This is a genomic window from Aeromonas dhakensis, from assembly GCF_000820305.1.
In the GTDB taxonomy this organism is placed as follows: domain Bacteria; phylum Pseudomonadota; class Gammaproteobacteria; order Enterobacterales; family Aeromonadaceae; genus Aeromonas; species Aeromonas dhakensis.
In genome coordinates, this window is record NZ_CDBH01000039.1 from 1 (window position 1) to 55,851 (window position 55,851).

Annotated in this window: 56 protein-coding genes and 1 pseudogene; 44 read left to right on the forward strand and 13 right to left on the reverse strand. The window is 61.1% G+C overall.

Features of this window, described 5'->3' with window-relative positions:
- The 35 genes and pseudogenes from fliI to BN1143_RS09685 form a co-directional block, all read left to right on the forward strand.
- Positions 1-464, forward strand: a pseudogene (fliI, locus tag BN1143_RS09515) (flagellum-specific ATP synthase FliI); the annotation flags it as partial.
- A gap of 26 nt (positions 465-490) precedes the next feature.
- Complete coding sequence (gene fliJ, locus BN1143_RS09520) at positions 491-931, forward strand: flagellar export protein FliJ (RefSeq protein ID WP_005298769.1); 441 nt, start codon at positions 491-493, stop codon at positions 929-931.
- Positions 932-1,022: 91 nt separating this feature from the next.
- Positions 1,023-3,029, forward strand: a complete 2,007-nt coding sequence (locus tag BN1143_RS09525) for a flagellar hook-length control protein FliK (protein ID WP_042050380.1) — start codon at positions 1,023-1,025, stop codon at positions 3,027-3,029.
- Positions 3,030-3,086: 57 nt separating this feature from the next.
- Positions 3,087-3,605 carry a flagellar basal body-associated protein FliL gene (gene fliL, locus BN1143_RS09530; RefSeq protein ID WP_005298773.1) on the forward strand — a complete coding sequence of 173 codons (519 nt, stop codon included), beginning with the start codon at positions 3,087-3,089 and terminating at the stop codon, positions 3,603-3,605.
- Between the two features lie 9 nt (positions 3,606-3,614).
- Entirely contained in the window at positions 3,615-4,685 is a 1,071-nt protein-coding gene (fliM, locus tag BN1143_RS09535) for a flagellar motor switch protein FliM (RefSeq protein ID WP_005298775.1), read from the forward strand.
- A 51-nt stretch (positions 4,686-4,736) separates the two neighbouring features.
- Positions 4,737-5,129, forward strand: a complete 393-nt coding sequence (gene fliN, locus BN1143_RS09540) for a flagellar motor switch protein FliN (RefSeq protein ID WP_005298791.1) — start codon at positions 4,737-4,739, stop codon at positions 5,127-5,129.
- Positions 5,126-5,509 carry a flagellar biosynthetic protein FliO gene (gene fliO, locus BN1143_RS09545; protein WP_017785777.1) on the forward strand — a complete coding sequence of 128 codons (384 nt, stop codon included), beginning with the start codon at positions 5,126-5,128 and terminating at the stop codon, positions 5,507-5,509. The genes fliN and fliO overlap by 4 nt, the downstream gene beginning before the upstream one ends.
- Positions 5,496-6,275 (forward strand): flagellar type III secretion system pore protein FliP, encoded by a 780-nt coding sequence (fliP, locus tag BN1143_RS09550; RefSeq protein WP_010634623.1) that lies wholly within the window; start codon positions 5,496-5,498, stop codon positions 6,273-6,275. Before fliO ends, fliP begins: the two co-directional genes overlap by 14 nt.
- A gap of 27 nt (positions 6,276-6,302) precedes the next feature.
- Complete coding sequence (fliQ, locus tag BN1143_RS09555) at positions 6,303-6,572, forward strand: flagellar biosynthesis protein FliQ (protein WP_005298799.1); 270 nt, start codon at positions 6,303-6,305, stop codon at positions 6,570-6,572.
- Between the two features lie 49 nt (positions 6,573-6,621).
- Positions 6,622-7,413, forward strand: a complete 792-nt coding sequence (gene fliR, locus BN1143_RS09560) for a flagellar biosynthetic protein FliR (protein ID WP_017766596.1) — start codon at positions 6,622-6,624, stop codon at positions 7,411-7,413.
- A gap of 125 nt (positions 7,414-7,538) precedes the next feature.
- Entirely contained in the window at positions 7,539-8,669 is a 1,131-nt protein-coding gene (gene flhB, locus BN1143_RS09565) for a flagellar biosynthesis protein FlhB (protein ID WP_017766597.1), read from the forward strand.
- Between the two features lie 107 nt (positions 8,670-8,776).
- A complete protein-coding gene (gene flhA, locus BN1143_RS09570; protein WP_005298806.1) occupies positions 8,777-10,879 on the forward strand; it encodes a flagellar biosynthesis protein FlhA in 2,103 nt (700 codons plus the stop codon).
- Between the two features lie 16 nt (positions 10,880-10,895).
- Positions 10,896-12,308: a flagellar biosynthesis GTPase FlhF gene (gene flhF / locus BN1143_RS09575; protein WP_005298808.1), complete on the forward strand. Its 1,413-nt coding sequence runs from the start codon at positions 10,896-10,898 to the stop codon at positions 12,306-12,308.
- A 1-nt stretch (position 12,309) separates the two neighbouring features.
- Positions 12,310-13,185, forward strand: a complete 876-nt coding sequence (locus tag BN1143_RS09580; RefSeq protein WP_010634619.1) for a MinD/ParA family protein — start codon at positions 12,310-12,312, stop codon at positions 13,183-13,185.
- Positions 13,178-13,897: an RNA polymerase sigma factor FliA gene (locus tag BN1143_RS09585; RefSeq protein ID WP_005298811.1), complete on the forward strand. Its 720-nt coding sequence runs from the start codon at positions 13,178-13,180 to the stop codon at positions 13,895-13,897. Before BN1143_RS09580 ends, BN1143_RS09585 begins: the two co-directional genes overlap by 8 nt.
- Before the next feature lie 123 nt (positions 13,898-14,020).
- The gene (cheY, locus tag BN1143_RS09590; protein WP_005298814.1) at positions 14,021-14,392 is read left to right on the forward strand and encodes a chemotaxis response regulator CheY; all 372 of its coding nucleotides are present in this window, start codon (positions 14,021-14,023) and stop codon (positions 14,390-14,392) included.
- A 12-nt stretch (positions 14,393-14,404) separates the two neighbouring features.
- A complete protein-coding gene (locus BN1143_RS09595) occupies positions 14,405-15,145 on the forward strand; it encodes a protein phosphatase CheZ (RefSeq protein ID WP_005298816.1) in 741 nt (246 codons plus the stop codon).
- 11 nt (positions 15,146-15,156) lie between these two features.
- Positions 15,157-17,331, forward strand: coding sequence for a chemotaxis protein CheA (locus BN1143_RS09600; RefSeq protein ID WP_042050381.1), 2,175 nt, complete (start codon positions 15,157-15,159; stop codon positions 17,329-17,331).
- 32 nt (positions 17,332-17,363) lie between these two features.
- The gene (locus tag BN1143_RS09605; protein ID WP_017766599.1) at positions 17,364-18,473 is read left to right on the forward strand and encodes a protein-glutamate methylesterase/protein-glutamine glutaminase; all 1,110 of its coding nucleotides are present in this window, start codon (positions 17,364-17,366) and stop codon (positions 18,471-18,473) included.
- 2 nt (positions 18,474-18,475) lie between these two features.
- Positions 18,476-19,213 (forward strand): flagellar motor protein, encoded by a 738-nt coding sequence (locus BN1143_RS09610; RefSeq protein WP_017788566.1) that lies wholly within the window; start codon positions 18,476-18,478, stop codon positions 19,211-19,213.
- Between the two features lie 2 nt (positions 19,214-19,215).
- Positions 19,216-20,139, forward strand: coding sequence for a flagellar motor protein MotB (locus BN1143_RS09615; RefSeq protein ID WP_017778738.1), 924 nt, complete (start codon positions 19,216-19,218; stop codon positions 20,137-20,139).
- 4 nt (positions 20,140-20,143) lie between these two features.
- Positions 20,144-20,938 (forward strand): ParA family protein, encoded by a 795-nt coding sequence (locus tag BN1143_RS09620; RefSeq protein ID WP_005298826.1) that lies wholly within the window; start codon positions 20,144-20,146, stop codon positions 20,936-20,938.
- The gene (locus BN1143_RS09625) at positions 20,935-21,804 is read left to right on the forward strand and encodes a chemotaxis protein CheW (RefSeq protein WP_042050383.1); all 870 of its coding nucleotides are present in this window, start codon (positions 20,935-20,937) and stop codon (positions 21,802-21,804) included. Before BN1143_RS09620 ends, BN1143_RS09625 begins: the two co-directional genes overlap by 4 nt.
- 69 nt (positions 21,805-21,873) lie before the next feature.
- The gene (locus tag BN1143_RS09630; protein WP_005298836.1) at positions 21,874-22,362 is read left to right on the forward strand and encodes a chemotaxis protein CheW; all 489 of its coding nucleotides are present in this window, start codon (positions 21,874-21,876) and stop codon (positions 22,360-22,362) included.
- Positions 22,363-22,380: 18 nt separating this feature from the next.
- The gene (locus BN1143_RS09635) at positions 22,381-22,767 is read left to right on the forward strand and encodes a DUF2802 domain-containing protein (protein ID WP_010634610.1); all 387 of its coding nucleotides are present in this window, start codon (positions 22,381-22,383) and stop codon (positions 22,765-22,767) included.
- Positions 22,768-22,930: 163 nt separating this feature from the next.
- Entirely contained in the window at positions 22,931-23,566 is a 636-nt protein-coding gene (ccmA, locus tag BN1143_RS09640) for a cytochrome c biogenesis heme-transporting ATPase CcmA (protein WP_042050384.1), read from the forward strand.
- A 5-nt stretch (positions 23,567-23,571) separates the two neighbouring features.
- Positions 23,572-24,240, forward strand: a complete 669-nt coding sequence (gene ccmB / locus BN1143_RS09645) for a heme exporter protein CcmB (protein ID WP_010634609.1) — start codon at positions 23,572-23,574, stop codon at positions 24,238-24,240.
- A 163-nt stretch (positions 24,241-24,403) separates the two neighbouring features.
- Positions 24,404-25,144, forward strand: coding sequence for a heme ABC transporter permease (locus BN1143_RS09650; protein ID WP_005298843.1), 741 nt, complete (start codon positions 24,404-24,406; stop codon positions 25,142-25,144).
- 2 nt (positions 25,145-25,146) lie between these two features.
- Positions 25,147-25,353, forward strand: coding sequence for a heme exporter protein CcmD (gene ccmD, locus BN1143_RS09655; protein WP_010634608.1), 207 nt, complete (start codon positions 25,147-25,149; stop codon positions 25,351-25,353).
- Entirely contained in the window at positions 25,350-25,841 is a 492-nt protein-coding gene (gene ccmE / locus BN1143_RS09660; RefSeq protein WP_005298847.1) for a cytochrome c maturation protein CcmE, read from the forward strand. Before ccmD ends, ccmE begins: the two co-directional genes overlap by 4 nt.
- On the forward strand, positions 25,838-27,793 hold the full coding sequence (locus tag BN1143_RS09665; RefSeq protein WP_017781150.1) for a heme lyase CcmF/NrfE family subunit: 1,956 nt from the start codon (positions 25,838-25,840) through the stop codon (positions 27,791-27,793). The genes ccmE and BN1143_RS09665 overlap by 4 nt, the downstream gene beginning before the upstream one ends.
- Positions 27,790-28,320 carry a DsbE family thiol:disulfide interchange protein gene (locus BN1143_RS09670; protein ID WP_005298853.1) on the forward strand — a complete coding sequence of 177 codons (531 nt, stop codon included), beginning with the start codon at positions 27,790-27,792 and terminating at the stop codon, positions 28,318-28,320. The genes BN1143_RS09665 and BN1143_RS09670 overlap by 4 nt, the downstream gene beginning before the upstream one ends.
- An 11-nt stretch (positions 28,321-28,331) precedes the next feature.
- Complete coding sequence (locus BN1143_RS09675; RefSeq protein WP_005298856.1) at positions 28,332-28,811, forward strand: cytochrome c-type biogenesis protein; 480 nt, start codon at positions 28,332-28,334, stop codon at positions 28,809-28,811.
- Positions 28,808-30,082: a c-type cytochrome biogenesis protein CcmI gene (gene ccmI / locus BN1143_RS09680; protein WP_042050385.1), complete on the forward strand. Its 1,275-nt coding sequence runs from the start codon at positions 28,808-28,810 to the stop codon at positions 30,080-30,082. The genes BN1143_RS09675 and ccmI overlap by 4 nt, the downstream gene beginning before the upstream one ends.
- A gap of 79 nt (positions 30,083-30,161) precedes the next feature.
- Positions 30,162-30,974 (forward strand): MlaA family lipoprotein, encoded by an 813-nt coding sequence (locus tag BN1143_RS09685; RefSeq protein ID WP_026141231.1) that lies wholly within the window; start codon positions 30,162-30,164, stop codon positions 30,972-30,974.
- Positions 30,975-31,099: 125 nt separating this feature from the next.
- Here the strand turns inward: BN1143_RS09685 and sodB are convergent, their stop codons facing one another.
- Positions 31,100-31,684 carry a superoxide dismutase [Fe] gene (gene sodB, locus BN1143_RS09690; protein ID WP_005298860.1) on the reverse strand — a complete coding sequence of 195 codons (585 nt, stop codon included), beginning with the start codon at positions 31,682-31,684 and terminating at the stop codon, positions 31,100-31,102.
- Positions 31,685-31,970: 286 nt separating this feature from the next.
- On the opposite strand from sodB, the gene BN1143_RS09695 reads away from it, so the two are divergent.
- Positions 31,971-32,315 carry a Grx4 family monothiol glutaredoxin gene (locus tag BN1143_RS09695; protein WP_005298863.1) on the forward strand — a complete coding sequence of 115 codons (345 nt, stop codon included), beginning with the start codon at positions 31,971-31,973 and terminating at the stop codon, positions 32,313-32,315.
- 66 nt (positions 32,316-32,381) lie between these two features.
- Here the strand turns inward: BN1143_RS09695 and BN1143_RS09700 are convergent, their stop codons facing one another.
- Positions 32,382-33,593: an RsmB/NOP family class I SAM-dependent RNA methyltransferase gene (locus BN1143_RS09700; RefSeq protein WP_042050386.1), complete on the reverse strand. Its 1,212-nt coding sequence runs from the start codon at positions 33,591-33,593 to the stop codon at positions 32,382-32,384.
- A gap of 210 nt (positions 33,594-33,803) precedes the next feature.
- Between BN1143_RS09700 and BN1143_RS09705 the strand changes: the two genes are divergently transcribed.
- The 8 genes from BN1143_RS09705 to BN1143_RS09740 all read left to right on the forward strand — a co-directional run bounded on the left by BN1143_RS09705 (position 33,804) and on the right by BN1143_RS09740 (position 43,211).
- Positions 33,804-35,783 (forward strand): reprolysin-like metallopeptidase, encoded by a 1,980-nt coding sequence (locus BN1143_RS09705; protein ID WP_026142072.1) that lies wholly within the window; start codon positions 33,804-33,806, stop codon positions 35,781-35,783.
- Positions 35,780-36,109, forward strand: a complete 330-nt coding sequence (locus BN1143_RS09710) for a hypothetical protein (protein WP_042050387.1) — start codon at positions 35,780-35,782, stop codon at positions 36,107-36,109. Before BN1143_RS09705 ends, BN1143_RS09710 begins: the two co-directional genes overlap by 4 nt.
- Before the next feature lie 154 nt (positions 36,110-36,263).
- On the forward strand, positions 36,264-36,902 hold the full coding sequence (gene pdxH / locus BN1143_RS09715) for a pyridoxamine 5'-phosphate oxidase (RefSeq protein ID WP_005298871.1): 639 nt from the start codon (positions 36,264-36,266) through the stop codon (positions 36,900-36,902).
- A 38-nt stretch (positions 36,903-36,940) separates the two neighbouring features.
- On the forward strand, positions 36,941-37,555 hold the full coding sequence (locus BN1143_RS09720; protein ID WP_042050388.1) for a glutathione S-transferase family protein: 615 nt from the start codon (positions 36,941-36,943) through the stop codon (positions 37,553-37,555).
- Positions 37,555-38,817 (forward strand): GNAT family N-acetyltransferase, encoded by a 1,263-nt coding sequence (locus tag BN1143_RS21525; RefSeq protein WP_231570577.1) that lies wholly within the window; start codon positions 37,555-37,557, stop codon positions 38,815-38,817. Before BN1143_RS09720 ends, BN1143_RS21525 begins: the two co-directional genes overlap by 1 nt.
- 9 nt (positions 38,818-38,826) lie before the next feature.
- Entirely contained in the window at positions 38,827-39,183 is a 357-nt protein-coding gene (locus tag BN1143_RS22755; RefSeq protein WP_042050389.1) for a hypothetical protein, read from the forward strand.
- Between the two features lie 32 nt (positions 39,184-39,215).
- The gene (locus BN1143_RS09735; protein ID WP_017788558.1) at positions 39,216-39,725 is read left to right on the forward strand and encodes a GNAT family N-acetyltransferase; all 510 of its coding nucleotides are present in this window, start codon (positions 39,216-39,218) and stop codon (positions 39,723-39,725) included.
- A 618-nt stretch (positions 39,726-40,343) separates the two neighbouring features.
- A complete protein-coding gene (locus BN1143_RS09740; RefSeq protein ID WP_042050390.1) occupies positions 40,344-43,211 on the forward strand; it encodes a hypothetical protein in 2,868 nt (955 codons plus the stop codon).
- A 157-nt stretch (positions 43,212-43,368) separates the two neighbouring features.
- Here the strand turns inward: BN1143_RS09740 and BN1143_RS09745 are convergent, their stop codons facing one another.
- The 11 genes from BN1143_RS09745 to BN1143_RS09795 form a co-directional block, all read right to left on the reverse strand.
- Positions 43,369-43,776 (reverse strand): hypothetical protein, encoded by a 408-nt coding sequence (locus BN1143_RS09745; protein ID WP_042050391.1) that lies wholly within the window; start codon positions 43,774-43,776, stop codon positions 43,369-43,371.
- A gap of 241 nt (positions 43,777-44,017) precedes the next feature.
- The gene (locus BN1143_RS09750; RefSeq protein ID WP_042050392.1) at positions 44,018-45,148 is read right to left on the reverse strand and encodes a ribosomal protein uL16 3-hydroxylase; all 1,131 of its coding nucleotides are present in this window, start codon (positions 45,146-45,148) and stop codon (positions 44,018-44,020) included.
- 137 nt (positions 45,149-45,285) lie between these two features.
- Positions 45,286-46,656, reverse strand: coding sequence for an adenylosuccinate lyase (gene purB / locus BN1143_RS09755; protein WP_010634594.1), 1,371 nt, complete (start codon positions 46,654-46,656; stop codon positions 45,286-45,288).
- A gap of 122 nt (positions 46,657-46,778) precedes the next feature.
- Positions 46,779-47,390: a high frequency lysogenization protein HflD gene (gene hflD, locus BN1143_RS09760; RefSeq protein ID WP_005298892.1), complete on the reverse strand. Its 612-nt coding sequence runs from the start codon at positions 47,388-47,390 to the stop codon at positions 46,779-46,781.
- Positions 47,391-47,548: 158 nt separating this feature from the next.
- Positions 47,549-48,655 (reverse strand): tRNA 2-thiouridine(34) synthase MnmA, encoded by a 1,107-nt coding sequence (mnmA, locus tag BN1143_RS09765; RefSeq protein WP_010634593.1) that lies wholly within the window; start codon positions 48,653-48,655, stop codon positions 47,549-47,551.
- A gap of 158 nt (positions 48,656-48,813) precedes the next feature.
- A complete protein-coding gene (locus tag BN1143_RS09770) occupies positions 48,814-49,281 on the reverse strand; it encodes an NUDIX hydrolase (protein WP_017766656.1) in 468 nt (155 codons plus the stop codon).
- 95 nt (positions 49,282-49,376) lie between these two features.
- The gene (locus BN1143_RS09775; RefSeq protein ID WP_042050393.1) at positions 49,377-50,306 is read right to left on the reverse strand and encodes a pseudouridine synthase; all 930 of its coding nucleotides are present in this window, start codon (positions 50,304-50,306) and stop codon (positions 49,377-49,379) included.
- Positions 50,307-50,383: 77 nt separating this feature from the next.
- Positions 50,384-51,151, reverse strand: coding sequence for a PTS sugar transporter subunit IIA (locus BN1143_RS09780; protein WP_042050394.1), 768 nt, complete (start codon positions 51,149-51,151; stop codon positions 50,384-50,386).
- Positions 51,152-51,457, reverse strand: coding sequence for a PTS fructose transporter subunit IIB (locus BN1143_RS09785; RefSeq protein ID WP_042050395.1), 306 nt, complete (start codon positions 51,455-51,457; stop codon positions 51,152-51,154).
- A 241-nt stretch (positions 51,458-51,698) separates the two neighbouring features.
- Positions 51,699-53,105 (reverse strand): hexose-6-phosphate:phosphate antiporter, encoded by a 1,407-nt coding sequence (uhpT, locus tag BN1143_RS09790; protein ID WP_017780840.1) that lies wholly within the window; start codon positions 53,103-53,105, stop codon positions 51,699-51,701.
- Positions 53,106-53,521: 416 nt separating this feature from the next.
- Positions 53,522-55,429: a PTS fructose transporter subunit IIABC gene (locus BN1143_RS09795; protein ID WP_042050397.1), complete on the reverse strand. Its 1,908-nt coding sequence runs from the start codon at positions 55,427-55,429 to the stop codon at positions 53,522-53,524.
- Positions 55,430-55,851 lie beyond the last annotated feature (422 nt).

Sequence of the window (55,851 nt, forward strand, 5' to 3'; positions counted from 1 at the left end):
TGCCGGCGCTGGTGGAGCGGGCCGGCAACGGCAGCGACGGCCAGGGCTCCATCACGGCATTCTTCACCGTGCTGACGGAGGGGGACGATCTGCAGGATCCCATCGCCGACGCGGCGCGGGCCATCCTCGACGGCCACATAGTGCTGTCGCGCGAGCTGGCCGACTCCGGCCACTACCCGGCCATCGACATCGAGAAGTCCATCAGCCGGGTCATGCCCATGGTGACCTCGCCGGAGCACATGGAGCTGGCGCGCACCCTCAAGCAGTTCTACTCCCTCTACCAGCAGAACCGGGATCTCATCACCATCGGCGCCTACAGCCAGGGCTCCGACCCCCGCATCGACCGGGCCATCATTCAAAAACCCTATCTGGATCAGTTCTTGCAGCAGGGAATGCGCGAGGTCATTCACTACGATGCCGGCCTGCAAGCCCTGCAGCTGGTGGCCATGCCGCTGATGCGTTGACGAGAAGATGAAGGGGAGGCGTGACCATGAGTAAAGGCTTGATGATGTTGTCGGAGCGGCTGGTGGAGGCCGAGCAGCAGGCCGCGCTGGCGCTGGCCAAGGCCCAGCAGGATCTGAAAATCTTCCTGGAGCAGCAGGATGCGCTCAACCAGTACCGCCAGATCTACCACCAGCAGTGGACCGACCGCGGTCTGCAGGGGATCGGTGCCCAGCAGAACAGCCAGTATCACGCCTTCATCAACAAGCTCGAGCAGGCGGCGACCCAGCAGTACGAAGGGGTACTGCAGGTGCGCCAGGCGCTGGAGCTGCGCCGTGAAGAGTGGCTGGCCGCCCAGCAGCGGCGCAAGGCGGTGGAGCTGCTGTTGGCCAAGCAGGCGGGGCGCGAGCAGCTTAAAGCCCAGCGCCAGGAGCAGAAGATGCTGGATGAGTACGCCACGCTGCGCCGTTTCCACCATTCTGGCCTGTAACTTGCTTTCTTCTTGCCATCCCGTGTGCGCCTCACTCCCTGCGGGGAGCTGAGGAGAAACCCGAAGCCGAATGCCGTCAGGAATCTTCACCATGATGCAGACACTGTTAACCAATTCTTCCGCCGCACCGACAGCCGCCGCTGCCGACAAGAGTGCGGTGCTGACGGCGAGTCAGGATGGTAGCGAAGGAGCCCTGCAGAGCGACGGCAAGGGCGGCTTTTCCGAGGTGATGAACCGGGTGCAGCAGGCCGGCAAGGGCAATGCCAAAGCCGATGGCCATGTTGCCAATGCTGATGGCAAGGCCACGTCGCGGCCCGGTACCGGGCAGGAGCGTGCCGGTGCAGTGGAGAGCGACAAGCCACTGCAGAACGCCAAGGGCGAGGCTGCCAAATCTTTGGCGAATGAAGCCGAAGAGGCCGCTGGCGCCGACGACAAGCCACAGAAGGGGAGCGATCCCGACCCCGCCCTCGCCCCCAACGACTTCCTGCAGCGTCTGCAGGATGCCCTCAAACAGGACACCTCCCTGGTCGCCCCGGCGGCCATCACTCTGGTCGCCAGCACACCCGTAGTCGAGACGGACGGCAAGATGTTGCCGCCGGATGACGCGCAGGCTGCGTCGGCCGAGACATCGGCCACCCTCACCCAGCCGCTGGCCGGCAGCGGTGACAAGCAGGGAACGACGACCGCTGCCGCCGCGCTGGCCCGTCAGGCTGCCAGCTTGCTCACGGGCGAAACAAGTGCACCGGTTGATGCGAAAGCCACGCAGCCGGATGCCGTCGTGACGGATGACGCCGCCCTGGCGGCTCAGTTGCAGGAAGCCGGGAAAGAGGGCAGTGGCAAGGAGAGCGGCGCCGGTGGCGCCAATGCCGACCAGCATGCCGATAAAAATGGCAAAGATATCAAGGGGAGCAAAAGCGAGCTCTCCGCCGCCGAGCGGGCGGCCTTGCAGAGCAAGGTGCCAGCCGCTGCCGCGGTAAGCGGGCAGGATAAGGAGAACGTCCAAATCCAGGTGGAGGGTACCGACAAGGCAGCCAAGCCTGTGGTGCCGCCCATGGCCGGCAAGGATGAACCTGCCAAGCCTTCCCCGCTGCAGACCACCCACAGCACAGTGGCCGCTCAGCCGGGCGCCGCCAGGGAGTTCGCCGAGGGGATGAGCCGGGCCGATGGCGAGGCGAACCAGACCTCTGAAAAGGCGCCGCCGCAGGGCGTTGCCGAGGGGGATGGCCACTCCAAACCCGCGACGGCGGCCAAGACGGAGAGCCAGCCCGCGCCTACAGCCGGCAGCACGCCGGCGCCGGCCGCCACCCCGAGCGAACCCGTGCTGGTGGCGCCGCAGCAGGTGCTGGCCAGCAGTGAACCCCAGGGCCCGCAAGCCTCCCTGGCCAGCCTGTCGGCCGGACTCAAGCAGATGGAAGCCACCGAGCGCAGCGACAGCGCCAGAGGCCGAAGCGAGGTCAAGGTTGACCTGAAACAGAAGGCGGCAGAGCTGGCTCGCGGCACCAGCCAGGGCAGCAGTGAGACGACCGCCACCCCGGAGAGCAGCCACAGTCAGCAGGTCCAGCAGAACAGCCAGCCCCAGGCGGTCGGTCATGACAACCGGCCTGCCACCGCCGAGCTGGCCGCGCGGCGGGATCCCGCCAATCTGCCTCACCTCAAGCTGGCCGACCCAGAGGCGCCGGCCCAGCTGCACCAGAAGGTCAACCTGATGCTGGCGGACAAGCTGCAGCAGGCGGAGATCCAGCTCGACCCGCTCGGGCTTGGCAAGATGAAGATCCAGATCCAGATAGACTCCTCCAACCAGGCCAACGTGCACTTCGTGGTCCAGCACGGCCAGACCCGGGAAATGCTGGAGCAGGCCATGCCCCGGCTGCGTGATATGCTGGCAGGGCAGGGCATCCAGCTTGGCCAGACCCAGGTGCAGCAACAGCCGCAACAGCAGTCACAGGGGCAGTCGGGCTTCTCCGGTCAGGGCCAGCAGGGACAAAAAGGCAGCGGATCTTTTGCCGAAACAGGCCAAACTGAGGCAGAGGTCACGGGCGCCGGCATGAGTTTGTCGAGGGAATCGACAAACGACCGCGGAATTGATTTCTATGCTTGATGCCAGCCCGAGTAAGTTTATGATATCGAACAAGTTTGAGACTAGGGTGGACAAGGGATGGCAGACGATAACGAACTGACGCTGAAAGATCCGGCGGCAGGCAAGAAAAAGAAGCTGATCATGATTATCGCCCTGGCAGTGATTGTGCTGGGCGGCGGTGGTGCCGGCGCCTGGTTCATGCTGGCCGGCGGCGACAAGCCGGCGGCCGAAGCCGCGGGGGAGGGCAAGGATGCCAAGCCCAAGGAGGCGGCACCTCAGCCCTCGCTCTACGTGGGCATGCCGCGCCCCTTCGTGTTCAACGTCTCCGGCGGTCAGCGCGACCGGCTGGTGCAGATCAAGATCCAGCTGATGGTACGCGGTACCGCCGACGAAACGCTGGCCAAGCAGAATATCCCCCTCATCGAAGGCACCCTGCTGCGGGTCTTCAGTGCGGCCACCAGCGAGCAGCTGATGACCTTCGAGGGCAAGGAGAAGCTGCGCAAGGATTCACTGGAAGAGTGCCGTCGGGTGCTCAATGACCTGGTCTCTTCCCCCGTTATCGAACAAGTGCTGTTTACCGGCTTTGTCATGCAATAAGGGTGAAGCGTGAGCGATCTGTTAAGTCAGGACGAAATTGATGCCCTCTTGCACGGGGTCGATGATGTCGAAGAGGAGGAGATAGGCGCGGCGGGGGATCCCGGTGTCGCCCAGTTCGATTTCTCCTCCCAGGACCGCATCGTCCGTGGTCGCATGCCGACCCTGGAGCTGGTGAACGAGCGTTTCGCCCGCCACATGCGGATCAGCCTGTTCAACATGATGCGCCGCACCGCCGAGGTCTCCATCAACGGCGTGCAGATGCTGAAATTCGGCGAATACGTCCACACCCTGTTCGTGCCGACCAGTCTCAACATGGTACGTTTCCGCCCCCTCAAGGGGACGGCGCTCATCACCATGGAGGCACGACTGGTCTTCATCCTGGTGGAGAACTTCTTCGGTGGTGACGGCCGCTACCACGCCAAGATCGAGGGGCGCGAGTTTACTCCCACCGAGCGACGCATCATCCAGATGCTGCTCAAGCTGGTGTTCGAGGACTACAAGGATGCCTGGGCGCCGGTGATGGACGTGGGCTTCGAGTACCTCGACTCCGAGGTGAACCCGGCCATGGCCAACATCGTCAGCCCCACCGAGGTGATCGTGGTGAGCTCGTTCCACATCGAGCTGGACGGCGGCGGTGGCGACTTCCACGTGGCCATGCCCTACTCCATGCTGGAGCCGATCCGCGAGCTGCTGGATGCCGGCGTGCAGAGCGACAAGGGCGACACCGACGTGCGCTGGAGCAAGGCGCTGCGCGACGAGATCATGGACGTCAAGGTGGAGCTGCGGGCCAAGTTGCTGGAGACCGAGCTCACCCTGCGCGAGCTGATGGAACTGCAGCCTGGCGACATCATCCCGGTGGAGATGCCGGAGAACCTGCTGGTGTTCGTGGAGGACTTGCCCACCTTCCACGCCAAGATGGGCCGCACCAAGGACAATGTGGCGCTCAAGATCACCGACAAACTCAAACGCCCGGAAGGGGTCAAGACAGAGATGCATCTGGTGACCCGGGGCGGCGTACGCATCGATGGCGAGGCCGAGCTGGAAGAGCTCGAGCGCAGCATCGGAGACCAACAGCAATAAACGACGGCCTGCCTGGGCAGACCGTCACGAAAACAGCATAAGGAATTCAAGATGAGCGGAACTGAGGAAGAGGATCTGATGGCGGACGCCTGGGCTGCCGCGCTGGAAGAGCAGGTGACTGCCGAAGCCAAGCCCGCTCCTCTCGAGGAGCTCAAGGACGATGCCCCCATCAGTGCCGAGGAGCGGCGCAAGCTGGATACCATTCTGGATATCCCGGTCACCATCGCCATGGAGGTGGGCCGCAGCCAGATCAGCATCCGCAACCTGCTGCAGCTCAACCAGGGCTCGGTGGTGGAGCTGGATCGGGTGGCGGGCGAGCCGCTCGACGTGCTGGTCAACGGCACCCTGATCGCCCACGGCGAGGTGGTGGTGGTGAACGACAAATTCGGTATTCGATTGACCGACGTCATCAGCCAGATTGAACGGATCAAGAAACTCAAATGATCCGCGTCTTCCCGTTGCTGCTGTTGTCCCTCCCCGCACTGGCCGAACCCGGTGCGGGCGCCAATCCGCCCAGCCTCACCTCCTGGCTGCTCTCCAGCCTGATGGTGATTGGCCTCATCCTGGTGCTCGGTTTCCTGCTCAAGAAGAGCAAGATTGCCACCGCCATGGGCGGCGGCCAGATGCGAGTCATCGCCAGCCTGCCGGTGGGCTACAAGGAGAAGCTGCTGGTGGTCAAGGTGGGCGAGCAGCAACTGCTGCTCGGGGTGACGCCGCAGCAGGTCAACTTTCTCTATCGCCTGGAAGAGCCGCTGGACGAGAGCCAGCCCCAGGCATTTTCCCAGCAGCTTGGCAAATTGATGGGCAAGCATGAAAAAAGCTAACGGCTCACGGCCGCACGGTGGGCTGCTGGTCGGCCTGTTATCCCTCCTGATCCTCTGCTCGCCGCTGGCGCTGGCCCAGGACGGCATGTCGGCGGTCACCATCAAGACCATGGCGGACGGCAGCCAGGAATACAGCCTGACCCTGCAGGTGCTGGCGCTGATGACGGCGCTCTCCTTCCTGCCGGCCATGGTCATCATGATGACCTCCTTCACTCGCATCATCATAGTGCTCGGCATCCTGCGTCAGGCCATCGGCCTGCAGCAGAGCCCCTCCAATCAGGTGTTGATCGGCATCGCCCTGTTCATGTCGTTCTTCATCATGTCGCCGGTGCTGGATCGCATCAACAACGAGGCGTTGCAACCCTATCTGGCGGAGACCATCCAGGCCAAGGAGGCGCTGGAGCGGGCCGAGCTGCCTATCCACCAGTTCATGCTGGCCCAGACCCGGATCAAGGATCTCAACACCTTCATGGAGATAGCGAACGTGCAGGTGGACAAACCCGCCGACGTGCCGCTGCGGGTGCTGATCCCGGCGTTCGTCACCAGCGAGCTCAAGACTGCCTTCCAGATAGGTTTCATGCTGTTTCTGCCCTTCCTGGTGATAGACCTGGTGGTGGCCAGTATCCTGATGGCGATGGGGATGATGATGCTGTCGCCCATGCTGGTGTCGCTGCCGTTCAAGCTGATGCTGTTTGTCATGGTGGATGGCTGGAACCTCATTCTGGGATCCCTGGCCAACAGCTTCGGGCTGGGTGCCGGTGGTTAAGGGCGAACGACGCAAGGAGCGAATGGCATGAGTCCTGAAACCTTTATCGACGTGTTTCGCGAGGCGCTCTGGCTGGTCACCATCATGGTGTGTGCCGTGATCCTGCCGAGCCTCTGCGTCGGCTTGCTGGTGGCCATCTTCCAGGCCGCCACCTCCATCAACGAACAGACCCTGAGCTTTCTGCCCCGTCTCATCGTCACCCTGTTTGCGCTGGGGGCGGGGGCGCACTGGGGCCTGCAGAGTCTGATGGACTTCTTCATGCTGATGGTGAGTCAGATTCCCGAGGTGGTGGGATGAGTAGCCAGGCCGTGCGCCTGCCGTTGCCGCAGGCCGGCAAGGTGCCCGCATGACCTATACAACCGCTCTCATCATGGAGTGGTTGTCTTCCATCGTCTGGCCGTTGGCGCGAGTGAGTGGGCTGCTGATGGTGATGGCAGTATTCGGCAGCCGGCTGACCCCGGCCCGCATTCGCATCAGCCTGGCGCTGGCGCTGACCCTGATGATCGCCCCTCTCTTGCCCGCCATGCCCAGGATTGAGCTCTTCTCCGTCGGCAGTTTTCTGGTGCTGGGGCAGCAGCTGCTCATCGGCATCGCCCTCGGCCTCATGACCCAGTTTCTGATGGAGAGCTTCGTGATGGCCGGCCAGATCATCGCCATGCAGACCAGCCTGGGGTTCGCCACTCTGGTGGACCCCATGAACGGACAGTCGGCCCCTGTGGTGGGTCAGTTCTATCTGATGCTGGCGACCCTGGTGTTCCTAGCGGTGGATGGCCACCTCATCATGCTGCGCATGGTGGTGTTGAGCTTCGAGACCCTGCCGGTGTCGGACAGCGGCCTCAGCCTGCCCTCCATCCGCGATCTGATCGGTTTTCTCGGGGTCATGTATCAGGCCTCGCTGGTGATGGCGCTCTCCGCCATCGTCGCCCTGCTGCTCATCAACTTTGCCTTCGGCGTCATGACCCGCGCCGCCCCCCAGCTCAACATCTTCAGCATCGGCTTTGCGGTCAGCATGATGTCGGGCCTGCTGATCCTCTGGCTCACCATAGGTGGCTTCCTCGGTCACTTCGACAGCATGTGGGAGCGGGTGCAGGAGACCAGCTGTACCCTCATCGGCACCCAGTGTCTGGGGGGCCAGTAAGATGGCTGCGGGGCGCCGTTACCTGCCGCAGGCCGCGCTGGCCTGCGGCCTTGCATTCGCTCTGCTGAACGGCGGCGAACGGGCGCGCGTTCCGGCTCGCCCACTCAACCTGTGCGGAGGTCAGCATGGCTGATACCGATCAGGAACGTACCGAACAACCCACGGGCAAACGACTGCAACAAGCCCGGGAAAAAGGGCAGATTGCACGATCCAAGGAGCTGGGCACCGCCAGCGTCCTGCTGGCGGCCGTATTCGGCCTGCTGATGGTCAAGGAGAGCCTGGCCGGCGCCATGGTCAAAGTGCTCACCATGGGCTTTACCCTGGACAGGGAGCAGGCGTTCGATCCCAACGCCATGATGACCATGCTGCCGGCCCTGCTGCGCGAACTGCTGCAGCCTCTTGGTCTGCTGTTCATGCTGGTGGCCATTGCGGCCTTCGTCGGCAACGTGCTGATGGGGGGGATGAACTTCTCCTCCGAGGCCATGCTGCCCAAGTGGAGCAAACTGAGCCCCCTCAACGGCATCAAGCGGATGTTCGGGGTGCAGTCCCTGGTCGAGCTGATCAAGTCCATCGCCAAGGTGGTGTTCATCACCCTGTTCGCCTGGTGGATGCTCTCCAGCCAGTTCAACCACCTGCTCAACCTCTCCCTCGAGGGCTACCCGGGCGGCATCATAGACGCGCTGGATCTGCTGCTGTGGATGCTGATCATCCTCTGCTGTGCCCTCATCCCCATCGTCGCCATCGACGTGCCGTTCCAGCAGTGGAACCACATGCGGCAGCTCAAGATGACCAAGCAGGAGGTCAAGGACGAGTTCAAGGACAGCGAGGGCAAACCCGAGGTGAAAGGGCGGATCCGTCGCCTGCAGATGGAGATGGCGATGCGCCGCATGATGGGGGACGTGCCCAAGGCGGACGTGGTGATCACCAACCCGACCCACTACTCGGTGGCGCTCAAGTACGATTCCGCCAAGCCTGGTAGCGCGCCCAAGGTGGTAGCCAAGGGTACCGATGAAATCGCAATGAAGATCAGAGAGATAGCCAGGGAGTACGAGATCCCTGTGATGCCCTCTCCGGCGCTGACCCGCGCCATCTATCACGCTACCGAGATAGGCCACGAGATCCCGGAGGGGCTGTTTGCCGCCGTGGCCCAGGTGCTGGCCTATGTCTATCAGCTCAGGAAGTTCCGCCGTGGCCGTGGTCGTCGCCCCAACCCGCTGGCCAAGGATCTGCCCATCCCGCCCGAATTTCGCAAATGACAAACTTCTGACACAGTCAAAATAAAAGCGTTGCATTTCAATGCGTTGCATTATTGGCTTGATGTTTGCTTTAATCTGGCATCAGCGGTTTGAGATTGAGAAAAACGATGAAACTCCAGGCATCATTGGGCCGTATCAAAGAGTACAAGTGGCTGTTGACCAAGGGCGTGGGGACGCCGCTGCTGGTGCTGGCCTCCCTTGGCATGGTGGTGCTGCCCATCCCGCCGTTGATGCTGGATATCCTCTTCTCCTTCAACATCGCCCTCTCCATCGTGGTGCTGCTGGTGGCGGTCTACACCCGCCGGCCGCTGGAATTCGCCGCCTTTCCGACTGTGTTGCTGATAGCAACCCTGCTGCGTCTCGCCCTCAACGTCGCCTCCACCCGGGTGGTGCTGCTGGAAGGCCACAACGGCAGTGCGGCGGCCGGCCATGTGATCGAGGCCTTCGGCAACGTGGTGATCGGCGGCAACTACACGGTCGGCATCATCGTCTTCATGATCCTGATGATCATCAACTTCGTGGTGGTCACCAAGGGTGCAGGCCGGATCTCCGAGGTGAGCGCACGCTTCACCCTGGATGCCATGCCCGGCAAACAGATGGCCATCGATGCGGATCTGAACGCCGGCCTCATCAATCAGGAAGAGGCCAAGAAGCGTCGTCAGGACGTGACCCAGGAAGCCGACTTCTACGGCTCCATGGACGGTGCCTCGAAATTCGTGAAAGGGGATGCGGTGGCGGGGATCATGATCCTCTTCATCAACATCCTGGGCGGTTTCATCATCGGCATGGTGCAACACCAGCTGAGCTTCGGCGAAGCGGCCCAGATCTACACCCTGCTGGCGATAGGTGACGGTCTGGTCGCCCAGATCCCGTCGCTCTTGCTCTCCATCGCCGCCGCCATCATCGTCACCCGTCAGAATACCGATCAGGACATGGGTACCGCGGTGCTGGGTCAACTGTTCGACAACCCCAGAGCCCTCATCATCTCGGCCGGTATCCTGCTGATGATGGGCAGCGTGCCCGGCATGCCCCATCTGGCGTTTCTGAGCCTGGGTGGCGTCGCCGCAGCCGGTGCCTGGTGGCTGCTGCGCCGTGAGAAACAGCTGGCCGCCAAGGCCGCCAAGGGCGAGCTGATGCCGGCGAACGCGGAGCAGCCCCACGAGCAGAAAGACTTGAGCTGGGACGACGTGATGCCGGTGGACATCATCGGACTGGAGGTGGGTTATCAGCTCATCCCGCTGGTGGACCGCAATCAGGGCGGCGAGCTGCTCAACCGGATCAAGGGGGTGCGCAAGAAGCTCTCCCAGGAGCTGGGTTTTCTGGTACCTGCGGTGCATATCCGTGACAACCTGGATCTCGCCCCGAACCAGTATCGCATCACCTTGATGGGGGTCAGTACCGGCGAGGCCAATGTTTACCATGATAAGGAAATGGCCATCAATCCGGGTCAGGTGTTCGGCCAGATCCAGGGGATTGCCACCCGGGACCCCGCCTTCGGACTGGAGGCGGTCTGGGTCGCCAAGGAGCAGGTCTCCCAGGCGCAGACTCTGGGCTATACCGTGGTGGATACCGCGACCGTGGTGGCCACCCACCTGAGTCAGATCCTCTCCAACCATGCCGCCCTGCTGCTGGGTCACGATGAAGTGCAGCAACTGCTCGACATGATAGGGAAGCATCAGAACAAGCTGGTGGAAGGGCTGGTTCCTGAGGTCATCTCCATGGGTAACCTGGTGAAGGTATTGCAGAATTTGCTCAATGAAGGCGTGCCAATCCGCGATATGCGCACTATCCTGCAGACCCTGGTGGAATATGCCCCGCGCAGCCAGGATCCGGAAGTGCTGACGGCCGCCTGCCGTATCGCCCTGCGGCGCCTGATCGTGCAGGAGATTGCCGGACCGGATCCCGAACTGCCGGTGATCACCTTGGCACCGGAATTGGAACGCATATTGCATCAATCCCTGCAGGCAGGGGGTGGTGATGGCGCCGGCATCGAGCCGGGACTGGCGGAGCGGATGCAGCGCTCGCTGGTGGAAGCCACACAACGACAAGAACTGGAAGGCCAGCCGGCCGTGCTTCTGACATCAGGGATACTGCGCAATACCCTGGCGAAATTTGTCAAGAATGCCATTCCTGGATTGCGCGTTCTGTCTTATCAGGAAGTGCCTGATGACAAGCAAATCCGCATCGTCAGTGCGGTAGGACAGAACTAGTTAGCGGAGATGACGGGTGAAGATTAAGCGGTTTTTTGCCAAGGACATGCGAACGGCTCTGGCCGAGGTCAAGGAGACTCTCGGGCCCGATGCCGTCATCATGTCCAACAAGAAGGTCACCGGTGGGGTGGAGATAGTCGCCGCTGTCGATTATCAGTCCCAGGTGCCGGGACCCAAGGACGCGCCGGTTCGCCGTCAGTTGAACGATGAAAGCGTCAATATCTCGTCTGCCGGCCGGCAGATGACGCGCTCCGCGCCGAGCCCGGCCAAAGAGCAGAATGAACACTATGCCGATACTCTGGCCGCCCTGCTGGCCCGCCAGCAAAAACTGAACCCGGCCGGCCAGGGACTCAACGGCGCTGCGCCTGCCGCCGCCAGCGGTGCTCCCCGCACCCTGGCCGAACAGGGACAGTGGGGAAATGCTCCCGAACCGGCCAAGCCGAAGGCGAGGGCTGCCGCGCCCGGCCGTGCTCCCCAATCCCCTCAGCGGGATCAGGAGATGGAAGGGATGCGCAAGGAGATGGCCAGCATCCGCAAGCTGCTGGAGCACCAGATCTCCGGCCTGATGTGGCAGGAGGTGGAGCGCCGCGAGCCGATGCGTGCCCTGCTTATCAAGGAGCTCAAGAAGATGGGCTTCGACGATGCCTTCGCCGATCAGCTGGCCGGCATGATCCCCGAGGATATGCCGATCCATCAGGCCATGGCCCAGCTGGCCGAGGTGCTGACGGCCCAGCTCAAGATCAGCGAAGACGAGATTCTGCGCCAGGGCGGAGCGGTTGCTCTGCTCGGGCCGACCGGGGTGGGCAAGACCACCACCATCGCCAAACTGGCGGCGCGGTTTGCCATGAAGTACGGTGCCGAGCAGGTGGCCCTCATCACCACCGACAACTACCGGATCGGGGCCCATGAACAGCTGCAGACCTATGGTCGCATCATGGGCTGCCCGGTGCGCCAGGTGCGTGATGCCGAGGAGCTGGCCAATGCACTCTATCAGTTCCGCCACCGCCGGCTGGTGCTGATCGACACGGCGGGGGTCGGGCAGCGGGATATCCGGCTGACCGAGCAGCTCGATACCCTGGTCAAGAATGCCAAGGTGCGTATCCGCAGCTACCTGGTGATGTCGGCCACCTCCCAGCGTCGAGTGATGCAGGAGGCGGTGGACCATTTCCGGCGTATTCCATTGAGCGGCTGCATACTTACCAAATTGGATGAGAGTCTGAATCTGGGCGAAGTGATTAACGTGTGTATCCAGAATGCGTTGCCCATCAGCTATATCACTGATGGACAAAGGGTTCCGGAAGATATTCAGGTTGCCAATGCGGCGCAGCTCGTCGGAGCGGCCATGGGCTCGCTGGAGCGGGAAACAGAAGAACCCTATTTCTGGGGCACAGGCTTTGGCGAGGCCGAAGATTCGGAGTTTTATGAGTAACATGTATATGGATCAGGCGAGTGGTCTGCGCAAAATGCGTCAAAACAATCGAGTAAAAGTGATCGCCGTGTCTGGTGGCAAGGGGGGCGTCGGCAAGACCAACGTAACCCTGAACGTGGCGGGAGCCATGGCCGCACAAGGCAAACGGGTGATGGTGCTGGACGCCGACCTTGGCCTCGCCAACGTAGACGTCATGCTGGGGCTGCGGGTGCATCGCAACCTCTCCCATGTATTGGCGGGCGAATGCACCATCGACGACATCATAGTCGAAGGCCCTTACGGCATGATGATAGTGCCGGCGACCTCGGGCACCCAGTCCATGGTCGAGCTCTCGCCGGTGCAACACGCCGAGCTTATCCGCGCCTTCAGCGAGATGAAGACCCAGGTCGACATCCTGCTGGTGGATACCGCGGCAGGCATCTCCGACATGGTGCTGAGTTTCACCCGCGCCGCCCAGGACATCATGGTGGTGGTCTGCGATGAACCGACCTCCATCACGGATGCCTACGCGCTCATCAAGATCCTCTCCAAGGAGCACGGAGTGTTTCGCTTCAAGGTGGTGGCCAACATGGTGCGCTCCTTGCGTGAAGGGCAGGAGCTCTACGCCAAGCTGACCCGGGTGACCGACCGCTTCCTGGATACCTCGCTGGAGCTGGTTGCCTGCGTGCCTTATGACACCAATCTGCGGGCTGCCGTGCGCAAGCAGAAGCTGATTGTCGAAGCCTTCCCCAAGTCTCCGGCCGCACTGGCATTCAGAGCGCTGGCCAACAAGGCGGCAAGCTGGCCCATTCCTAACCAACCCGGCGGTCATCTCGAATTTTTCCTGGAAAATTTGCTGCAAAAGCCGGTCATAGCACAGGAAGGTTCCCGTGAATAAAGCCCAAGCGTACTTGCGTCATCAGGATTCCTACGTGCTGGTCGAGCGCCATGCTCCGCTGGTGAAGCGGATCGCCCAGCATTTGTTGGCTCGCCTGCCAAGCAGTGTCTTGCTGGATGACCTGATCCAGGCAGGTATGATTGGGTTGCTCGAAGCCTCCCGCAACTTTGATGGCAGCAAGGGGGCCAGTTTTGAAACCTACGCCGGGATCCGCATCCGCGGCTCCATGCTGGACGAGATCCGGCGCGGTGACTGGGTGCCGCGCTCGGTGCACCGCAACAGCCGCACCATAGCCGAAGCCATCGAAAATGTTGAACAAACCCACGGTCGTGATGCTCGCGACACCGAAGTGGCCGCCCAGATGGGGGTCAGCCTCGCCGAGTATCACACCATGCTGCAGGATGTCTCCTGCGGCAAGATCATCGGCATCGAGGATCTTGGTGTCAGCGAGGATGTCATCGGTCACCCCGATGACGAGCCGGGCAGCAACGGCTTTGATGAACTGGCGGCCGAACGTTTCCAAGGGGCGCTGGCCGAACACATTGCCCGCCTGCCGGAACGGGAAGCGCTGGTGCTCTCCCTTTACTACGATGAAGAACTGAACTTGCGTGAAATAGGCGAGGTATTGAACGTCAGCGAGTCTCGCGTGAGCCAGATACACAGTCAGGCGATGCACAGATTACGCGCGCGTTTAAGAGATTGGCATGTATAAGTGTTTGTACTGGCTACACTGAAACAAAACTCTAAGGCATAATCCGCAAAACAAAACCTGCGATCTGCATCATGTAAGTGAGCCGCTCTGGCGGCTATTTAGGAGGGAATTTTGGACAAGAACATGAAAATCCTCATTGTTGACGATTTTTCAACGATGCGCCGGATTATCAAGAACTTGCTGCGTGACCTGGGATTCAACAACACCCACGAAGCAGACGATGGCAACACGGCCTTGCCAATGTTGAAAAATGGCGATTTTCAATTTGTCGTGACCGACTGGAACATGCCCGGCATGCAAGGCATCGACTTGCTCAAGGCTATTCGCGTCGATGACAAGCTCAAACACCTGCCGGTACTGATGGTGACTGCCGAAGCCAAGCGCGAGCAGATCATTGAAGCCGCTCAGGCAGGCGTCAATGGTTATATCGTCAAGCCTTTCACTGCTGCAACGCTCAAAGAGAAACTCGACAAAATCTTTGAACGAATCGGCTAAGGAGCAGCAGGGATGAAGGCCAAAACGAGTGCAATGATTTCGCTCGATCAGGCAAGGATGCTTGTTGCCCATCTTGAGCAAGGTGAATTCGAACAGGCCGATACTCTCATCGCAGATGCGTGTGCACCCAATGCGGCGGCCCTGTTTGACAAAGTGGGTCAGTTGACCCGACAACTGCATGATTCCCTACAAGATTTTCGGCTGGATCCCAGGATCCCCGATCTGGCCACCCATGAAATTCCCGATGCGCGGGAGCGCCTCAGCTATGTCATCGACATGACGGACAAGGCTGCCAATCGCACCATGGATGCGGTGGAAGCCAGTCTGCCCATTGCCGATCGGTTAAATGACAACATTCAACTTGTTTTGCCCAACTGGAATGCCCTGATGAGCAGAGACATGAGTGTTGGGCAATTCAAGTCTTTGTGTCACCAACTGGATGATTTTATTAAGGCTTCTGAATCTGATGCCGATAAATTACGGCAACTGCTGACAGAAATCCTGATGGCGCAAGATTTTCAGGATTTGACCGGCCAAATGATCCGCAAGGTCATCAAGTTGGTCCAGGAAGTTGAAACTAAATTAATAGAAATGCTGACTATGTTTGGTGAGGCATCTGCCGAGCATTCTTCTCGCAGCCTTCCTGTAAGCGGGATTGAAGCCGAAGGCCCCATCATGAACCCTGAGACTCGTTCCGATGTGGTCAATGGTCAGGATGATGTGGACGATCTGCTGTCTAGCCTGGGATTTTAATGGAGTGACGCATGGCCTTCGAAGTTGATGAAGACATACTGCAAGACTTTTTGGTCGAAGCATCCGAAATATTGGAACAGTTGTCTGAACAACTGGTCGACTTGGAAAAGCGACCCGATGACAAGAATCTGTTGAATGCCATATTTCGCGGCTTCCATACCGTCAAGGGCGGCGCCGGTTTTCTCTCGCTGACCGAACTGGTGGACGTCTGCCACGGTGCCGAGAACGTGTTCGACATCTTGCGCAACGGCAAGCGGACCGTGACCGCCGAGTTGATGGACGTGATCCTGCAGGCCCTGGATGCCATCAATGTGATGTTCGCCCAGGTGCAGAATCGCGAACCGCCTAGCCCTGCGTCCGCCGAAATCCTTCATGATCTACACGAGCTCTGCAAACCCGAAGGGGAAGAGCAGCTGTTGACTGCCTCTGCAGGCAGCAGTGCTCCGGTGGAGGCTGCCGCTCCCGTGGCTGAAGAGGTGGCTGTGATTGCCGAGCCGGAGCCCGCGCAGGAGGCCTCCGTGGTCAGCGGCGGCGGTTCCATTGATGAGATCTCGGCCGATGAGTTTGAACGCCTGCTTGACGAGTTGCATGGCGTCGGTGGAGCACCTACCGCAGCGGCCAGCCCTGCCGCGCCGAGTTCCGGCGACATCACAGATGACGAATTTGAAGCCTTGCTTGACCAGCTCCATGGTCAGGGTCAGCACGGTGGTGCTCCCGAAGTCAACCCGCTGAAGTCGGTACAGAAAGAGGTGGACGAGCTGATCGATGACGATGAGTTCGAACGCCTGCTGGATGAACTGCACGGTCGCGGTCAGAGTCCGCAGAGCAGCATGTCTGCCCCGGCGGCGCCCCAGACTCCAGCACCGGCAGCACCGGTTACTCCGGTGCCGGCAGCCAAACCTGCTCCTGCACCTGCTGCGGCCAAGCCAGCCGCCGCGCCGGCAGCGGCAAAACCGGCTCCTGCCCCGGCGCCATCGAAGCAGGCTGCGCCAGCGCCCGCCGACAGTGCGGTGCAAAGCGACACTACGGTACGGGTGGATACCAAGACGCTGGATGTCATCATGAACATGGTGGGTGAGCTGGTGCTGGTACGAAACCGTCTGGTGAGCCTCGGCATCGCCAGCAACGATGAAGACATGTCAAAAGCCGTTGCCAACCTGGATGTGGTGACGGCGGATCTGCAAGGCGCGGTGATGAAGACCCGCATGCAGCCTATCAAGAAAGTATTTGGTCGCTTCCCACGGGTGGTGCGGGATCTGGCTCGTACCCTCAAGAAAGAGATCGAGCTGGTGATGGTGGGTGAAGAGACCGATCTCGACAAGAACCTGGTGGAGGCCCTTGCCGACCCGCTGGTTCACCTGGTGCGCAACTCTTGCGACCACGGTGTCGAGATGCCTGATGTCCGCGAGAAGGCGGGCAAGCCACGGCAAGGTACCATTACCCTGAGCGCGTCCCAGCAGGGCGATCATATCCTGCTCTGCATTGAGGACGATGGCGCGGGGATGGATCCCGAGAAGCTCAAGTCTATCGCCATCAGCCGCGGTGTGCTGGATGCCGATACCGCGGCCCGCATGAGCGACAACGATGCCTACAACTTGATCTTTGCTCCCGGCTTCTCGACCAAGTCAGAGATCTCCGATATCTCCGGCCGTGGCGTCGGGATGGATGTGGTGAAGACCAGCATCGTCAGCCTGAATGGCTCGGTGCATATCGATTCGACCTGGGGCAAGGGCACCCGTCTCGAGATCAAGGTGCCGCTGACCCTGGCGATCCTGCCGACCCTGATGGTGGAAGTGGGCGAGCAGACGTTCGCTCTGCCGCTGGGATGTGTGAACGAGATTTTCCATCTGGATCTGAAAAAGGCCAACATGGTGGATGGACAACTCACCATCATAGTGCGCGAGAAGGCCATCCCATTGTTCTATCTGCACAACTGGCTGGTCAGAGGCAAAAACCGAAAATCGCGTCAGGACACGGGCCACGTGGTGATTGTCCAGATTGGTACCCAGCAGATCGGTTTTGTTGTGGACAATCTGATTGGCCAGGAAGAGGTGGTGATCAAGCCGCTGGACAGCCTGCTGCAGGGGACTCCCGGCATGGCCGGGGCGACCATCACTAGCGATGGCGGTATTGCGCTCATTCTGGATGTGCCGAGTCTGCTCAAGGCGTACGCCCGTAGACATTGATACCCCAGGCTCAAGGAGTTAGAAGAATAACAATGGCAATCAAGGTATTAGTTGTCGACGATTCAAGCTTCTTCCGTCGTCGGGTCAGCGAGATCATCACTCAGGATCCCATGCTGACGGTCATCGACACGGCCCAAAATGGGCGGGAAGCGGTAGAAAAGGCACAGCAGTTGCGTCCTGACGTGATCACCATGGACATAGAGATGCCGGTGATGGATGGCATCAGTGCCGTGCGTGAGATCATGGCCAAGTGCCCCACGCCGATCCTGATGTTCTCTTCTTTGACCCATGAAGGGGCCAAAGCCACGCTCGATGCGCTCGATGCAGGGGCGCTCGACTTTCTGCCCAAGAAATTCGAAGACATTGCCCGTGACAAGGATGAAGCCGTCCGTCTGCTGCAGCAGCGGGTCAAGGAGATTTCACGCAAGCGCTTCCTGATGTCTGCGCCGGCACGCCCGAAGGCGCCCGAGCCCGTTGCCAGGACACCTCTGAATGCGCCACGTCCGGCAGAACGTCAAGCAGAGCCGCAGCGTGCTGCTCCGGTGGCCGCATTCAAGCGCAGCGGCAAGAGTTATCAGCTGGTGGCCATTGGTACTTCCACCGGCGGCCCGGTCGCCCTGCAGAATGTGTTGACCAAGCTGCCCGGCGATTTCCCGCATCCGATCCTCCTTATCCAGCACATGCCGGCGACCTTCACCGCGGCCTTTGCCGCACGTCTCAATGGCCTGTGCCAGATAGGCGTCAAGGAAGCGGAAGACGGCGATGTGCTCAAGCCCGGTCACGCCTACCTGGCCCCCGGCGGCAAACAGATGCTGCTGGAGGGCCGTGGTGCCGGTGCCCGTATCCGCATTGTTGATGGCAATGACAAGGTCAACTACAAGCCGTGCGTCGACATTACCTTCGCCTCTGCCGCCAAGACCTATGCCGACAAGGTGCTTGCCATCGTGTTGACCGGGATGGGGGCGGACGGTCGGGATGGTGCGCGTCTGCTCAAGGAGCAGGGCTCTACCATCTGGGCGCAGGATGAAGCGTCCTGCGTGGTTTATGGCATGCCGCAGGCGGTTGCCAAAGCCGGTATTGCCACTGAGTCGCTGCCGCTGGATCGGGTCGCACAACGTATCCTGGTTGAGCTGGGCCGCTAACGATGGGCATGTTTGGCCTGATCCTGGCACTGGGAGCCATTGCCATTGCCCAATTGTGGCATGGCGGCAACCTGTTGACCCTGCTCGATGGACCCGCGTTTGTCATCGTGGTGGGGGGAACCTGGGGGGCGGTCATTTTGCAGACGCCGCGCAAGTTCCTGCTGGAAGCACTCAGGCAGACCCGCTGGATGGTGCTGCCGCCGGACTGGGATCTGGTCGCTCAGGCCGAGAGATTGCAATCCTGGGCTATCTTTGCACGCCAGCAAGGGTTGCTGGCGCTGGAGAATCAGGCCGAACAGGAGAGTGACGAATTTACCCGTCATGGCCTCACCATGATAGTGGACGGGGTTTCGGTAGACGACATTCGCATGTTGCTGGAAGCGGATATCGATATCGAGCAGGAGCGCAACGAGCACTCTGCCAGGGTCTTCGAGGCCATGGGGGGATACAGTCCGACCATCGGCATCATAGGTGCCGTCATCGGGCTGATACAGGCGATGTTTCATCTGGAGGAGCCCGCTGCTCTCGGTACCGGCATTGCCGTCGCCTTCGTTGCCACCATTTACGGGGTCGGCTTTGCCAACCTGCTCTACTTGCCGATCGCCAATCGTCTGCGTGCTTTTCACTATCATTACGCCCTGTTTCAGGAGATGACGCTGGAAGGCCTGATGGCCATCGCCCATGGCGAGAATGGCCCCCAGGTTGAACGGCGGTTGAAGGCTTATCTGAAGGGAGAGTAGCCATGCGCAAGCGCTATCGTTTGCATCTGCAAGGTCGGGAACACCTCGACCGCTGGCTGGTTTCCTACGCCGACTACATGACGCTGATCTTCGCCCTGTTCGTGGTGCTTTATTCGGTGGCGCTGGTCAACAAGGACAAGTATCGCGCCGTCATCGACGGCATGACCCAGGCATTCAATGTGATGCAGCCCCGCAGCGATGGTTTGCTGGAGGGGCAGGGCAAGTCGCTGCTGAACAATGAAGTGTCCGCCGCAACCTCTGTGCTGGAGAGTGCCAAGGCCCGTTCACCCTCGCAGGCTCCTATTTCTGGTGTTCCCATTCTGCAAGATGGTATGACTCTTGCGAAGATAGATTCGCAACTGCAGGAGAACATGGGGTCTCTGGTGGATGCCGGGGTAGTCAAGTTGACACAGGATGACAACTGGCTGACGGTGGAGCTGAGTTCCGGCCTGCTGTTTGGCAGTGGCAGCGCGTTTATGAGCTCCAATGCAGATCCGGTGCTCAATACTCTTTCAAGTATCCTGAAACCGGTCGATAACTATGTGAGAGTGCGGGGTTACACGGATAACCAGCAGATAAATAATGAAATTTTTCGCTCCAACTGGACGTTGTCGGCAGCAAGGGCGGAGGCCGTACTCACTGCCCTGATCGCCAAGGGGATAGCCCCGCAACGACTTGCCTACGAGGCGTACGGGGAGTTCTCTCCCTTCTCGGACAACAGTACCGAGCAGGGGCGTTTACAGAATCGCAAGGTGGTGGTCGCTATCTCCAAGTTCGCCTGGGTACCACCTCCGACGCCGACTCCTCCCGTTCAGCCAGTGACGGAGGAGCCGGTCCCGGCAGTTCAGCAGGCAGTCGAGGCAGGAGAGGTCAAGGTGATCTCGCTGCCAGGTGGTGGCATACGCATAACAACGAGGCAGGATTGATACAGTGATTGTTTGGACGGTTGCCAACCAAAAAGGTGGGGTCGGTAAAACCACCACGGTGGTCTCGTTGGCCGGTATTCTGGCTCAGCGTGGTCAGCGGGTGCTGTTGATCGACACCGACCCTCATGCTTCCCTGACCTCATATCTCGACTTTGACTCCGATCGGCTGGATGGCACCCTCTATGAGCTGTTCCAGGCGGTCAAGCCCACGGCGGAGCTCGTCAATAAACTGACGCTGCGTACCAAGTTTGAGAACATCCACCTGCTGCCCGCCTCCATTACCCTGGCCACGCTGGATCGGGTGATGGGCAATCGGGAAGGGATGGGGCTGGTGCTCAAGCGGGCACTGCTGCGCATCCAGGATCAATACGACTACGTGCTGATCGACTGCCCGCCCGTGCTGGGGGTCATGATGGTGAATGCGCTGGCGGCCTGTGACCGGATCCTGGTGCCGGTGCAGACCGAGTTCCTGGCGCTCAAGGGGCTGGAGCGGATGATGAAGACGTTTGAAATCATGCAGCGCTCCAAGCGGGAGAAGTTCCGCTATACCGTCATTCCCACCATGTTTGACAAGCGAACCCGCGCCTCGCTGATGACCCTGCAGTCCATCAAGGAGCAGCACGGCAGTGCGGTATGGAATGCCGTCATACCCATAGATACCAAGTTCCGGGATGCCAGTTTGCTTCACATTCCCCCCTCCATCTATTCGCCGAGCAGCCGCGGCACCTACGCCTATGAGACGCTGCTCAACTATCTTGATGCGCAAGAGCGCCAGCGTGCTCATGAGGTGACATCATGAGAGATACCACCCAAGTTCGGGCCATGGATGACTACTTCCACTCCCTGCTGCTGGAAGATGCCCTGCTGCTGGATGCCGACGAGCCTGACTCCGCGCCCGTCATCCAGTTGCAGCGCAAGCCCCAGCCGGTTGCCGAGAAAGTGGCCCAGCCCTATCTGGAGGCGGATCAGCGGCTGGAACAGTTGAGTGAACTGCTGGCCCAGGTCGGTCAGGTACAATATGAAATCGACGCCCTGAGCCATGAAGAGGTGGTCACTGAACCGCTGCAGATCGAGGCCGAAGATGCCTTGCTGCCGGTTGAGCCGGTTTGGCCCGAGGAGATGCCCGAGCCGGTGGCGGCGGATCCCGCGACTCTGGTGGTGACGGAGACCGAGGTGGCGCTGGCGCCACAGGAGGAGGTAGCCCCCTCCACCTGGGAAAACATCGATACCGGCAAGGAGTTTCAGGCCCTGTTTTTTGACGTGGCCGGCGTCACCTTTGCCGTGCCGTTGACCGAGCTTGGCGGTATTCATCAGCTGGGGGAGGTGTCATCCCTCTTTGGCCAGCCCGGCTGGTACAAGGGGATCATGACGTCCCGCGAGCAGAAGATGAACGTGGTGGACACGGCGCAGTGGGTCATGCCGGGCCAGCATCTGGAAATAGATGACTACAAGTATCTGATCATGTTGGGTGAATCCCCCTGGGGACTGGCCTGTCATCATCTGAAGGGAACCGAGTTATTGCACCGTGATCAGGTCAAATGGCGCCATCAGGAGGGCAAACGTCCCTGGCTGGCCGGCATGGTCAAGGAGAAGATGTGTGCCCTGCTGCACGTGAAGGAATTGCTCCTGTTGCTGGAGCGTGGGGTCAACATAGAAGGTCGCTGATAACTTCTGCACTCGGGCTGTTTTATTGCTAGTTTTACCAGTAGACGTTTTCATAAAAGGAATAAAAACATGACAGAAAAGCGCAATATTGCACAGAATCTGGCCGAAGACGAAGTGCTGCAATGGGTCACCTTCCAGCTGGAAAATGAAACCTACGGCATCAACGTGATGCAGGTGCAGGAGGTGCTGCGCTACACCGAGATCGCCCCTGTGCCGGGTGCCCCCGAATACGTGCTGGGCATCATCAACCTGCGCGGCAACGTGGTGACCGTCATCGACACCCGTTCCCGCTTCGGCCTGCCTTCTGGCGATGTGAGTGAAAACTCGCGCATCGTCATCATCGAGGCGGAGAAGCAGGTGATCGGCATCATGGTCGACAGCGTGGCCGAGGTGGTCTATCTGCGTTCGTCCGAGATCGACGCGGCCCCGGCGGTGGGTACCGAAGAGAGTGCCAAGTTCATTCAGGGGGTCAGCAACCGCGATGGTCAGCTGTTGATCCTGGTCGATCTGAACAAGCTGCTCTCCGATGAAGAGTGGGAAGATATCGGTTCCCTCTGATAGGAAGATGATGTGTTGATGATTGAAATTGCCGCCTTGGGGGTGTCCTTGCTGGCGTTGGCGCTGGCCCTGTACGGGGTGTTAGGCAGCCGACGTGGCCAGCGAGAGTCCGAGGCCAGGGTGGAGCTGCTGCAGGGTCAGCTCGAGAGTCTGCGCAAGCAGATGATGGAGCTGCATACCGGAGCCATCGGCATGGGCCAGCGTCTGCAATCCGTCGAAGGGGCCATGCAGCAGGTCAATGACCGCCAGCAGGAGCTGACCCTGCAGGATCCGGAACGCCGCCTGTACAGCCGGGCCGCCAAGATGGTGGAGCTCGGTGCCGACCTCGATGAGGTCATGAATGAGTGTGAATTGCCAAAGGCCGAGGCTGAATTGTTGATTTCATTGCGAAAAGGCCGCTCATGATCGATCGGGAAGGCATCTGCCTTCCTGATTTTCCCGCCCCGCTTTGCGGCTCTCCAAGGCGGGATCTCCCCCACAAATCCTGCTGATAATTGGCATCTTTGAAAAGACGCTTCCCGATACTGTGTTAATATGCAGGCCGCTTCTTTTCACTGATTACATCCTCATGCTGCTTCAAATTCACAACCTGAGCTGCGTGCGTGAAGATCGCACTCTGTTTGAACATCTCTCCTTTGCGGTGGCTCCCGGTGATCTGGTGCAAATTGAAGGTCCCAACGGCGTGGGCAAGACCAGCCTGCTGCGCCTGCTGACCGGCCTGTCTCAGCCTTTTGCCGGTGAAGTGTGCTGGAATGGCGAGAATATTCGCCATTGCCGCGACGAATATCACGCCAATCTGCTCTATCTCGGTCATCAGCCAGGCGTCAAGGCTGCTCTGACACCGCTTGAAAACCTCGCCTTCTACCAGAAACTGCACCATGCGGCCGATACCAGCGTGGACCTGTGGCGGGTGCTGGCCCAGGTCGGTCTGGCCGGCTTTGAAGACAACCCCACCGGTCAGCTCTCCGCCGGTCAGCAACGCCGCGTCGCGCTGGCCCGTCTGTGGCTCAGCGACAAGCCGGCACTCTGGATCCTGGATGAGCCGTTCACCGCCATCGACAAGCAGGGGGTGAAGGTGCTGGAGCGGCTGTTCCTGACCCATGCCGAGCGGGGGGGCATGGTGATCCTCACCACCCATCAGGACATGACCCTGATGCAGGGACGGCTGAAGACCCTCTCTCTCACGCCCTTGCTGCAGGAGTAGTTCTGATGTTGCGCGCCGTAATGCACCTGATCCACCGTGAGCTGCTGATGGCCCTGCGCCAGCGCTCCGACATCCTCAACCCGCTCTGGTTCTTTCTCATCGTCATCACCCTGTTTCCGCTGGGGATCGGCCCCGAGCCCAAGCTGCTGGCCCGCATCGCCCCCGGCATCATCTGGGTGGCGGCCCTGCTGGCGGCCATGCTCTCCCTGGAGCGGCTGTTTCGCGACGACTTCGGCGATGGCGCGCTGGAGCAGATGATGTTGATGCCCCATCCGCTGGGCTTGCTGGCGCTGGCCAAAGTGATCGCTCATTGGTTGCTGACCGGCCTGCCGCTATTGCTCATCTCCCCGCTGCTCGCCATCCTGCTGTCGCTGGACATGGACACCTATCTGGCGGTGGTCGCCACCCTGGCGCTGGGCACACCCGTGCTGAGCCTGCTCGGGGCGATCGGGGTGGCCCTCACCGTGGGTCTGCGCAAAGGGGGAGTGTTGCTCAGTCTGCTGATCCTGCCGCTCTATATTCCGGTACTGATTTTTGCCACCTCCGCCATCGATGCGGCGGGGATGGGGCTGCCTTATTCGGGGCAGCTGGCGATTCTGGGGGCCATGCTGGCCGGTGCGCTCACCCTGACCCCGTTGGCGGTCTCGGCGGCGCTGCGGGTCAGCGTGAATTGATGAAAGCGTCTGAAAAAGTGGCCATGGAAGGGCCGTTATAAAAAATATAATTGAGATAGATCAAGAGGATGGCTGCTTATTGCTTTCGGGGGATGTGATGTTTTCCGGCAGTGGGTAAGGTAGGCCTCGCCACGATATTAATAACAGAAAGGTTTTGTGAGCTATGTGGAAATGGTTGCACCCTTACGCTAAACCCGAGCGCGCTTACCAGCTGGCAGGGACCTTGCTGCCCTGGTTTGCCGTGACCAGCCTGCTGGCATTCATCATCGGCACCCTCTGGGGGTTGGCGTTCGCCCCTGCCGATTACCAGCAGGGTGACTCCTTCCGGATCATCTACATCCATGTTCCCGCCGCCATTCTCTCCATGGGGGCCTACTCCACCATGGCGGTCGCGGCCTTCATCGGTCTGGTGTGGCAGCTGCGGATGGCCGACATGACGGTGGCCGCCATCGCGCCGGTCGGCGCCGTGTTTACCTTCATCGCGCTGTTTACCGGCGCCGCCTGGGGCAAACCCATGTGGGGCACCTGGTGGGTGTGGGATGCGCGGCTCACCTCGGAGCTGATCCTACTGTTCCTCTACCTGGGGGTCATCGCCCTCTACAATGCCTTCAGCGACAAGGTGCTGGCCGGCCGGGCCGCCGGTATCCTGGCGCTGGTGGGGGTGATCAACCTGCCCATCATTCACTACTCGGTGGAGTGGTGGAATACCCTGCATCAGGGCGCCACCATCACCAAGTTTGACAAGCCCTCCATCTCCCCCGAGATGCTGTGGCCGCTGCTCATCATGATCCTGGCCTTTGCCGCCTTCCTCGGGGCTCTCTCCCTGATGCGTTTTCGAAACGAGCTCTTGATGCGGGAGTGGCACCGCCCCTGGGTCAAAGAGATAGCCGAGCAGGAGAAGTAAGCATGCACTTTGCCTCATTCAGTGACTTTCTGGCGATGGGCGGTTACGCCTTCTACGTCTGGCTCTCCTTCGGTCTGACCCTGCTCTGCCTGGTCGGCATCGTCATTTCCACCCGTATGAAAACCCGCGCCCTGCTCGGTGAACTGCGCAGCAAGCAGGCGCGCGAGGCTCGTCGCAAGGCGGCCCAGCAGATGGAGAACACCCTATGAACCCGAGACGCAAAAAACGCCTCACCATCATCCTGGCGATCAGTGCCGGCCTCGCCGCCGTGATCGGCCTGGTGCTCTATGCCCTCAGCCAGAACATCGATCTCTTCTATACCCCGAGCGAGCTGGTGGAGGGCAAGGGACCGGACAAGATCAAGCCGGAAGAGGGGCAGCGCCTGCGCATCGGGGGTCTGGTGGTGCCGGGCTCGGTGCAGCGCGATCCCCAGAGCCTCAAGGTGGCCTTCAAACTGGTGGACAACGGCGGGCATCTGGTGACCGTCGAGTTTGACGGCATCCTGCCGGATCTGTTCCGCGAGGGGCAGGGCATCGTCGCCCAGGGCACCCTCAAGGATGCCACCACGGTCGCCGCCTTCGAGGTGCTGGCCAAGCACGATGAGAACTACATGCCGCCGGAAGTGGCCGATGCCACCAACGGCATGCACTTCAAGCCGGAATATACCGACGCGCAGTTGAAGGGGAGCAAGCAATGATCCCGGAATTAGGACAGTTCTCACTGATCCTGGCGTTTGCCACCGCCCTGCTGCTGGGCAGCTATCCGCTGCTCGGGGCCAAATGGGGGCGCCTTGGCATGATGTCGGCGGCCCGTCCGCTGGCCTATGCCCAGTTCCTGCTGCTGTTGCTGTCGTTCCTCTGCCTGACCTGGGCCTTCATCGACAACGACTTCACCGTGCAGTACGTGGCCACCAACTCCAACAGCCTGCTGCCGCTGGCCTACCGCATCTCCGCGGTGTGGGGAGCCCATGAAGGTTCCCTGCTGCTGTGGGTGCTGACGTTGGGGGGCTGGACCGCGGCGGTCGCCATGTTCAGCCGCCGCCTGCCGCTCGACGCGGTGGCGCGGGTGCTCGGGGTGCTCGGCCTCATCTCGGTCGGTTTCACCGCCTTCGTGCTGTTTACCTCCGACCCCTTCACCCGCACCTTGCCCTACTTCCCGGTGGATGGGCGCGATCTCAACCCGCTGCTGCAGGACCCGGGTCTCATCTTCCACCCGCCCATGCTCTACATGGGCTATGTGGGCTTCTCGGTGGCGTTTGCTTTCGCCATCGCCTCCCTGATGACCGGCCGGCTCGATGCCACCTGGGCGCGCTGGTCCCGTCCCTGGACCATGGCCGCCTGGGTCTTCCTCACTCTGGGTATCGTGCTGGGCTCCTGGTGGGCCTATTACGAGCTCGGCTGGGGCGGCTGGTGGTTCTGGGATCCGGTGGAAAACGCCTCCTTCATGCCCTGGCTGGCCGGCACCGCCCTGCTGCACTCGCTGGCAGTCAGTGAAAAACGCGCCACCTTCAAGGCCTGGACCGTGCTGCTGGCGCTCTCGGCCTTCTCCCTGAGCCTGCTGGGTACCTTCCTGGTGCGCTCCGGCGTGCTGGTCTCGGTGCATGCGTTTGCCTCCGACCCGACCCGCGGCCTGTTCATTCTGGGCTTCCTGCTGGCGGTAATCGGTTCATCCTTGCTGCTGTTCGCCTTCAAGGGCTCCCAGGTGAGAAGCCATGGCAAGCACGAGCTGTGGAGCCGCGAGACCCTGCTGCTTGGCAACAACATCATGCTGGTGGCGGGCCTGCTGACCGTGCTGCTCGGCACCTTGCTGCCGCTGGTGCACAAGGAGCTGGGGCTTGGCAGCATCTCCATCGGCACCCCCTTCTTCAATCACATCTACAGCTGGCTGATCATCCCGTTCGCCCTGTTGCTGGGGGTCGGCCCGCTGTTTCGCTGGCGCCGTCAGGAGCTGGGCGAGCTCAAGGGCAAGGTGGTCCTGGCGCTCCTGCTGAGCCTGGCCGCCGCCATCCTGCTGCCGCTGCTGCTGGCCGAGGAGTTCAAGCCCTGGGCTGCGCTCGGTATCGGGCTTGGCGCCTGGATCATCGTCACCAGCGTGCAGGAGACCTGGGCACGCGCCACCCACAAACACAGCTTTGCCGTCGGCGTGCAGCGCCTTGGCAACAGCCACTGGGCCATGATCCTGGGCCACGTGGGTCTTGCGGTGAGCATTATCGGCATCGCCTGCACCCAGAACTACAGCATCGAGAAGGACTTGCGCATGCAGGCCGGCGATCGGGTTCATTTTGCCGATTATGAGTTCGTCTTTACCGGTATCAAGGAGAAGAACGGCCCCAACTACGACGGTTTCAAGGGCGTGCTGGAAGTGCACAAGGATGGCAAGCAGGTGGCTCTGCTCAAGCCGGAGAAGCGCATGTACAAGGTGACCCGGATGCCGATGACCGAGGCGGCCATCGATGCCGGCTTTACCCGTGACCTCTATGCGGCCCTTGGCGAGCAGCTCGACAACGGCGCCTGGGCGGTGCGGATCTACTACAAACCCTTTGTGCGCTGGATCTGGTTCGGCGGCGTCTTCATGGCCATTGGCGGCGTGCTGGCGATGCTGGACAAGCGCTACCGTTTCGGTCGTCGTGAAGAGGAGGCCAAGGCATGAGCAAGAAGACCTGGTTGTTTCTGATCCCCTTCATCGTCTTTCTGCTGGGGGCCGTGTTTCTGTTCAAGGGGCTCTACTCCGATCCCACCAAGCTCGAATCCGTGATGGTGGGCAAGGAAGTGCCCGTGTTCACCCTGCAGGATATCTATGACCTCAATAAGCAGCATGACAGGAGCATCCTCAAGGGACGCCCCATGCTGCTCAACGTCTGGGCCACCTGGTGCCCGACCTGCTACGGGGAGCACACCTACCTCAAGCAACTGGCGGGGCAGGGGATCTACATCGTCGGCATGAACTACAAGGATGAGCGGGCCAAGGCCATCAACTGGCTGGCGGAGCTCGGCAATCCCTATCAGATCAATCTTTATGATCCCGACGGCATGCTGGGGCTGGATCTGGGGGTTTACGGCGCGCCGGAGACCTTCTTCATCGACAGTCAGGGGATCATCCGCTATCGCCACGTGGGTGACGTCAACCCCGAGGTGTGGGCATCGACTCTCAAACCCATCTATGACGCCATGAAGTGAGGGAGAACCCGATGAGAATCTTGATTGCATCCCTGCTGCTGCTGGCGGGACTGGGCGGGGCAGGTCAGGCGCTGGCCGCCATCGATGTCTACACCTTCGACAACGACGCCCAGGAGCAGACCTTTCGTGAACTGACCAAGGAGCTGCGCTGCCCCAAGTGCCAGAACCAGGACATCGCCGACTCCAATGCGGGCCTGGCCAAGGACCTGCGTGACAAGACCTACCAGATGGTGCGCGAGGGCAAGGAGAAGCAGGAGGTGGTGGACTACATGGTGGCCCGCTACGGCAACTTCATCCTGTACAACCCGCCGCTGATGGCCTCCACCCTGATCCTCTGGCTGGGGCCTCTGCTTGTGATCGTGGTGGGCATAGTCCTGGTGGTGGTGCGCAGTCGCCGTCGTCCCGCGGCAGCTACGCCGGCGGATAGCGCCCTGAGCGCGGAGGAGCAGCGTCGTCTGGCTGCCCTGCTCAAAGAGGAAGAGAAACAATGACCGCATTTTGGATAGTGATCGCGGCCCTGCTGGTGCTGGTGAGCCTGGCACTGGTGTTGCCCCTGTGGCGGGGAGAGGGCCGGCAGAGCATCAGCCGCTCGGCCCTCAACAAACAACTCTATCGTCAGCGTCTGCTGGAGATCGGTGAAGAGCGCGAACAGGGGGTGCTGGCGGAAGAGCAGGACACCCTGATCGAGTTGCAGCGCAGCCTGCTGGACGACATCCCCGACGTGGAGCAGACCGCTCGCGGCGGCAAGAGTCTGATCTGGATCCCGGGTGTGCTGGTGCTGCTGGTGGTGAGCCTGGGGCTCTACTACAAGCTGGGCGCCTGGCAGGAGGTCAGCCGCTGGCAGGACGCCAGCAGCCGGTTGGGCGAGCTCAGCAACCGCATCCTGGTGGAGCGCAATGCCGAGGTCACCGAGCAGGATCTGCTGGACTTCACCCTGGCCCTGCGTACCCGCCTGAAAGAGGAACCGAACGATTACCGCGGCTGGCTGCTGCTGGGCCGACTGTCGCTGGATGGCAATGATCCCGATATGGCCCGCGAGGCGCTGGAACGGGCCTACGCTCTGGCACCGCAGAAGGGGATGGTGGCGGTGCCCTATGCCCAGGCGCTGATGATGACAGGGGATGACGCGCAGGCCGATCAGCTGCTGCGGGGAGCCATCGCCCAGGATCCGGCCAATATAGAGGCGCGCTCCGTCTACGCCTTCATGGCCCTGCAAAAAGAGGACTTCAAGACCGCCCTGCAACGCTGGCGCGAGATGCTGCCGCTGATGGAGAAGGGCTCGACCCGCTACACCATGGTGGAGCGCTCCATCGACTATGCCGAGCAGCAGTTGAAGAAACGCGGCATGGCCAGTGCGGTCGTGCCGGCAGAGGCGAGCGGACAGGGCACCGCCTCCGCCCAGGTGCTGGAAGTGAAGGCCGGCGAGTTCCCGCTCAAGGTGACGTTGGCCGATGGCATTGCGCTGCCGGAAGATGCCCATCTGTTCGTGTTTGCGGTGATCCCCAACGGGCCGCCCATGCCCATCGCGGTCAAGCGTATCCCAGGCCCGCACTTCCCGCTGACGCTGTCGCTGGGTGACGGCGATGCCATGATGGAGGGTAACAAGCTGGCCGCCTATCCCGAGCTGCAGTTCAAGGCGCGCCTCTCCCGTGGCGGAAACGTCATGAACAAGGAAGGGGCGTTCGAAGGGGCCTCGGTCCCGGTCGCCACCGGCTCAATTCCTTCAGCGCCGATTGACATCCGCATCGATCACGCCCTCTAATACGCCTCTGGCCCGGCCCTCGATGGGGCCGGGCTGCCTATAATTCAGATTAATCACAATAAAAAGCTAGGACTTCCATATGCATGTGCGTGTAGGGGCATTGACGGTGGCCTTGTTGCTGGGTGGCTGTGCTGGCGGCCCGCCCAAGCCGGGCCCCGAGAGCCTTGACCTCAAGGAGACGCCGAGCCGGCCCGAAGCGACCAGCACGGCCAGTGACAGCCGTGACCCGTTTCAGGGTGCCAACCGGGCCATGTGGGCCGTCAACTACGATGTGCTTGAGCCCTACGTGGCTCGCCCCGTGGTGCACGGCTACGCCCGATACGTTCCGCAGGGAATGAAGGATGGCATCGAGAATCTGGTGGAGAACTTCAACGAACCGAGCAGCATGGTCAACCACCTGCTGACCGGCGACTTGAAGGGGGCGGGTACCAACCTGGGCCGCTTCACCCTCAACACCACTGTGGGTCTGCTGGGGATCTTCGACGTGGCCAAGCATGCGGGCCTCGAGCGCAACAAGCTGGAGCTCTCTACCGTGCTCGGGCGCATGGACATAGGCGAGGGGGCCTACGTCATGGTGCCCGTTTATGGTCCCACCACCACCCGCGAGATAGTGGGGGATACCATAGACGTGCTCTACTTCCCCTACTCGCTGCTGACTTTCCCGCTGAAAGCGGTGCACTGGGCGCTGAATGGTCTGGGTACCCGTTCCAAGCTGATCGATCAGGAGCGGATCATCGACAACGCGCTCGATCCTTACGCCCTGACCAAGGACTTCTATCTGCAGTACAACCAGAACAAGGTGACTGGCCGTCAGAGCGAGCTCAAGCAAGAGCAGCAGGAGAAGCAAGACGACAGCAATCTGGATGACTATCTGGACGAGATTGACCAGTGATGCCTGTGCATCCCGGCTCGAATGACAAAGGCGCCTGCGGGCGCCTTTTTGCTGCGCTGGCTGCCCTCGCGCCCATAAAAAAACGCCCCGCAAGAGCGGGGCGTTTTGGCAAGAGTGTGGCGCTATCAGGCAGCCAGGTTCTTGGCCACGAATTCCCAGTTGACCAGGGCCCAGAAGGTTTCCATGTACTTCGGACGCAGGTTGCGGAAGTCGATGTAGTAGGCGTGCTCCCACAGGTCGACGGTCAGCAGCGGGGTGGTACCGGCTTCGGTCAGCGGGCAACCGGCGTTGGAGGTGTTGACGATGGCCAGGGAGCCGTCAGCCTTCTTCACCAGCCAGGTCCAGCTGGAGCCGAAGTTGCCGATGGCAGACTTGGTGAACGCATCCTTGAACTCGGCGAAGGAGCCGAACGCCTTGGTGATGGCATCGGCCAGGGCGCCAGTGGGCTCGCCACCGCCGTTCGGGGAGAGGCAGTGCCAGTAGAAGGTGTGGTTCCAGATCTGGGCGGCGTTGTTGAAGATGCCACCAGTGGAGGTCTTGATGATCTCTTCCAGAGACTTGCCTTCAAACTCGGTACCCGGCACCAGGTTGTTCAGGTTGACCACGTAGGTGTTGTGGTGCTTGCCGTGGTGGTATTCCAGAGTTTCCTGGGAGATGTGCGGTTCCAGAGCATTGATTGCATAGGGCAGAGCGGGAAGTTCGAATGCCATTTTCTACTCTCCATTGGCTGGCCGTGCGAAGGCGACGGTTGCAAGACATTGCGTACTCTTTTCTATTTTGAAAAGAATTGTTCTTGAAGTGATGGGGCCAGTTGGCCCAAAGCCCATCGATTGTACCAGCATCAAAGATGGCCTAACAACTCTTGATTCTCGCCATGATCCGGATCAAGCTGCGGCGTATTGATTCGTCACTTCTTGCTGTTGTCGCGGTTTGCCAGTTTGTGGTCTGCCCGGATTGCAGTAGAATGGCCGCCGAAATCGCTCTAGTGAGGCACCTATGGAAACTATTGAAAAGATCAAACAGCAGCTGGCTGAAAACCCCATCATTCTGTACATGAAGGGCTCCCCCAAGCTACCCAGCTGCGGTTTCTCTGCCCAGGCCTCCCAGGCCCTGATGTCCTGTGGCGAGCCGTTTGCTTACGTCGACATCCTGCAAAACCCGGACATCCGCGCCGAGTTGCCGAAGTTTGCCAACTGGCCCACCTTTCCGCAGCTGTGGGTTGAGGGCGAGCTGGTCGGCGGCTGCGACATCATGATCGAGATGTTCCAGGCTGGCGAACTGCAGACCCTGATCAAGGAAACTGCCGCCAAACACAAGCAGGATGACGTTGCCGCCGAATAAGGTCGCTATCGCATCATGCAAAAAGGGGAGCCATCGGCTCCCCTTTTCTTATGCTGCAAGGCGGTATCAGGCGATGCGTTCTATGCGCGCCAGATAGAAGCCGTCGAAACCGGTGGCCGCCGGGCTCACGGTGTGATCACCGAGCAGGCGGAAGTTTTCGTTGGCGGCGAGGAATTTGTCCACCTGCTGGCGGTTCTCCTCGGGCAGGATGGAGCAGGTGGCGTAGACCAGCATGCCGCCCACCTTCACCATCTGGCTGTAGCGCTGCAGGATCTCTTCCTGCAGAGCGACCAGCACCGGCAGCCGCTCGGCGGTATCGCGCCACTTGGCATCCGGATTGCGCTTGAGTACGCCAAGGCCGGAGCAGGGCACGTCCAGCAGCAGGCGATCCGCGCTCTCTTTGAGGCGCTTGACGGTCTTGCTGCTGGTGATGACCCGGGTCTCCACGTTGTGGGCACCGGCGCGGCGGGCGCGCTGCTTGAGGTTTTCCAGCTTCCACTCTTCCACGTCCATCGCCAGCAGGCGGCCCTTGCCCTTCATCATGGCGGCCAGATGCAGGGTCTTGCCGCCGGCACCGGCACAGGCGTCGATCACCCGCATGCCGGGGGCCACGTCCAGCGCCGCCGCGATGTGCTGGGAGCCGGCATCCTGCTGCTCGAACCAGCCGTCAGCAAAGGCGTTGGTGCGAAACAGGGCTGCATCCGAGGTCACTTCCAGGGCGCTCTCGACCCCTTCCACCGGTACAGTGGTGACCTGCTCTTTGGCCAGCGCTGTCTGCAGCTCGTCACGGGTGCACTTGAGGGTGTTGACCCGCAGGTAACGCTTGGGCATGGCGGTCAGGGCGGCACGCTCGGCCGGCCAGGCATCGCCCAGCTGTTCGCTGCCGAGTTTTTCCAGCCAGGTCGGGCAGCCATCCATCAGCACCGGGTTTTTCTTGGCTTCGGTCAGGCGGCGACGAAACGCCTCTTCATTGAAGCGATCCAGGGTCGGGTGGTTGGGTTGAGCTATCTTGTGGAAAGCATGCCAGCTGTGCAGCAGCGGCCAGACGTGCTTCTCGGCCTGGCGGACCTGAATACCGGTCAGGGCGCAATAGAGGCTGAGGCGACGCAGCAGATCGCCGGTGACCAGGGCAATCCTTGCCTGTTCTTGCGGTTTGAGTTCGATGCCGGAGAAGTGACGGGCATAGGCGCGATCCAGGGTGAGACCCTGGCCCAGCACATCGTCAACAATGGCAACGACCAGGTCCCCGAGACGGGGCAACAGTGGGGATTTGAGCATGAGATTAACCTTGGTCAGAAAAAGACGAACCGTCGCCATGGTGACGCGGCTCAAAAACTGATAAATCCGCGCAATGATAGGGGCTAGACAGGGTTGGTGCAACACTCCCCATTCGGGGAAGATAGGGTGGATGCTGCTGGACTAATCGGACCAGCAGGCGAATGATGCCGGTTGCAGTTCAGGTGAGTGCATTTTAAAAGGACTAAAAAGATGCAGTTGATGAAATTTTCTCCCTTGGCGCTGGTGGTTGCCAGCTTGGTGAGTTCGGGCGGCCTTGCCGCCAAAGAGTGGGATACGGTCGCGGCGCGCGCCACCGCCGCCGACGGTTATGAAGTGCGGGCCAACCAGTTTCGGGTGGCCAAGGTACCCATCGACTATTTTGCCGGACTGCAAGCCGGGGCGGGTTCGCTGACCCTGCCGCTGCCCGACGGGGGAGAAGTGACCTTCACCCTGCAGGCCTATGATCTGCTGCCGGCCGATCAGGCTGCCAAATTCCCCGAAATCAAGACCTTCAAGGGTCACAATCCGGCGGCGCCGGTAGAGACGGGGCGCTTTGATCTGGGGCCGCTGGGTTTCCACGCCATGTTCACCCATCAGGGCAAGACGGTGTTCGTCGATCCCCTCAGCAATGCCGAGGGGTATGCCGTCTATTACCAGCAAGACGCCTACAGCAGGTTGGCGGAGGAAGCGGACAAGGTGATCGGCAGCGATGCCAGCAAGGCGTTGGCGCACAAGGTGCAGGTGGATGGCAACGTGCGCAAGCGCTACGTCATCGCCATCTCGGCGGCGGGGGAGTACACCCAGTTCCATGGCGGCTCCAAGGTGCTGGCCACCGCGGCCATCGCCACCCTGCTCAACCGGGTCAACGAGGTGTACCAGCGCGACGTGGGGGCCGAATTCCAGTTGGCCAGTGGCAACGACAACATCATCTTTACCGATCCGGGCAGCGATCCCTTCACCAATAGCGACGCCGACGTCGATATCAACAGTGTGGTGCAGGCCAATGCCCAGACCCTGCCCAGCACGCCGCTGGGACCGTTCGACATTGGCCATGTGGTCAATACCGGAGGCGGCGGTCTGGCCGGCCTCGGCGTGCTCTGTATGGCTGACAAGTCGGCCGGCATGACAGGTTCCGCCACCCCGGTGGGGGATGCCTTCTTTATCGACTATGTGGCCCACGAGATTGGCCACCAGTTCGGCGCCGATCACACCTTCAACGGCACCACCAACAGCTGTGGCGGCGACAACCGGACGCCAGAGCAGGCCTGGGAGCCGGGCAGCGGCACCTCCATCATGGCCTATGCGGGGATCTGCGGGGAGGAGAACATCCAGCCCCACAGCGACCCCTATTTCCACAGCAAGTCCATCGAGCAGATGCGGGCACACATGGCGACCGTGCCGACCTGCGGCACCTCCATCGATCTTGTCAACAACGCGCCCCAGGCGGCAGCCGGGGCCAGCCGCATCATTCCGGCCAACACGCCGTTCGTGCTCAAGGGGGCCGGCGCCGATCTGGACGGTGATCCCCTGACCTACACCTGGGAGCAGATCGATCTGGGTACTGAGTCGAGCAGCCTGGCCACCATGGTGGACGACGGCAGCCGGCCGCTGTTTCGCTTTGTCTCCCCCACCAGCTCACCGGAGCGGATCCTGCCGAGCCTGCCCTCCCTGCTCTCGGGCACGCTCGCCAAGGGCGAGGCCTGGCCCACCACCAACCGGGATCTCAACTTCCGGCTGACGGTGCGTGACGGCAAGGGCGGTGTCGCCAGCGACGACATGAAGGTACAGGTGGTCAATACCGGCAGCGCCTTCCGGCTGACTGCGCCGCTTGGGGTGTCGTTGACACCGGGGGCAAGTCAGGCGGTCAGCTGGGATGTGGCCGGCACCAACCTGGCACCGATCAGCTGCAGCAAGGTGGACCTGCTCCTGACCCAGAACGAGGGAACCAGCTGGAGCAGCCTGGCGGTCAGCCAGCCCAACAGCGGCTCGGCTACCGTGACCCTGCCGGCGGATCTGGCCAGCGACGCCCGTCTGAAGGTGGCCTGCAGCGACAACATCTTCTTCGCCATCAGCCCGGCCAAGCTGCCGGTCGTCCAAAGCGGCGGCAGCTCGGGCGGTGGCGGTGGTGGCGCCCTCGGTCTCTGGACCCTGGCGCTGGCCCTGCTGGGCTGGCAGCGGAGGCGCGGATGAGGGCGGCCTGGCTGGTGTTGGCGTCCCTGCTCGGCGGCTGTCAGGCTGACGCCGATACCCTGGAGCAGGCGGTCAGCGCCAGCCTGGCCAAGCAGGATTACCGGCTGATCGTGCGGGCCGGGCGAGGCGAGGTGGCGCCCGGCATAGCGCCGGCAGAGCAGGCTTCGGCCAAGGCCCGCTGCGGCGTGCGCTATCTGGAGGGGCTGGGGGATGTGATCAAGCCAGGCCAGCAGGAGGCCCAGGCCAAACTGGCGGCCTACGCGGCCGACTACAACCGGCACATGCTGGCGCACTGCCCGCCACGACCGGCGACGGATCGGCAGTGACAGAGGGCCGTCAAGGTCAACAGGGGGAGGCGCTAGCCTCCCTCTTTTTTACGGCTGTCATTTGCCGGTCACAAGGCTTGTACCCATGGCGTGCTCGTCGCACAATGCCTGCACGCATGGCCGCATGGGCGGCAAAGAGAGAAGGAAAATCAAGATGATGGATGTAGCCGATCTGCGCCGTGAATACACCCGGGGTGGACTGCACAGGGCCGATCTGCCGGCCGAGCCCCTCGCCCTGTTCGAGAAGTGGCTGGCCCAGGCGTGCGAAGCCAGGCTGACCGACCCCACCGCCATGGTGGTGGGCACAGTGGATGCCGACGGCCAGCCCTGGCAGCGCACCGTGCTGCTCAAGCACTACGACGCCGAAGGCATGGTGTTCTACACCAACATGGGCAGTCGCAAGGCGCATCAGCTGGAGGGCAACCCCCGCATCAGCCTGCTCTTCCCCTGGCACACCCTGGACAGACAGGTGCATGTGACCGGCCGGGTGGAGAAAATGAGCACCTTCGAGGTGATGAAGTATTTCCACAGCCGTCCCAAAGACAGCCAGATCGCCGCCTGGGTCTCCAAACAGTCGACCCGCATCTCGGCGCGCGGCGTGCTGGAGGCCAAGTTCCTCGAACTCAAGCAGAAGTTTGCTAATGGAGAGGTGCCGCTGCCGAGCTTCTGGGGCGGTTTCCGGGTGCGCATCGACACGGTCGAGTTCTGGCAGGGGGGCGAGCATCGCCTGCACGACCGCTTCTACTACACCCGTGAAGGGGAAGGGTGGCACATCGAGCGGCTGGCGCCCTGAGCACCCCGCGAGTCCTCTGCTGCTGACAAGGAGTCTGTATGCGTCTGTATGGCGATCTGAAGTCCGGCAACTGCTACAAGCCCTGGCTGCTGGCCCGCTGGCTTGAGCTGCCCCTCGAGTGGGTGCCGGTGGATGTGCTGGCGGGGGAGACCCGCACCCCCGATTTTCTGGCCCTGAACCCCAACGGCAAGATCCCGGTGCTGGAGCTGGCCCAGGGCGATCCCCTGGCGGAGTCCAACGCCATTCTCTTCTACCTGGCGCAGGGGTCGCCCCTGTGGCCGGCCGAGCCGCGTCAGCAGGCCGAGGTGCTCAAGTGGCTGTTCTTCGAGCAGTACAGTCATGAGCCCTATATCGCGGTAGCCCGTTTCATCGTTCACTATCTGGGGCGACCGGAGTCCCAGGAGGCGCGCCTCGATGGGCTTAAATCTGGCGGCGAGAAGGCATTGGCGGTGCTGGAGCAGCGGCTCAAGCAGAGCCCCTACCTGTGTGGCGAGGCGCCGACCATCGCCGACATCGCGCTGTACGCCTACACCCATGTGGCGGAGGAGGGGATCTTCTCGCTGCAGGGGTGGCCCGCCATCCGGGCCTGGATTGCCCGTATCGAGGCGCATCCCCGCCACCTGAGCCTGCCTGCTGCCTGTCAGGCCGGCTGATGGAACTGCTGATCGAGCGCGCCCTGTGGCAGCCCCACTGGGCGCCGGTGTTGCAGGCCTGGCAGCGGCAAGGTCATGGCTGGCAGTTGCTGCAGAGCAAGGTCGATGAGCGTTTGCCGAACGATACCGGCGGACTCTGGTCTTGTTGTCCGCCCAATGGCGTGCGTTCGGCCAGCGCACTGCTGGCCGCCTGGCTGGACGGCGATCTGCCCGGCCAGCAGGCCGTTGATCCGAGCCGGCAGATCCTCATCAGCGGCTCGTCCTCCCTGCTGACGCTGGCGCGAGAGGAGGGGCTGCTGACCCTGGGAGGGCAGGGGGCCGATCTGGCGCTGACGGCGCAGGACGATCTGGGCGCCGTGCTCAACTGCCTGCTGGCCCGCCGCCTGACGGTGCCCGTGCTGGCCGAACCTCCCTCCCGGTCGGAACCCGCCCTGCAACTGCGCCCCCTGCTGGCGCTCGATGAAGCCGAGGTGGTGCGCTATTGCAGCGATGCGGCGCTCGCCCGCTACACCCTCAACATTCCCCACCCCTATCCGCCGGAGGCGGCTCGCGACTGGCTAGCCGGCTGCTGGCGCAAGGCGGCGCTCGGATTGGGCTGGAGCTGGGCGCTGACCCTGTCGGCTGGCGAGGGCCATGCGCCGCTGGTGGGGGTGATCTCGCTGCACTGGAACGGCGAGCTGGCCTGGTGGGTGGGTGTGCCCTGGCAAAACCGCGGGCTGGCGACCCGGGCCGCCCGGCTGGTGAAGGCCTTTGCGTTCGACCGGCTGCAACTGCCGGTGCTCACCGCCCGCCACATGCCGGACAACCATGCCTCCGGCCGGGTGATGGCCAAGCTGGGCATGCGCTATTGCGGTCGACGGGCATTGAGTGGCCAGCGCCAGAGCCAGAACCAGAGCGAGGTGAGCTACTGGCAGCTGGCACGAAGCCTGACGCTGGCGGCGCCGGTTGAACGGCAGCTGGCCCCCCTGCTGGCCGACGAGCGGGTGGTGGCGGCCATCCTGCAGACACAGGTCGGGGAGGGGGCGCCGCAGCGGCTGGCGCTGTTCATGACAAATCGGGATGAGGCAGAAGAGGGCGAGCCCGCCGCCGCGCCGCCACGCTCCCTGGGTACTGACGGGCCGCTGGCGGTGGAATACTACGACCAGGATGCGCTGGCACAGGCCGAGCCGGAGCAGCTCCATCTGCTGCGCGGCTTGCTGCTGAAAGACGCCGAGGAGCAGGGGCTGGACTATCTGCTGCAGCTGGCCAGCCTGCAGCGCTAGGGGCCTCTGTTGCTGACCCTGGCGGAGCGGCACCAGCGCCTGCGCTGGTTCGCAAGGGAGGAGTCCAGACTCGCCCTGCTGGCCGCTGAGCCGCTCACCCATCGCTATCATCTGCTCGACTTGCTGGTGGCCTTGCCCGCTCTGCTTGATGAGCTGGCCGGTCGCTGGCATCGGGATGCCGACGACACTCTGGCCTGGCTGGCACAGGCCGAACCGCCGTTGTTCAACGCCTATCGAACCTCCATCACCAGCTTGCAACCGGCCGATCTGCACGAGTTGCTGGCGCTGGTGGCGGATCGTTTTCCTGAGTCCACCCTCCCATTTCTGAACAAAGGTGCTCAGGGCGGCGGGCAGTTTGTGGAATAATGCCCGCTCTGCTGTACGAGGAGTAACGCTGTATGCTGAGAACCGAGCGCCCTGGCGACATGCTGCCGGTCTATGACCTGGTGAGTGCCGCCTTTGGCCGTACCGACGAGGCCGAACTGGTCAACCGCCTGCGCGAATGCGGCGCCGCCGTGGTGACCATGGTCGAGGAGGAGGAGTACGAGTTCATGGGGCACCTGATGCTGAGCCCGATCACCATTAACGGGGTGGAGGGGCCCTGGCTTGGTCTCGCGCCCGTGGCGGTCCACCCGGATTGGCAGGGGCAGGGGATCGGCTCGGATCTGGTGCGCGAGGGGCTGGATACGGCGCTGGAGATGGACTGGAAGGCGGTGGTGGTACTTGGTGACCCGACCTATTACAGCCGCTTCGGTTTTCGTCCCGCCAGCGAGTTCGGCCTGCACTGTATTTACGAAGTGCCCGCCGACTGCTTCATGGCGATGGAGCTGCAGGAGGGCGGTCTGGCTGGCGTGCAGGGGGAGGTGCTCTACCACCCGCTGTTTGACGAACTTCCCGAAGAACAATGAGCCACGCAAACGGCAGCCAGGGGCTGCCGTTTTGTTATCTGAACGCGCTGCAGGCCCCGTGCGAGCGTCTCCCCTCGAATAGTCGATGGTTTTTCCTTCCCCACCTAATCATTGCGGATCGTATTCACGAGCACATCGGTGAGCTAATGCCACTTTGCTCCGTGCCGGGATATATAGTGCGTACCACCTTTATCTGGAAATCATGGTGCTGCCCTGCAGCCTGATGGCACCTTGCCGCATTTTTTCTAGGGCTTCTTTCGCAATATATTGTTACAACTTTTTTCTCATCAATATCTGTTTTTGTCTAACGGGTAACATTTTCTGGTTAGACCTCATTATTGATGTTTGACTCAAATGAGGATTGGCAGGTAGGTTGTGCAATATATAAACAAGGAGGCTTGATACGGTTGCCTTGGCTTTAATTGTTAATATCTTCCTTGCCTTGTATATCGGTAGTGCTGCTGTCATGCATATATTGACGATGCTGATATGGCAGCCTATTTACATCTCTCATAGAAAAACAACCATATGCTCGGTCATGATTACATGGCCTGCCAGACTATTGCCTGAAATATTTAATAATCTGGGAAGCAATGAGCGCTGATAGGGATATATAATATGAAAAAACTTTCAGAAATAATCCACCGTGAAGTTTCACAAGGGCGTCGGGATTTTCTGACGTTCTCCTCCATGTCGCTGATAGGCCTGGCTGCCGGCACTGTCTTCCCTGCCCCGGTGAAAGCCGCTATTGCTGTCCTGAATAGTGGTAATTTCGCCGAGCTGGATGCAATCAATTTTTACGTGATGGCATCTAACCAGCCCGTCGTTGATTCTAACCGGGTCAACTTTGTACAAGAAACCGATGAAGCGCAATATCTTGCCCAGGTGATGTTTCAAGAGTTGATGAAGTTCGAATTCCAGTATCAGAACAGCTCATTGAGCGAAGCGTTAGGCTCTGGCATGAAGCCTAACAATAATGTGCTGACCATGAGTGATGGCATCAACTCGGTCAATGCTATTTACAGCAGTAACCGACGCTATTTTACCGATAATATGGTTGAATATGTGAGTGGCTTGTTGCAGAACTCATATAGCAAGCAAACCAATGTCACTGTGGCAGACCGGAAGCTGTATAATTCCTGGGATATGGTGAAGGTAAATGCAAATATCAAGCAAGCTGAAAAGGGTACGCAGTTTAAAGAAATTATCGATCAGCTATACTCTGTCGCCACCCATTATTGTCAAAGCGGAAAGTTAACCGGCTACAAAGCAGCGGGGGAAAACTGGGCTCGTCAACTTATCGAGCATTACTCCAAGAATGAGGTGTTAGAGGAACTGATCAGCTCTTTCAAAGTTCAGGAGTATCTGGGATCAGGTTCATCGTTTGAAAAGGCGATGTGGCAAGTCTACAACACCATCAATAAAGTAAGAGCGCTCAATATTTCATCTGGTCGTCGCATCACCGAGGATGAGCTGAAAAAGTTTGAACGTACCCTGGCGGGTTCTGTATACAGCGGGTTTGCCATGAATATGAGCTGGGGCCAACAAAGCGAGAAATACACAGTCCTGGCCAACAGGAGAAATTTCGATGATGTGGTGACCTTGCTGAGAAATGAAAGCGGGACTCAGCGCACCTTCTGGAACAGTTTCTTCAACCAGAATAGCCCGGATAGCTTCTGGAATGAACTGAACAACATGAGCTTGAGAACGAGCACCCTGCAGGATGAGGGGGCCCGGCAGCGCATTCTTCAACGATATCCTGCGCTGGCAGGGACGGCGGGCAGTATGGCTCCCACAGCCTTCTCCGGTGTGGCTCCCGCTGCCTTTCCCATAGATTCATTCCTTTCCGTGTTCACCTTGTTGCTGGGGGTGGGCAACTTTACCTGGTTGACGGCGACCGATCGGGAGGAATGGAGCAACCCTGTTCCTTTGATGGAGTTGGGGGCGGCCCTGTTTGATGTGACATTGAATCTGATCCAGCTCGGTCGATTCCTTGATAAAGTGACCATGTTTATTTATGGCAATGGCGAAGGCATCATCAACAGCATTGCCATCAATATGGGTAAATTCAGTCAATTCTTGAGCAACCTTACCGCCAAAGGCCAGCATCTCACGAATGTATTAGAGCGGCAGATAGCCAGCAAGATGTTTCTCGCCACGCAAAATATCACCCGGATTATCAATATATGTTTTGTCGGATTAGCGGCGCTGGGGGCGGCCTTGGCCGCGTATAACCTATATCAGGCTGTCGAGGGTGGCGATATAGGTGATATTATATTTGCGGCAATCAATATGTTGGTCGCCACGGTGGCGCTGGGTGTCGCCGTGGCCTCTTTTATGGGCTTTGCCATTGCCGGCCCCCTTGGAATTATTGTCGCGGTGATAGGCATTGTGGTGGCCATCGCCCAATGGATCTACACATTACTCAAAAAAGAAGAGGTCAAACCTACCCCGATCGCGAGATATACCAACGAGTATATTAAACCGAAGGGGCTTGAGTATGAAGACCTGGGGGCATATATTTGCCGAGTGTCCAGTTATTGGAAGCGCACTCTGGTATGCGCCTTCGATGCAAGGACCATGAATACCGATTGGGATTACGTCCCAAGTATCGCGGATCATGACAACCCGATTTATACCCAGCCGGGGGCATTGGTCACCTCCCCAAGAAATGGCAGGATTTATAACTTTGCCAATATTCAGAAGCCAGGCTACGGAAATATATCGAACTTCTTCACTGCGGGAGCCACCACCCCAATCAGTAACTGGCGGCCGGGAAGTGATTTGCAGACCTGCTGGCATGCCGTCGAGAGTCAGGCAAACAATAATAGTCGCGCAGCAATATTTGTGGTGCTGGGCAACAACTCTAGCTTTTCACGGGCCTTCTTGACGTCTCATCTGGAGGATGCCCCGACAAGCAGCAATGAACTGACGAGTCAATTAAATCTGGAGTGGCAAGAGTATCCGCTGGATGTGGTTGCCATCAATGGCCTTGACGAGACCATGTTCCTTATCTTTACGACCCGGCATATCTATCAAGTGAAAGGTGGGGTAGTCCGCAGGATAATATCTGACTTTGTCGGTCAGCGCGATGCACCGATAACCTATGGCCTGAATGCGCTGGCGCTCGGTACCAACGTGAATTTGATCTATCGGCTAAATGGTCTGCAGGCGCCCGATACCCGCTACCATTATCTGCTGACCCGGGATGACAATGGTGACTATACCAGCATGAAATTGCTGCGGACCATCAATAATCCCATGTCCTCAGACTCGCCGATTGTTGGCCGGTTGTTCAAGAAAACCAACGATCTGGTTTCGCGGATGGACTTTATGTATCACGATGGCAAGAGTGGTTATGCGCGTTATGGCGCAATCATGAACAAGACTGATGATGCCTCTTTGTCATTGTACAATGGGGTGGAATTTCAGGTGCCGGACAATGGATTCCGCTCCTTCTACAAGAATGCGTTTATTCCCAAATAACACAGTCGGCACGCTTTCAGGCGTTCACGTCCTGGGCCATGAAGGACCCGTATCGACTCCTGATGTGTCGAAAACAGGCAATGCCCTTGTCGGCAACACTCAAAAGCCCTCAGCGAGGGCTTTTTTTATGTCATCCCCTTGCGTGTACAAGACTTGCTCAGGCGCGGGTATCGAGCAGGTTGCCCTTGCGATCCTCGGCCCCTGTCATGCCCGCCAGTTGCTTGCCAAGGGGGCTCTGCCGGTATTGCAGGTAGTCGCCGAGCTGCTGTTGCTGCTGGTGGCGCTCTTCCATCCGGTAGATATCGGCGGCCGTCGGGGCGTTTTGCTCATCGATCTCCTGCCCACTGGCTTGCAGATAGCGATCCACGGCGGCCTTGTCCTGCTGCTGCTCTGTGTAGGAGACGGCCAGAGTGCGGCGGGTGGTCTCTTTATCCTCCTGCGTCGCCACGTATTCATCTCTCTTGTCCAGCGCCTTGTCACGGCCCTGGTTGAGCTGCTCCGGGGTCAGCTTGGGATAGGCGTTGCCATAACCGGGCAACGGCATGGGACGAGTGCTGATCTGCATGGGATACCTCTCTGCTAAACCTGGCTGCTTGAGCAATGGCCGCATGATACGAGCTTTCACTTGCGCAAAAAAGCATCATCAGATGTGTCGTCAAGAGTGGGTTCAGCTTCGAAAGCAGGTTGTGGACAAGGCAAGCAGTGAAAGCGCCGCCGGGGTGGCCCGGTCGGCAGCAGAGACGGTGAGGTCGGGCAGCGGAGATAGAAAAGGCGCCCGAGGGCGCCTTCCGTCACCGCGGGGGGGATCAGTTGAAGAACCAGTAGCCGCGGTTGACCAGTCGGGTCAGCAGCTGCAGGAAACCGGCCTGATCGGCAAGCTCCACCATGTCGGCCTGGGTGACCATGTCCTTGTCGCACAAGAGCGAAATGGCCGCCGCATCTTCGCTTGGCAGGGTCCAGGCTTCGCCGTCGATGTAGCACTGCTGGCTCTCGCCGCTGAACCAGACGGAGCGCAGGCCCGGTACCTTGATGGCGGGCTCGCCCTGGGTCAGCAGGTCGGCCACTTCCTCGGCGCTGTAGTCCGGCTCCACCGGATTGACGTCCAGATCGTGCTTGGCCTCGGAGATCATGGTGCCGAACCACTCCTTGAACAGGGTCTCGTCATCGAGGGCCTGTTGCATCAGCTCGCGCAGGCGGTGCAGTTCATGGGGCTGGATCTCGCCGTGGCGGGCACGGGGCTTGAGATCGGCGTCGCCGTAACGCTCGGTGCGCACCTCGTTGTCGATCAGGTGATCGGCAAAGGAGGAGATAAGCGCCTTGGCGTCCGGCGCGCGAAAGCCCACCGAGAAGTTCAGGGAGGGCTCGATGGCGTAGCCCTCGTGGGGGAATCCAGGCGGAATGTAGAGGATGTCGCCCGGCTCCATGATGACGTCGATGATCGCCTCGAACGGCTCGCAGTGCAGCAGGGCGGCGTGGGCGGCAAACTCGCTTCGCGGTGTTGCATCGCCGACCCGCCAGTGGCGCTTGCCCTGACCCTGGGTGATGAAGACGTCGTAGTTGTCGATGTGGGGGCCGACGCCACCGTGAGGGGTGGAGAAGCTCACCATCACATCGTCAAAACGCCAGCCCGGGATGAACTGGAACGGCAGCGCCAGCTCGTTGACCTCGGGGGCCCAGTGGTTGCAGGCCTGCACCAGCACGGTCCAGTTCTCTTCGCCCAGGTGATCGTAGGATTCGAAGGGGCCGTGGGCAGCTTCCCACTTGTTGTTGAAGCGGGTCACCAGGCGCGATTCAATCACCTCTTCCATGGCCAGACCCGCCAGCTCGTCCGGGCTGATGGGATCCTGAAAGTCGGTGAAACCGCCCTTGATGAGGAGCGGGCGCTTCTGCCAGTAGTGCTCGAGGAAGTGAGCGATATCCAGATTGAGTTGGTACATGGTCTTCTCGTGTCTCTGTGAGAGAGGTGTTGCCCAAGACGGGCTTGGGCAACGCCACTCATGGCCCTGCCTGGGCAGGGAAAACAACAGGGGGCCCTGTGGCTAGTGCCCAGGGCCCCCGATACTCTCTCGCCCGCTTATTTCAGCAGGTCGACCAGACGCTGGGCGTCACCGATATAGTTGGCCGGGGTCAGCTTCTTCAGCTCGACTTTCACGGCTTCCGGCAATTCCAGCGTGTCGATAAAGGTACGCATCCCTTCGGCGTCGACGCGGCGGCCACGGGTCAGCTCTTTGAGCTTCTCATAGGGCTTCTCGATGCCGTAACGGCGCATCACGGTCTGGATCGGCTCGGCCAGCACTTCCCAGTTGGCATCCAGATCGGCGGCCATGGCATCAGCGTTGGCTTCCAGCTTGGAGATCCCCTTCAGGGTCGCCTGATAGGCAATCAGGGAGTAACCCACTGCCACGCCCAGGTTGCGCAGTACGGTCGAGTCGGTCAGGTCACGCTGCCAGCGGGAGATGGGCAGTTTGCTCGCCAGGTGCTGGAACACGGCGTTGGCCAGACCCAGATTGCCTTCGGAGTTTTCGAAGTCGATGGGGTTGACCTTGTGCGGCATGGTGGAGGAGCCGATCTCGCCGGCGATGGTGCGCTGCTTGAAGTGGCCCAGGGAGATGTAGCCCCACACGTCGCGGTCGAAGTCGATCAGGATGGTGTTGAAGCGCGCCATGGCGTCGAACAGCTCGGCGATGTAGTCGTGCGGCTCGATCTGGGTGGTGTAGGGGTTCCAGGTCAGGCCCAGAGAAGTGACGAACTCCTCGGAGAACTGGTGCCAGTCCACTTCCGGATAGGCGCTGATGTGGGCGTTGTAGTTGCCCACGGCGCCGTTGATCTTGCCCAAGATCTCCACCGCCATGATCTGCTTGAGCTGGCGCTCCAGACGGTAGGCGACGTTGGCCATCTCCTTGCCCATGGTGCTCGGGGTCGCCGGCTGACCGTGGGTGCGCGACAGCAGCGGCATGTCGCGGTACTCGGCGGCCAGGCGCTTTATCTCGGCAATCAGCTTCTCGCAGTAGGGCTTGATTACTTCCTCGCGGGCGGTCTTCAGCATCAGGCCGTGGGAGTTGTTGTTGATGTCTTCGGAGGTGCAGGCGAAGTGGATGAACTCGCTGACGGCGGCCAGCTCAGGGTTTACTTCGACTTTTTCTTTGAGGAAGTACTCCACCGCTTTCACATCATGGTTGGTGGTGCGCTCGATCTGTTTGATGCGGGCGGCGTCGCTCTCGTTGAAGTTGCTGACGATGCCGTCGAGCAGGGCACTGGCAGCCGCGCTCAGGGCAGGGACTTCCGGGATCCCGGCGTGGCTGGCCAGTTTTTGCAACCAGCGCACCTCGACTTCGACGCGAAAACGCAGCAGACCGAATTCGGAGAAGATAGGGCGCAGGGCATCGGCCTTGTCGCCATAACGACCGTCAATCGGGGAAACAGCAGTCAGCGCGGACAGCTCCATGGGGTGAACTCCTGATGATTGGTGTGGGGGATTCGTATCCACTCGCGCGCGGGCCGGGGGCCATCAAGGCTGATGTGCGGCTGTTCACCTTGTTCTCCCTCTGCCTTTGCGCGAGCCAATGATTAGTAACGCTTGGCCAGTTCCACCATCTTCTTGCGGGCGAAGATGATCTGGGTACGGCTTCCGCCGAGCTGGCGCCACAGCACGCAGGCCCGGATGCCGGCCAGCAGCAGGGCGCGCACCTTGTGCTGCACCAGCGGCTGCTGCAGGAACAGCGGTGTACCCGCCACCTGGATTCTGGGGCCGATCGGGCTGATGAGATCGCTATAGATGCTCGCCATGTTGGCCAGGATCTGCTCGTCGAGCAGGTCGAAATGCTGTTGCTGGCGGCCGATCTGGCCGATCCGCTCACCCAGCATGTTGAGAATGTCCTTGCGCTTGGCCAGCTTGCGCTCCAGCGCAATCAGGCTCACCACGTAGCGGGTCAGCTCGGCATTCTTTTGGCTGCCGTCGGCGCCCAGCTGCTCGACCAGGGCGCGGTAGCCGTCGCGAATGGCCAGGTGGTTGCCGAACACGTCCAGCGGCTGCTTGGGGTCGGTGACCAGGATGCTGGAGAGGCTCTCGCGTAGGGAGGCCTCATCACAGGTGCCGTCGCGGGCCACCTTCTGCACCAGGTAGGCGGCCTGGCAGATGCCGGCAAAGGCCATGGTTCTGTCTTGGAATTTGTCGCTCATATCTTCACAGCCCTGTTCTGTTCATTCACCGGCCGATGCCATGATCCGGCCTGGAAGTTGCCAATCATGTATCACTGCCTTGTGCTGTTTTTTCTTTGTCCCTTCTCCCCGCGAGGGGAGAAGGGAGTAGAGCGCGGACGCTTGTGAGCGTCCAGCCCTTACACCGGATGGCTGAAACGTTGTTCGATGATGCCACCGCCCAGACACACTTCCCCGTCGTAGAAGACGGCGGACTGGCCCGGGGTGACCGCAGCCTGTTTCTCGTCGAAGATGACCCGGATGGTCTCATCGTCAATGGGCTGGATCAGGCAGGGAATATCTTCCTGCCGATAGCGGGTTTTGACGGTGCAACGGCGCGGTTCGCGAATGGGGGTGCGATCCACCCAGTGCAGCTGGCTGGCGATGAGGCCATCGGAGTAGAGGCGGGGATGCTCGCCCTGCGCCACTATCAGGGTGTTGCGCTCGACCTCTTTGTCGACCACGTACCAGGCCTCTTCGGTGGCATCTTTGCGCCCGCCGATGCCAAGGCCCTTGCGCTGGCCCAGGGTGTGGTACATCAGGCCCTGATGCTCGCCGATGACTTTGCCATCGACGGTTTCGATGGGGCCGGGCTGGGCGGGCAGGAACTTGGCCAGGAAGTCCTTGAATTTGCGCTCACCGATAAAGCAGATACCGGTGGAGTCTTTCTTCTTGGCGGTGATGAGATCCAGCTGCTCGGCGATGCGGCGCACCTCGGGTTTTTCCAGATCCCCGACCGGGAACAGGCTCTGACCCACCTGGGTTTCGCTCAGGGTGTAGAGGAAGTAGCTCTGATCCTTGTTGGTATCGAGGCCGCGCAGCAGGCGCGGGCGGCCGGTGCTGTCGTCACGGCGCACATAGTGGCCGGTGGCGATGTAGGTGGCCCCCAGCTCCTCGGCGGCAAACTCCAGGAACGCCTTGAACTTGATCTCCTTGTTGCACAGGATATCTGGGTTCGGCGTACGGCCGGCCTTGTATTCTTCGAGGAAGTGCTCGAACACATTGTCCCAGTACTCGGCGGCGAAGTTGATGGTGTGGAGTTTCATCCCCAGCTTGTCGCAGACGGCCTTGGCATCAGCCAAATCCTGGGCGGCAGAGCAGTACTCGTCCGTGTCGTCTTCTTCCCAGTTCTTCATGAACAAGCCTTCGACCTGATAGCCCTGCTGCTGGAGCAGGTAGGCCGAGACGGAAGAATCCACGCCGCCGGACATGCCGACGATCACCTTGATTTGGCTGTTGTCTGTCATTAGTCGAAGTTACCAGTTCGTTTAAACGGGGCGTATTCTACCAGAATTTCGCGCCCCCGGTCACATATCCATGCCACCGTTCCCATCAGGAACCCGGCAGCAGGAAATCGTTTTTCTTGTCTCGGCCTCACGGCGTCAAAAAGAGCCTCCAACGGCTCTTAGATAAAGGCCTTGAGGGCCGATAGCGGCAAGCGGGTGCCGGCCAGATAGTCCTGAATGCACTGCCACACCAGAGGGCTGCGCAGGGCCGGTTTGCACTCGGCAATCTCCTCCAGGGTGAGCCAGTGGCAGGCCAGCACGTCGCCGTCGGGATCCTCTGGATGGTGCTGGCCCGGCGCCTTTTCAAGGTCGAAGATGACGGCGATGCGCACAAAGGTGGCCTCGCTGTCCGCCGGCTTGTAGAGATAGACCCCGAGCCAGGCGGTGGGAGCGGCGGTGAGCCCGGTCTCTTCTTTCAGCTCGCGGCAGGCCGCCTGGACGAGATCTTCCCCCGGCTCCACGTGGCCGGCGGGCTGGTTGAAGCGGCGCTGGCCTTTTATCTCCTCTTCCACCAGCAGGAAACGGCCCTGCCAGTGCACCAGGGCGGCCACGGTAAGGCGGGCGGGCAGGGGGGGATGATCGCTCATTGGGACTCCTTGTCTTGTGTACTGTGCCTTGCTGTGGCACTCGATCAGGTTGCGCCATCTATGTTGCGGCACGCTGGCCAAATGGCTTGCTCGTGTTATTCCGATGGCTTGCTGCGGGCCGGGCGGCGCGCGGTGCCACGGCCGCCGCTGCGATTGGCCGGGCGGGGGCCCGCTTCGCGGCTGTCCCGCTTTTGGTGTTGTTCCTGGTGTTGAGCGTCACGGGTCGGCCGGGCCTTGCCGTTGCTGCCGGCTCCCTGTGGCCTGGCGGATGTGCGCGGCTTGCCGTGCGTTGCAGAATGCCGTGGCGCCGGTGCCAGCTCGGGAGCGGGCAGGGCGCGGCTCTCCCCCGGCGCCAGACCATCGAGGGTCCACTCCCCGATGGCGTAGCGGATAAGGCGCAAGGTGGGGTGGCCGATATGGGCGGTCATCCGCCTCACCTGGCGGTTGCGCCCCTCCACAATCTTGATCTCCAGCCAGCAGGTTGGGATCTCCCTGCGCTCGCGTATGGGCGGGTTGCGCGGCCACACGGCCGGTTCCTCCATGATGCGCGCCCCGGCGGGCAGGGTCATGCCGTCGTTGAGCTCTACCCCGGCGCGCAGGGCGGCCAGTTTCTCCTCGCTTGGCACGCCTTCCACCTGCACCCAGTAAGTCTTGGGGGTCTTCTCTCCCGGCTGGGTGAGGCGCGCCTGCAGCTTGCCGTCGTTGGTGAGCAGCAACAGCCCCTCGCTGTCGCGGTCGAGCCGGCCAGCGGCATAGATACCGGGCTCGGTGATGTAATCCTTGAGGGTCTCGCGGCCCGCCTCGTCGGTGAACTGACAGAGCACCATGTAGGGCTTGTTCAACAGCAGCAGCTTGCGATCGGCAGGCGCCGGTGCCGGTTTGCGCTCGCCCTCCTTGTCTCTCATGGCGTGCTGCGCCTCCCGGCGCTGGGATGGGCGCGCCGTGGCGGGCCCTTTGGCCTTGTGCTCGGTGTCAGGGCGGGCGGAGAGGGAGAGACGGGGACGGGCTGATTTCATCGCATGCATACCAAAAACAGGGGAAGGGCGAGTGTACCACAGGGGGCTGTCGCGGGCATGAACGACGGGGACGGGAGGCCAGCCGCTCAGCCGAGCAGGCCGTCGATGACGATGGCCTGACGGGCGGGGGCGGAGCCGGCGTGCAGCAGCGCCGTGCCCACCTGCTCGTCTATCAATGCGCGGGCCAGCCGGGTGAGGGGGCGCAACTGCTCGGGGGCAAGGCCGGCGGGCACTGCGAGCAAAATCAGGGTCTGCACCGGTCCGAGCGCGGAGCCCCACTCGATGGGTTCGCTGCTGCTGAGCAGCGAGAGCGCGGGGCGGCGGATGGCGGGGCAGATGACGTGGGGCATGGCGAGGCCGGGCCGGATGATGGTGGCAGCCAGCTGCTCGCGCGCGGCGATGGCCTGCTCCAGCGCTGGCCTGTCGCTTATCAGCGCGGCGGGCAGCAGATCCACCAGCACTGCCAGCGCCTGGCCCTTGTCGAGGGGGGCCGTGGCATGGCCGAGCTGGGCCAGGGTAAAGCAATAGTCGGGCAGTGCCTGAGTGAGGCGCTGCTCGGCCAGGGCGGCGCTGCCCGGGCGCCCCAGTGGCTGGCCCAGCTCCACGCACCAGCAGGTGAAGGCCATGTGGGCGAGCTCGGCATCCAGCCCCTCGATCAGCAGCAGACAGAGATCGCCGGGCTGGGTGGCCAGGGTGAGCAGGGAGAGCTGGTTGGTCGCCTCCACCGCCTGGCGGCGGGTGACGTTGATGAACTGGATATGGGACTTGAACAGCCCGGCCAGCCGACTCAGCTGCTTGGCCTGGGTGATGGTGAGTCCCAGCCGGCAGTGAAAGGAGATCTCGCGGATCAGCATTCAGACGTCGGGAGCTGCGGTCTTGAGCACGGCTACCGCATCGAGCAGCACTGCCTCCAGCGCCACCTGGTGGATAGGGCAGCCGAGGAAGCGATCTTTTTGCTCAATCTCGATATCGGAGGCGATCAGCACCAGATCGGCGCCGGCGATGTCGCGGGCGGTGAGGATGTTCTCCAGCCCCATGGCTCCCTGGGTCTCGACCTTGATCTTGAGCCCCAGCTTGTCGGCGGCTTTTTGCAGCGCCTCGGCGGCCATGTAGGTGTGGGCGATGCCGGTGGGGCAGGCGGTGACGGCGAGGATCTTCATGGGCTCTCACGGCAAATTCGGGTGGGGCAACAAGATAGCGCCAAGGGACGGCCTTGCCAAAGGGACGGAGGCAAAAATGGGATCCCGACTGCGCTCTGTTGAAGGGATGGGCAAGGGGTGAGCGTTTTTGCGGCCACAAAAGGGACGAGTGGGGAAAAGAGGGGATAAAAAACGGCCCGCCAGAGGGCGGGCCGAATACACACTACGGAGTGAAATCTTAAGATCGGGCGGATGCCGGGGCTCAGACGGACTGGGTCGCCAAAGTGGCAGCTTTCAGCTCACGTTTGATGCGGCGGATCTTGCGCTCTTCGGCAACCGCGACGCAGGCCATCAGCACCAGACAGGCGGCGGCGGCCATGTCCAGCGCCGCGAAGGTGCCGGTCCAGCCGGTCAGGCCGAAGATGGGGGTGCCGTCGGCGATCATGCCCAGACCCAGTTTGGCGAAGCTGTCACCGATGAGGTAGGCGAAGGTGCCCTTGACGCCATCGGCCACGCTGATCCCCTGCTTGGGTACGAAGCCCACGGCGGCCACGCCGATCAGCAGTTGCGGACCGAACACCAGGAAGCCCAGCAGGAACAGAGAGCCCAGGAACATGAACTGGGTGGTGGCGTGCTGGTAGAGCCCCAGGGTGGCGATGATCAGCGCCAGCGCCACGCAGGCCACCAGACCACGGCGACCGTTGGCCAGATCGGAGAGGTAACCCCACATCAGGGTACCGACCAGGGCGCCCACTTCGAAGAAGGTAAAGCCCTGAATGGCCACGTCCTTGGAGAAGCCCAGCTCCTGGTGGGCGTAGACGGTGGACCACTGGTCGATACCGATGCGCACCACGTAGAGGAAGATGTTGGCGAAGCAGAGCAGCCAGATCACCTTGTTGAGCAGCACGTACTTCACGAAGATCTGCCACTTGGTCAACTTCTGCTCTTCGGTGGCAACGTCTTCTTCGCTCGCCACTTCGTCAAACAGCTCTTCCACCTTGCCCAGGCCATAGGCCTCCGGCGAATCGCTACCAAAGCGCAGGCCGATAAAGCCGACGATCAGCGCGATGATGGAGGGGAAGATGAACATGCCGAGCACGTTGCCATCGAACAGGTAGTTGGCACCGAACAGCGCCACACCGGCCGCACCGGCGCCGCCCACGTTGTGGGAGAGGTTCCACATGCCCAGATAGGTGCCGCGCTTGTTGCGGGGTGTCCACTTGGTGATGGTGGAGTAGCTGCAGGAGCCGCCACAGCTCTGGAAGAAACCGCTGGCCGCGTAGAAGAAGATCATCAGGTAGAGGCTGAAACCGGTGCCACCCATGCTGGCACTGAAGCCCAGCATGCAGAGGGAGGAGAGGATCAGCATCAGCGGCAGGAACTGCTTGGTGTTCTTGCCATCGGCATAGTAGGAGACGATGGTCTTGCCCACCCCGTAGGTGATGGAGAAGCCAAGGCCGATCATGCCGAGCTCGGTCATGGAGAGACCGTACTCCTGGATCATGTCGTTCTGCGCAATGTTGAAGTTCTTGCGGATCAGATACATGGTCAGGTAACCGATGAACACAACCAGATAGGATTGCATAAACGGTTTGAACCAGAGCTTGCGCCGGGCTTCGACCGGCAGGTTCAGGGTGGGGACCCGGACCTGTTCGAGCAGTTTAAACATCTTCGTTCATCCTCTGCGAGATAGACGCTGTTTCCGCCGCGTTCCACCCTTTTTGATTGGAGTTGGAGGTCACGCCACGGAAAGAACAACAGGAAGCGGGCGCGCTGCGCGGCGAGCCCCTGTCGATTGAACCCATGCCCGTCCCTTGCGCCGTGGCGCGGGTCGGGTAACCACATCAGGTAGCGTGACTTTAATGAGGCGCGCTGCAAATGGCGTGAGAGCTATCCCTAGGGGGGGTAGGAAAATTTCCTAGTTTGGCGGGATCCGGCCGCGAAGCGTGAAGAGGATCACAAGCCGGCGTCGTACAGCAGAGGTGAACGGGCTCTCTCGAACCCGACAAAAGAGGAGGCCACCCGCAGGTGGCCTCGTCCGGTTTGTCATCCGTCCCGCAAGGGGGCGGCTTGGTTGGGCGGGGATCAGGCGGCCTTGGCCAGCGTCACCTCGTCACTCTTCTTCACCCGCAGTTTTTTCAGGGCAACCGCCACCACGCCGGTGACGATGGCGCCGCAGATCATGCAAAGCAGGGCCAGCAGCGGCTTGTTGACGGCGCCGAGCAGGGCCACGATGGGGCCGCCGTGGGCGACGCTGTTGGTGATGCCGAACAGGAAGGCCATCACGGCGGCGGTCATGCTGCCCAGCACGTTGGCCGGAATGACGGCCAGCGGATCACGGGCGGCAAACGGAATCGCACCCTCCGAAATCCCCACCAGGCCCATGGCGCCGGCAGCCTTGCCCGCTTCAATCTCGGTGGCGTCGAAGATGCCGAGCTTGCGACCGAGCACGGTGGCCAGCGACATGCCGAGCGGGGCGGCCGGAATGGCGCAGGCCATGGCGCCCATGAACTGGGTCTGGCCGGAGGCAATCATGCCCACCGAGAACAGGAAGGCCACTTTGTTGACCGGGCCACCCATGTCAAAGCCGGCCATGCCCCCCAGCACGATCCCCAGCAGCACCAGGCTGCCGCCGCTCATGGAGAGCAGCATGGCGTTCAGACCGGTCATCATGTCGGCAATGGGGGCGCCGATGATAAAGATGAAGACCGCAGCGATAAAGAGCGACCCGACGATGGGGGCGATCAGGATCGGCACCAGCGGCTGCACCATCTTGTGGTAGTGGCGGGTCGCAATCCAGCGCACCAGATAGCCGACCAGGAGGCCTGCGATGATGGCACCGATAAAGCCGGTACCGGCGTCGGCGCCGTAGAAGCTGCCGTTGTTGGCGATCCAGCCGCCGATAAAGCCCGGTGCCAGCGCGGGTCTGTCACCGATGGCGTAGGCGATGTAGCCCGCCAGAATGGGGATCATCAGGGTAAAGGCGGCCACGCCCACGTTGAGGATCTGGTTCCACATGCTCCCTGCCGGGATCTGCATGCCGCTTGGAGTCGGATCGCCGCCGATGGCCAGTGCCAGGGCGATCAGCAGACCCCCGGTGACCACAAACGGGATCATGTGGGAGACTCCGTTCATCAGATAACGGTAGAGATCCGAGCTGCCGCCAGAACTCTTCTCTTCACCTTTTCTATCATCCTTGTCCGCCACATAGGCGGGGGCCTTCAACGCCTGCTCAATCAGACCCTTGCCATCCTTGATGGGGGCCTTCACGCCGGTCTTGATGAGCGGTTTGCCGTTGAAGCGGGCCATGTCCACCTGTTTGTCGCAGGCCACCACGATGGCGCTGGCACGGGCGATCTCGGCCGCAGTGGGGCTGTTCTTGACGCCGATGGAGCCGTTGGTCTCCACCTTCACCTCAAAGCCCAGCTCCTTGGCCGCGCGCTCCAGGGATTCCGCCGCCAGGTAGGTGTGGGCGATGCCGGCCGGGCAGCCGGTGACGCCGATGATCAGCCCCTTGTCGGCGGCGGGCGCCGGGGCTGTTTCTTCTTTCTTCTCGAGCAGCAGTGCCAGCGCATCGGTAGGCGTCTTGGCTGCCAGCAGGGCATCGATAAAGCCCTCTTCAATCAGCTTGGCGGAGAGCTCGGCCAGCACCTCGATATGGTGGTTGGCGCCGCCGGCCGGGGAGGCAATCATGAAAAACAGCCGGGAGGGCTTGCCATCCTCGGCGCCGTACTCGATACCGGCGCGGCTGATGCCGATGGCCACCGCCGGGGTGCTTACCGCCGCACTCTTGGCATGGGGCAGGGCAACGCCCTCTTCAAAGCCGGTGTTGTCCAGCTCTTCGCGGGCCCACAGGTCCTTGATGAACTGTTGCTCGTCGCTGACCTTGCCTTGCACCGCGAGCAGGCGGGTCATCTCGGTGAAGACCTCCTCCTTGCGCGTGGCCTTTAAATCGAGCGCGATCAGCTGCTCGTTGATAAGGGTGGTGATCATGGCGTTCTCCCTGCTCCTGGCCGGAGCCTGTTGGCATCTTTTCCTGGGCTACCGCCCAGGACATGCAGACAAAAGTGACCCCACTATTATCCCGCCCGCAGGGCCGCGCACCTATCGGACAAAACTGCGAAATACTGGATTTTTGTGCGACATGGCCTTGTGTGTGATCCTGATCGCACAGCAGACCAGCTGACAAAATGGGTCTTGATTGAATCACAAATTGCTTTTTTATAGTTAAAAATCAATGAATTGAAAGTGTGCGTGCCGATGTGCAGCTGCCATTGAGCCAGCCCTCATCTTGGCTAAGGGAGCTACATTGCTAGAAATTTGTGAGGTAATGAGAGGCTCCTGGATGTGAGCCAAAGCACATAAATGGCGGTAATCAGGGGAAGAGGAGGGGTGGCAAGGTGGAGAAACGTCGT

Coding starts and splice junctions, on each gene's coding strand:
- fliJ (WP_005298769.1), top strand. CDS start 491: ATGAGTAAAGGCTTGATGATGTTGTCGGAGCGGCTGGTGGAGGCCGAG.
- BN1143_RS09525 (WP_042050380.1), top strand. CDS start 1,023: ATGATGCAGACACTGTTAACCAATTCTTCCGCCGCACCGACAGCCGCC.
- fliL (WP_005298773.1), top strand. CDS start 3,087: ATGGCAGACGATAACGAACTGACGCTGAAAGATCCGGCGGCAGGCAAG.
- fliN (WP_005298791.1), top strand. CDS start 4,737: ATGAGCGGAACTGAGGAAGAGGATCTGATGGCGGACGCCTGGGCTGCC.
- fliO (WP_017785777.1), top strand. CDS start 5,126: ATGATCCGCGTCTTCCCGTTGCTGCTGTTGTCCCTCCCCGCACTGGCC.
- fliP (WP_010634623.1), top strand. CDS start 5,496: ATGAAAAAAGCTAACGGCTCACGGCCGCACGGTGGGCTGCTGGTCGGC.
- fliQ (WP_005298799.1), top strand. CDS start 6,303: ATGAGTCCTGAAACCTTTATCGACGTGTTTCGCGAGGCGCTCTGGCTG.
- fliR (WP_017766596.1), top strand. CDS start 6,622: ATGACCTATACAACCGCTCTCATCATGGAGTGGTTGTCTTCCATCGTC.
- flhB (WP_017766597.1), top strand. CDS start 7,539: ATGGCTGATACCGATCAGGAACGTACCGAACAACCCACGGGCAAACGA.
- flhA (WP_005298806.1), top strand. CDS start 8,777: ATGAAACTCCAGGCATCATTGGGCCGTATCAAAGAGTACAAGTGGCTG.
- BN1143_RS09580 (WP_010634619.1), top strand. CDS start 12,310: ATGTATATGGATCAGGCGAGTGGTCTGCGCAAAATGCGTCAAAACAAT.
- cheY (WP_005298814.1), top strand. CDS start 14,021: ATGAAAATCCTCATTGTTGACGATTTTTCAACGATGCGCCGGATTATC.
- BN1143_RS09595 (WP_005298816.1), top strand. CDS start 14,405: ATGAAGGCCAAAACGAGTGCAATGATTTCGCTCGATCAGGCAAGGATG.
- BN1143_RS09600 (WP_042050381.1), top strand. CDS start 15,157: ATGGCCTTCGAAGTTGATGAAGACATACTGCAAGACTTTTTGGTCGAA.
- BN1143_RS09605 (WP_017766599.1), top strand. CDS start 17,364: ATGGCAATCAAGGTATTAGTTGTCGACGATTCAAGCTTCTTCCGTCGT.
- BN1143_RS09610 (WP_017788566.1), top strand. CDS start 18,476: ATGGGCATGTTTGGCCTGATCCTGGCACTGGGAGCCATTGCCATTGCC.
- BN1143_RS09615 (WP_017778738.1), top strand. CDS start 19,216: ATGCGCAAGCGCTATCGTTTGCATCTGCAAGGTCGGGAACACCTCGAC.
- BN1143_RS09625 (WP_042050383.1), top strand. CDS start 20,935: ATGAGAGATACCACCCAAGTTCGGGCCATGGATGACTACTTCCACTCC.
- BN1143_RS09630 (WP_005298836.1), top strand. CDS start 21,874: ATGACAGAAAAGCGCAATATTGCACAGAATCTGGCCGAAGACGAAGTG.
- BN1143_RS09635 (WP_010634610.1), top strand. CDS start 22,381: ATGATTGAAATTGCCGCCTTGGGGGTGTCCTTGCTGGCGTTGGCGCTG.
- ccmA (WP_042050384.1), top strand. CDS start 22,931: ATGCTGCTTCAAATTCACAACCTGAGCTGCGTGCGTGAAGATCGCACT.
- ccmB (WP_010634609.1), top strand. CDS start 23,572: ATGTTGCGCGCCGTAATGCACCTGATCCACCGTGAGCTGCTGATGGCC.
- BN1143_RS09650 (WP_005298843.1), top strand. CDS start 24,404: ATGTGGAAATGGTTGCACCCTTACGCTAAACCCGAGCGCGCTTACCAG.
- ccmD (WP_010634608.1), top strand. CDS start 25,147: ATGCACTTTGCCTCATTCAGTGACTTTCTGGCGATGGGCGGTTACGCC.
- ccmE (WP_005298847.1), top strand. CDS start 25,350: ATGAACCCGAGACGCAAAAAACGCCTCACCATCATCCTGGCGATCAGT.
- BN1143_RS09665 (WP_017781150.1), top strand. CDS start 25,838: ATGATCCCGGAATTAGGACAGTTCTCACTGATCCTGGCGTTTGCCACC.
- BN1143_RS09670 (WP_005298853.1), top strand. CDS start 27,790: ATGAGCAAGAAGACCTGGTTGTTTCTGATCCCCTTCATCGTCTTTCTG.
- BN1143_RS09675 (WP_005298856.1), top strand. CDS start 28,332: ATGAGAATCTTGATTGCATCCCTGCTGCTGCTGGCGGGACTGGGCGGG.
- ccmI (WP_042050385.1), top strand. CDS start 28,808: ATGACCGCATTTTGGATAGTGATCGCGGCCCTGCTGGTGCTGGTGAGC.
- BN1143_RS09685 (WP_026141231.1), top strand. CDS start 30,162: ATGCATGTGCGTGTAGGGGCATTGACGGTGGCCTTGTTGCTGGGTGGC.
- sodB (WP_005298860.1), bottom strand. CDS start 31,684: ATGGCATTCGAACTTCCCGCTCTGCCCTATGCAATCAATGCTCTGGAA.
- BN1143_RS09695 (WP_005298863.1), top strand. CDS start 31,971: ATGGAAACTATTGAAAAGATCAAACAGCAGCTGGCTGAAAACCCCATC.
- BN1143_RS09700 (WP_042050386.1), bottom strand. CDS start 33,593: ATGCTCAAATCCCCACTGTTGCCCCGTCTCGGGGACCTGGTCGTTGCC.
- BN1143_RS09705 (WP_026142072.1), top strand. CDS start 33,804: ATGCAGTTGATGAAATTTTCTCCCTTGGCGCTGGTGGTTGCCAGCTTG.
- BN1143_RS09710 (WP_042050387.1), top strand. CDS start 35,780: ATGAGGGCGGCCTGGCTGGTGTTGGCGTCCCTGCTCGGCGGCTGTCAG.
- pdxH (WP_005298871.1), top strand. CDS start 36,264: ATGATGGATGTAGCCGATCTGCGCCGTGAATACACCCGGGGTGGACTG.
- BN1143_RS09720 (WP_042050388.1), top strand. CDS start 36,941: ATGCGTCTGTATGGCGATCTGAAGTCCGGCAACTGCTACAAGCCCTGG.
- BN1143_RS21525 (WP_231570577.1), top strand. CDS start 37,555: ATGGAACTGCTGATCGAGCGCGCCCTGTGGCAGCCCCACTGGGCGCCG.
- BN1143_RS09735 (WP_017788558.1), top strand. CDS start 39,216: ATGCTGAGAACCGAGCGCCCTGGCGACATGCTGCCGGTCTATGACCTG.
- BN1143_RS09740 (WP_042050390.1), top strand. CDS start 40,344: ATGAAAAAACTTTCAGAAATAATCCACCGTGAAGTTTCACAAGGGCGT.
- BN1143_RS09745 (WP_042050391.1), bottom strand. CDS start 43,776: ATGCAGATCAGCACTCGTCCCATGCCGTTGCCCGGTTATGGCAACGCC.
- BN1143_RS09750 (WP_042050392.1), bottom strand. CDS start 45,148: ATGTACCAACTCAATCTGGATATCGCTCACTTCCTCGAGCACTACTGG.
- purB (WP_010634594.1), bottom strand. CDS start 46,656: ATGGAGCTGTCCGCGCTGACTGCTGTTTCCCCGATTGACGGTCGTTAT.
- hflD (WP_005298892.1), bottom strand. CDS start 47,390: ATGAGCGACAAATTCCAAGACAGAACCATGGCCTTTGCCGGCATCTGC.
- mnmA (WP_010634593.1), bottom strand. CDS start 48,655: ATGACAGACAACAGCCAAATCAAGGTGATCGTCGGCATGTCCGGCGGC.
- BN1143_RS09770 (WP_017766656.1), bottom strand. CDS start 49,281: ATGAGCGATCATCCCCCCCTGCCCGCCCGCCTTACCGTGGCCGCCCTG.
- BN1143_RS09775 (WP_042050393.1), bottom strand. CDS start 50,306: ATGCATGCGATGAAATCAGCCCGTCCCCGTCTCTCCCTCTCCGCCCGC.
- BN1143_RS09780 (WP_042050394.1), bottom strand. CDS start 51,151: ATGCTGATCCGCGAGATCTCCTTTCACTGCCGGCTGGGACTCACCATC.
- BN1143_RS09785 (WP_042050395.1), bottom strand. CDS start 51,457: ATGAAGATCCTCGCCGTCACCGCCTGCCCCACCGGCATCGCCCACACC.
- uhpT (WP_017780840.1), bottom strand. CDS start 53,105: ATGTTTAAACTGCTCGAACAGGTCCGGGTCCCCACCCTGAACCTGCCG.
- BN1143_RS09795 (WP_042050397.1), bottom strand. CDS start 55,429: ATGATCACCACCCTTATCAACGAGCAGCTGATCGCGCTCGATTTAAAG.